The organism is Pseudoalteromonas sp. 19-MNA-CIBAN-0066 (assembly GCF_040308705.1).
GTDB classification, from domain to species: domain Bacteria; phylum Pseudomonadota; class Gammaproteobacteria; order Enterobacterales; family Alteromonadaceae; genus Pseudoalteromonas; species Pseudoalteromonas nigrifaciens.
The window spans coordinates 1-57671 of the sequence record NZ_JBEONZ010000019.1 but is presented as its reverse complement, the minus strand read 5'-3'; the positions used below and the strand labels follow the sequence as shown (position 1 = coordinate 57671).

General features: G+C 41.3%; 55 protein-coding genes and 1 pseudogene. 37 read left to right on the top strand and 19 right to left on the bottom strand.

What is annotated here, in order from left to right; genetic code table 11:
* Window positions 1-196: 196 nt before the first annotated feature.
* The 3 genes from AAEZ18_RS11980 to AAEZ18_RS11970 form a co-directional block, all read right to left on the bottom strand.
* On the bottom strand, window positions 197-487 hold the full coding sequence (locus AAEZ18_RS11980; protein ID WP_016899339.1) for a hypothetical protein: 291 nt from the start codon (window positions 485-487) through the stop codon (window positions 197-199).
* A gap of 88 nt (window positions 488-575) precedes the next feature.
* Window positions 576-2009: a DEAD/DEAH box helicase gene (locus AAEZ18_RS11975; RefSeq protein ID WP_024599466.1), complete on the bottom strand. Its 1434-nt coding sequence runs from the start codon at window positions 2007-2009 to the stop codon at window positions 576-578.
* Window positions 2006-2530: a VspR family transcription factor gene (locus tag AAEZ18_RS11970; RefSeq protein WP_004588152.1), complete on the bottom strand. Its 525-nt coding sequence runs from the start codon at window positions 2528-2530 to the stop codon at window positions 2006-2008. The genes AAEZ18_RS11975 and AAEZ18_RS11970 overlap by 4 nt, the downstream gene beginning before the upstream one ends.
* 100 nt (window positions 2531-2630) lie before the next feature.
* On the opposite strand from AAEZ18_RS11970, the gene AAEZ18_RS11965 reads away from it, so the two are divergent.
* The 4 genes from AAEZ18_RS11965 to hsdR all read left to right on the top strand — a co-directional run bounded on the left by AAEZ18_RS11965 (window position 2631) and on the right by hsdR (window position 8178).
* Window positions 2631-2867 (top strand): helix-turn-helix domain-containing protein, encoded by a 237-nt coding sequence (locus AAEZ18_RS11965; protein WP_004588153.1) that lies wholly within the window; start codon window positions 2631-2633, stop codon window positions 2865-2867.
* A 147-nt stretch (window positions 2868-3014) separates the two neighbouring features.
* Window positions 3015-4481, top strand: a complete 1467-nt coding sequence (locus AAEZ18_RS11960) for a class I SAM-dependent DNA methyltransferase (RefSeq protein ID WP_145242948.1) — start codon at window positions 3015-3017, stop codon at window positions 4479-4481.
* On the top strand, window positions 4481-5668 hold the full coding sequence (locus tag AAEZ18_RS11955) for a restriction endonuclease subunit S (protein WP_024599467.1): 1188 nt from the start codon (window positions 4481-4483) through the stop codon (window positions 5666-5668). The genes AAEZ18_RS11960 and AAEZ18_RS11955 overlap by 1 nt, the downstream gene beginning before the upstream one ends.
* Window positions 5668-8178 carry an EcoAI/FtnUII family type I restriction enzme subunit R gene (gene hsdR / locus AAEZ18_RS11950; RefSeq protein ID WP_145242946.1) on the top strand — a complete coding sequence of 837 codons (2511 nt, stop codon included), beginning with the start codon at window positions 5668-5670 and terminating at the stop codon, window positions 8176-8178. Before AAEZ18_RS11955 ends, hsdR begins: the two co-directional genes overlap by 1 nt.
* A gap of 510 nt (window positions 8179-8688) precedes the next feature.
* Here hsdR and AAEZ18_RS11945 read toward each other — a convergent pair.
* Window positions 8689-8832 (bottom strand): annotated as a pseudogene (locus tag AAEZ18_RS11945) (transcription elongation factor GreB); the annotation flags it as partial.
* A 193-nt stretch (window positions 8833-9025) separates the two neighbouring features.
* On the opposite strand from AAEZ18_RS11945, the gene ompR reads away from it, so the two are divergent.
* Together ompR and envZ are read left to right on the top strand one after the other, a co-directional pair.
* Window positions 9026-9745 (top strand): osmolarity response regulator transcription factor OmpR, encoded by a 720-nt coding sequence (gene ompR / locus AAEZ18_RS11940; RefSeq protein WP_089368855.1) that lies wholly within the window; start codon window positions 9026-9028, stop codon window positions 9743-9745.
* A 5-nt stretch (window positions 9746-9750) separates the two neighbouring features.
* The gene (gene envZ, locus AAEZ18_RS11935) at window positions 9751-11052 is read left to right on the top strand and encodes a two-component system sensor histidine kinase EnvZ (protein ID WP_089368854.1); all 1302 of its coding nucleotides are present in this window, start codon (window positions 9751-9753) and stop codon (window positions 11050-11052) included.
* A 72-nt stretch (window positions 11053-11124) separates the two neighbouring features.
* Here the strand turns inward: envZ and AAEZ18_RS11930 are convergent, their stop codons facing one another.
* Both AAEZ18_RS11930 and speE read right to left on the bottom strand, forming a co-directional pair.
* The gene (locus tag AAEZ18_RS11930) at window positions 11125-13167 is read right to left on the bottom strand and encodes a glycoside hydrolase family 97 protein (protein WP_089368853.1); all 2043 of its coding nucleotides are present in this window, start codon (window positions 13165-13167) and stop codon (window positions 11125-11127) included.
* Between the two features lie 179 nt (window positions 13168-13346).
* Complete coding sequence (gene speE / locus AAEZ18_RS11925) at window positions 13347-14210, bottom strand: polyamine aminopropyltransferase (protein ID WP_089368852.1); 864 nt, start codon at window positions 14208-14210, stop codon at window positions 13347-13349.
* A 200-nt stretch (window positions 14211-14410) separates the two neighbouring features.
* On the opposite strand from speE, the gene speA reads away from it, so the two are divergent.
* The 3 genes from speA to AAEZ18_RS11910 all read left to right on the top strand — a co-directional run bounded on the left by speA (window position 14411) and on the right by AAEZ18_RS11910 (window position 18718).
* Window positions 14411-16291 (top strand): biosynthetic arginine decarboxylase, encoded by a 1881-nt coding sequence (gene speA, locus AAEZ18_RS11920; RefSeq protein WP_011329474.1) that lies wholly within the window; start codon window positions 14411-14413, stop codon window positions 16289-16291.
* Window positions 16292-16364: 73 nt separating this feature from the next.
* Window positions 16365-17237 (top strand): 1-acylglycerol-3-phosphate O-acyltransferase, YihG family, encoded by an 873-nt coding sequence (gene yihG, locus AAEZ18_RS11915; RefSeq protein WP_011329473.1) that lies wholly within the window; start codon window positions 16365-16367, stop codon window positions 17235-17237.
* Window positions 17238-17464: 227 nt separating this feature from the next.
* On the top strand, window positions 17465-18718 hold the full coding sequence (locus AAEZ18_RS11910; RefSeq protein ID WP_011329472.1) for a mechanosensitive ion channel family protein: 1254 nt from the start codon (window positions 17465-17467) through the stop codon (window positions 18716-18718).
* On the opposite strand, the gene chrA is transcribed toward AAEZ18_RS11910, so the two are convergent.
* Entirely contained in the window at window positions 18684-19835 is a 1152-nt protein-coding gene (gene chrA, locus AAEZ18_RS11905; RefSeq protein ID WP_192531952.1) for a chromate efflux transporter, read from the bottom strand. The genes AAEZ18_RS11910 and chrA overlap by 35 nt on opposite strands.
* Window positions 19836-20021: 186 nt before the next feature.
* Between chrA and AAEZ18_RS11900 the strand changes: the two genes are divergently transcribed.
* Complete coding sequence (locus tag AAEZ18_RS11900) at window positions 20022-20651, top strand: YiaD family glycine zipper/OmpA-like lipoprotein (protein ID WP_011329470.1); 630 nt, start codon at window positions 20022-20024, stop codon at window positions 20649-20651.
* 12 nt (window positions 20652-20663) lie between these two features.
* Here AAEZ18_RS11900 and AAEZ18_RS11895 read toward each other — a convergent pair whose 3' ends face one another.
* Window positions 20664-22445: an ABC transporter transmembrane domain-containing protein gene (locus AAEZ18_RS11895; protein WP_089368850.1), complete on the bottom strand. Its 1782-nt coding sequence runs from the start codon at window positions 22443-22445 to the stop codon at window positions 20664-20666.
* Window positions 22446-22533: 88 nt separating this feature from the next.
* Here AAEZ18_RS11895 and AAEZ18_RS11890 point away from each other — a divergent pair, with 88 nt between their 5' ends.
* From AAEZ18_RS11890 to AAEZ18_RS11865, 6 genes are all read left to right on the top strand, one after another.
* Window positions 22534-22932: a DUF3224 domain-containing protein gene (locus AAEZ18_RS11890; RefSeq protein ID WP_089368849.1), complete on the top strand. Its 399-nt coding sequence runs from the start codon at window positions 22534-22536 to the stop codon at window positions 22930-22932.
* Window positions 22933-22944: 12 nt separating this feature from the next.
* Window positions 22945-23133: a hypothetical protein gene (locus tag AAEZ18_RS11885; protein ID WP_076922740.1), complete on the top strand. Its 189-nt coding sequence runs from the start codon at window positions 22945-22947 to the stop codon at window positions 23131-23133.
* Window positions 23134-23751 carry a LysE family translocator gene (locus AAEZ18_RS11880; protein ID WP_350594797.1) on the top strand — a complete coding sequence of 206 codons (618 nt, stop codon included), beginning with the start codon at window positions 23134-23136 and terminating at the stop codon, window positions 23749-23751.
* A gap of 302 nt (window positions 23752-24053) precedes the next feature.
* Complete coding sequence (locus AAEZ18_RS11875) at window positions 24054-26936, top strand: TonB-dependent receptor (RefSeq protein WP_193038923.1); 2883 nt, start codon at window positions 24054-24056, stop codon at window positions 26934-26936.
* Between the two features lie 21 nt (window positions 26937-26957).
* Window positions 26958-30962 carry an alpha-1,6-glucosidase domain-containing protein gene (locus AAEZ18_RS11870; protein ID WP_193038922.1) on the top strand — a complete coding sequence of 1335 codons (4005 nt, stop codon included), beginning with the start codon at window positions 26958-26960 and terminating at the stop codon, window positions 30960-30962.
* 110 nt (window positions 30963-31072) lie between these two features.
* Window positions 31073-31615 carry a PH domain-containing protein gene (locus AAEZ18_RS11865; RefSeq protein ID WP_089368845.1) on the top strand — a complete coding sequence of 181 codons (543 nt, stop codon included), beginning with the start codon at window positions 31073-31075 and terminating at the stop codon, window positions 31613-31615.
* 101 nt (window positions 31616-31716) lie between these two features.
* Here AAEZ18_RS11865 and AAEZ18_RS11860 read toward each other — a convergent pair whose 3' ends face one another.
* From AAEZ18_RS11860 to AAEZ18_RS11850, 3 genes are all read right to left on the bottom strand, one after another.
* Entirely contained in the window at window positions 31717-32616 is a 900-nt protein-coding gene (locus AAEZ18_RS11860; RefSeq protein WP_089368844.1) for a hypothetical protein, read from the bottom strand.
* 159 nt (window positions 32617-32775) lie between these two features.
* A complete protein-coding gene (locus AAEZ18_RS11855; protein ID WP_076922736.1) occupies window positions 32776-33120 on the bottom strand; it encodes a rhodanese-like domain-containing protein in 345 nt (114 codons plus the stop codon).
* A 5-nt stretch (window positions 33121-33125) separates the two neighbouring features.
* The gene (locus tag AAEZ18_RS11850) at window positions 33126-33314 is read right to left on the bottom strand and encodes a YgaP family membrane protein (RefSeq protein WP_010392474.1); all 189 of its coding nucleotides are present in this window, start codon (window positions 33312-33314) and stop codon (window positions 33126-33128) included.
* Between the two features lie 129 nt (window positions 33315-33443).
* Between AAEZ18_RS11850 and AAEZ18_RS11845 the strand changes: the two genes are divergently transcribed.
* From AAEZ18_RS11845 to AAEZ18_RS11835, 3 genes are read left to right on the top strand one after another with little or no spacing between them, the layout of a single operon-like run.
* Entirely contained in the window at window positions 33444-33746 is a 303-nt protein-coding gene (locus tag AAEZ18_RS11845; protein ID WP_010392476.1) for an ArsR/SmtB family transcription factor, read from the top strand.
* A gap of 5 nt (window positions 33747-33751) precedes the next feature.
* Window positions 33752-37036: an efflux RND transporter permease subunit gene (locus AAEZ18_RS11840; protein ID WP_089368843.1), complete on the top strand. Its 3285-nt coding sequence runs from the start codon at window positions 33752-33754 to the stop codon at window positions 37034-37036.
* Window positions 37026-38111 carry an efflux RND transporter periplasmic adaptor subunit gene (locus AAEZ18_RS11835; RefSeq protein WP_350551813.1) on the top strand — a complete coding sequence of 362 codons (1086 nt, stop codon included), beginning with the start codon at window positions 37026-37028 and terminating at the stop codon, window positions 38109-38111. The genes AAEZ18_RS11840 and AAEZ18_RS11835 overlap by 11 nt, the downstream gene beginning before the upstream one ends.
* Window positions 38112-38154: 43 nt before the next feature.
* Here AAEZ18_RS11835 and AAEZ18_RS11830 read toward each other — a convergent pair whose 3' ends face one another.
* From AAEZ18_RS11830 to AAEZ18_RS11795, 8 genes are all read right to left on the bottom strand, one after another.
* Window positions 38155-38550 (bottom strand): YfeK family protein, encoded by a 396-nt coding sequence (locus AAEZ18_RS11830; protein ID WP_226898065.1) that lies wholly within the window; start codon window positions 38548-38550, stop codon window positions 38155-38157.
* Between the two features lies 1 nt (window position 38551).
* Window positions 38552-39406, bottom strand: a complete 855-nt coding sequence (locus tag AAEZ18_RS11825) for an endonuclease/exonuclease/phosphatase family protein (RefSeq protein ID WP_086998950.1) — start codon at window positions 39404-39406, stop codon at window positions 38552-38554.
* A gap of 194 nt (window positions 39407-39600) precedes the next feature.
* Window positions 39601-40839, bottom strand: coding sequence for an ABC transporter permease (locus AAEZ18_RS11820; RefSeq protein ID WP_011329457.1), 1239 nt, complete (start codon window positions 40837-40839; stop codon window positions 39601-39603).
* A complete protein-coding gene (locus tag AAEZ18_RS11815; RefSeq protein ID WP_011329456.1) occupies window positions 40832-41539 on the bottom strand; it encodes an ABC transporter ATP-binding protein in 708 nt (235 codons plus the stop codon). Before AAEZ18_RS11815 ends, AAEZ18_RS11820 begins: the two co-directional genes overlap by 8 nt.
* Complete coding sequence (locus tag AAEZ18_RS11810) at window positions 41539-42702, bottom strand: efflux RND transporter periplasmic adaptor subunit (RefSeq protein WP_089368841.1); 1164 nt, start codon at window positions 42700-42702, stop codon at window positions 41539-41541. The genes AAEZ18_RS11815 and AAEZ18_RS11810 overlap by 1 nt, the downstream gene beginning before the upstream one ends.
* A 54-nt stretch (window positions 42703-42756) precedes the next feature.
* Window positions 42757-43470, bottom strand: a complete 714-nt coding sequence (locus tag AAEZ18_RS11805) for a YIP1 family protein (RefSeq protein WP_011329454.1) — start codon at window positions 43468-43470, stop codon at window positions 42757-42759.
* Window positions 43471-43656: 186 nt separating this feature from the next.
* Window positions 43657-44334 (bottom strand): TorF family putative porin, encoded by a 678-nt coding sequence (locus AAEZ18_RS11800; protein ID WP_011329453.1) that lies wholly within the window; start codon window positions 44332-44334, stop codon window positions 43657-43659.
* A gap of 265 nt (window positions 44335-44599) precedes the next feature.
* On the bottom strand, window positions 44600-45763 hold the full coding sequence (locus AAEZ18_RS11795) for a hypothetical protein (protein WP_086998963.1): 1164 nt from the start codon (window positions 45761-45763) through the stop codon (window positions 44600-44602).
* A 424-nt stretch (window positions 45764-46187) separates the two neighbouring features.
* Between AAEZ18_RS11795 and AAEZ18_RS11790 the strand changes: the two genes are divergently transcribed.
* The 18 genes from AAEZ18_RS11790 (at window position 46188) to rplQ (ending at window position 56885) form a co-directional block, all read left to right on the top strand.
* Window positions 46188-48137 (top strand): AsmA family protein, encoded by a 1950-nt coding sequence (locus AAEZ18_RS11790; RefSeq protein ID WP_089368840.1) that lies wholly within the window; start codon window positions 46188-46190, stop codon window positions 48135-48137.
* Between the two features lie 272 nt (window positions 48138-48409).
* The gene (gene rplN / locus AAEZ18_RS11785; RefSeq protein ID WP_011329449.1) at window positions 48410-48778 is read left to right on the top strand and encodes a 50S ribosomal protein L14; all 369 of its coding nucleotides are present in this window, start codon (window positions 48410-48412) and stop codon (window positions 48776-48778) included.
* Window positions 48779-48788: 10 nt separating this feature from the next.
* A complete protein-coding gene (gene rplX, locus AAEZ18_RS11780) occupies window positions 48789-49103 on the top strand; it encodes a 50S ribosomal protein L24 (RefSeq protein ID WP_011329448.1) in 315 nt (104 codons plus the stop codon).
* Window positions 49104-49119: 16 nt separating this feature from the next.
* A complete protein-coding gene (rplE, locus tag AAEZ18_RS11775) occupies window positions 49120-49659 on the top strand; it encodes a 50S ribosomal protein L5 (RefSeq protein ID WP_011329447.1) in 540 nt (179 codons plus the stop codon).
* A 10-nt stretch (window positions 49660-49669) separates the two neighbouring features.
* Window positions 49670-49975, top strand: coding sequence for a 30S ribosomal protein S14 (gene rpsN / locus AAEZ18_RS11770; protein ID WP_011329446.1), 306 nt, complete (start codon window positions 49670-49672; stop codon window positions 49973-49975).
* 21 nt (window positions 49976-49996) lie between these two features.
* Window positions 49997-50389, top strand: coding sequence for a 30S ribosomal protein S8 (rpsH, locus tag AAEZ18_RS11765; RefSeq protein WP_011329445.1), 393 nt, complete (start codon window positions 49997-49999; stop codon window positions 50387-50389).
* Between the two features lie 13 nt (window positions 50390-50402).
* Window positions 50403-50936 (top strand): 50S ribosomal protein L6, encoded by a 534-nt coding sequence (gene rplF, locus AAEZ18_RS11760; RefSeq protein ID WP_011329444.1) that lies wholly within the window; start codon window positions 50403-50405, stop codon window positions 50934-50936.
* Window positions 50937-50945: 9 nt separating this feature from the next.
* A complete protein-coding gene (gene rplR / locus AAEZ18_RS11755) occupies window positions 50946-51296 on the top strand; it encodes a 50S ribosomal protein L18 (RefSeq protein ID WP_011329443.1) in 351 nt (116 codons plus the stop codon).
* Window positions 51297-51305: 9 nt separating this feature from the next.
* Complete coding sequence (gene rpsE / locus AAEZ18_RS11750; RefSeq protein WP_011329442.1) at window positions 51306-51812, top strand: 30S ribosomal protein S5; 507 nt, start codon at window positions 51306-51308, stop codon at window positions 51810-51812.
* A gap of 2 nt (window positions 51813-51814) precedes the next feature.
* Window positions 51815-51997, top strand: coding sequence for a 50S ribosomal protein L30 (rpmD, locus tag AAEZ18_RS11745; RefSeq protein WP_011329441.1), 183 nt, complete (start codon window positions 51815-51817; stop codon window positions 51995-51997).
* Window positions 51998-52001: 4 nt separating this feature from the next.
* A complete protein-coding gene (rplO, locus tag AAEZ18_RS11740) occupies window positions 52002-52436 on the top strand; it encodes a 50S ribosomal protein L15 (RefSeq protein ID WP_011329440.1) in 435 nt (144 codons plus the stop codon).
* Window positions 52437-52446: 10 nt separating this feature from the next.
* Window positions 52447-53775, top strand: coding sequence for a preprotein translocase subunit SecY (gene secY / locus AAEZ18_RS11735; RefSeq protein WP_011329439.1), 1329 nt, complete (start codon window positions 52447-52449; stop codon window positions 53773-53775).
* Between the two features lie 22 nt (window positions 53776-53797).
* Complete coding sequence (rpmJ, locus tag AAEZ18_RS11730) at window positions 53798-53911, top strand: 50S ribosomal protein L36 (RefSeq protein WP_002959476.1); 114 nt, start codon at window positions 53798-53800, stop codon at window positions 53909-53911.
* Window positions 53912-54035: 124 nt separating this feature from the next.
* Complete coding sequence (gene rpsM, locus AAEZ18_RS11725; protein ID WP_006794252.1) at window positions 54036-54392, top strand: 30S ribosomal protein S13; 357 nt, start codon at window positions 54036-54038, stop codon at window positions 54390-54392.
* A 12-nt stretch (window positions 54393-54404) separates the two neighbouring features.
* The gene (rpsK, locus tag AAEZ18_RS11720) at window positions 54405-54791 is read left to right on the top strand and encodes a 30S ribosomal protein S11 (protein WP_002959471.1); all 387 of its coding nucleotides are present in this window, start codon (window positions 54405-54407) and stop codon (window positions 54789-54791) included.
* Window positions 54792-54812: 21 nt separating this feature from the next.
* Window positions 54813-55433 (top strand): 30S ribosomal protein S4, encoded by a 621-nt coding sequence (gene rpsD / locus AAEZ18_RS11715; RefSeq protein ID WP_011329438.1) that lies wholly within the window; start codon window positions 54813-54815, stop codon window positions 55431-55433.
* A gap of 24 nt (window positions 55434-55457) precedes the next feature.
* A complete protein-coding gene (locus tag AAEZ18_RS11710; protein ID WP_011329437.1) occupies window positions 55458-56444 on the top strand; it encodes a DNA-directed RNA polymerase subunit alpha in 987 nt (328 codons plus the stop codon).
* Window positions 56445-56483: 39 nt separating this feature from the next.
* Window positions 56484-56885, top strand: a complete 402-nt coding sequence (gene rplQ / locus AAEZ18_RS11705) for a 50S ribosomal protein L17 (protein WP_002959450.1) — start codon at window positions 56484-56486, stop codon at window positions 56883-56885.
* Window positions 56886-57671: the final 786 nt, after the last annotated feature.

Genomic DNA, 57671 nt, shown 5'->3' with positions numbered 1-57671 from the left:
TATTGCAACCAGCTTACGCCCTAAGGCACTTTATTTTTAGGCGTTATAGCCATACTTGAGTCTGTTTACAGTATTTTTAATTAATTCACGGCCAGCTATAATGCCTATAAATGTTAAAGGTTTTTTAGAGTCGAATTTGAGGAACGACTCAGCAAGCATATTTAAAATGTAAAAACGGGCAGTTACACAGAATCCGTTACAGGCTCCAGGCTTTTGCAAGTTCAAATGCATTTTCACTTAAAGTGGTATTTAAAGGCTTTAATTCTTTTTTATAGCGTACATATGAGCTATTGCTGGTTCTAATAGCTGAAGAAAATGCTCGTATACCCCAACCTAACTCTATCCTTAAACGCTCAGCATTTTTTATATTTACACTTTGATGTATAAAGTTAATTTGCTCTAGGTAACTTGATTTTTCACTGATCTTTCTATTGGTTAAAATCTCTATAAAGTCTATTTTTTTATGAATTTCAGAGAAGCTATACATAGCAACACCTTAAATTTAGTTATATTTCCTCGTGTAACTGAAATCGATGTTGTCTGTAGAGATCTACTTGAGGTAAATTCTAGCGTATTTACCGCAATTCACTTAACCCTAAAGCAATAGCCTCTTGCTGAAAGCGGCCTGATATATTAATTATTCGTTCATAAGCACCGGTTAAAAAATGCTCCTCTGTCGCTTCAGGCCTATTGCTCATAACTGGCTGATCAAAAAAGTCAGCAAAGTTATCAAAATCAAACTGAGCTTTGGAAGGTTTTTTACTTTGTTTATTAAAAGTAATATCGCTTGAGTCTGTATCTGCGGTGTTTTCTCCAGCAGGAGTTTCAATCTTTTCAAATTTAACTACATCAGCTTCAAATGGAACATCTTGTTTAACTCTATACGCATACTCTAAAAGCTTAGTTTCGGCGGGCATGTACATAATAGCTTCTTGGTTTTTAGAGTTTGTTACCCTCAGAATACGGCCCAATATTTGCCTAAAATGCATTTCTGTTTTTATGTTTGTAAGGTGGCAGCAAACCTGCAAACGAGGGATGTTTGTACCTTCGCTAATCATACCAACAGAAATAATCCACTTAGTTTGTGCATACCTAAACTGCTGAATAATACTTGTAGGTTCATTTTCTCGGTAGGTTACAACAGTGCTATCCTCGTCAAAGTGAGTTCGCATTAACATAGAGATTTGATGGGCATGCTCAACAGAAGATGCAACAATCAACCCCGCTGCATCGAGGTTTTTCAATCTTATAGAAGTCAGCTTTTTTTGAGCTGAAGAAATCATGTATTTTATTACGGCTTCATTTTCAATAACTTCTTGATAAGAAACGCCAGAGTCGTTTAATAACGCTTTAAAGCAGTTAAATGTTTTGGTTTCAGCGTCATCTACAACTGTAATGCGGCTATTATCAACAGCTACTATTTGTGGAACCCGACAAACATTATCTCCAATAGCCTCAGAAAGCCCGTAAACGTAGTCACACGCTATTTTATTGTTAGGTTGCTGATACGATGAAAGAACAATAGGAGCAGCGTCAGAACGCCAAGGGGTGCCTGTTAAGGCTAATGTATACTGTGCTTTATTTTGAATGTTAAGTATTATCTGCTCACCCCATGCATTTGCATTGGCAATATTAGAGCCAGCACAATGATGAATTTCGTCAAATATTACAAAAACACGATATCGTTCAAATAGCCGCCAAAAGTTCACATCTAAATACTGCAAGCTTTGATAGGTTAAAGCTCTACCTTTAGCGCCAATAAGCCCATCAAATCGTTCATTCGTTTTTAGCTGTAAGCTTTCCTTAAAGTCTTGAGAAACAATAGACGACGGTGAAAAACAAATAATCACATCGACCATATTATTTTTTAATAATTGATCGGCTAATTCTGAGGCCATCAAGGTTTTACCCGCCCCAGGAGTTGCCAAGGCTAAAAAGTGGCTATTGCCGGTCTGGTATTGTTTAAACGCTAAATTAATACACTCGTCTTGCCATAGTCTTAGTTTCATATTTTCTCTAATGCTTCGTTTTGCTTCAGTAAGCCTTCAATTGCTCTAATTTTGCCAAGTATTCTGGTGTTGTTGTCTCTGGCTTTGTTATATTGTGGCTGAAGTTCATCTACTAATTCGGGTGACTCCAAATAAAGCTCTTTATATGCCTCAGATTCACCCATATTCAATAATAGCTCGGCTTTGTAATGATTTAACTTACTAAGTAACAGCGCGTATTTATCATCCGCCTTCTCTGTAGTTGCAATAGGTATGGCACTAGCTAAGTGAGTAATTGTCTCAACGTTAAAGCTCTCAGTTTTATTGAATCGCGTAAATCCTTTTTTATTTGATACCACCTTTTTCAGCCAGCCTTTTTTAACAAGCTTGACCAATTCGGCATATATACTTCGCCTAACTGCTGTAGGTACTAAAGAAGAATCACTTTTTAATGCTAAGTACGCCGAGCGTACATCGCTTGTTGTAAAGTTATCAAAATTTGGTGCAACAATAATTTGAGCTACGAGAGGGTCAAATTTCAAAGTAAATCCTAATAAACTTCTTATAATAATGGGTATTATAGGGCGTGGTAGTTAAGCCCTCAACATGAAAATCTAATCATTTTGCCTTGAGGAAAATCAGGTGAGTGATTTAGTTAAACATTTTGGTGAAAAGCTACGAGAAAAACGCAAAGAAGCAGGCTATTCGCAAGAAGGGTTTGCCGCCTATGTCGGTATAGAGCGCGGTAATTACGGAAAAATGGAAAGAGGTAATGTTAATATTAAGCTCGAAACCTTATATAAATTAGTAAACGCATTAAATTGCGAGTTTGAAGAGATACTACCGGCAAGGCAAAAGTATAAAATTGACCTAGACTAACCAAAACTACTTGGTACTAATATATTATTAAGTTTTTAATTAATTAGGGTATATTAATCACTATTACCTCAGGAATATAAATAAGCGAGTGAGTTGCTTTTAGTAAAAATCACCTCAAGCTCACTGGCTAACAAGGACTTAATTTACATGTTCGAACAAACTTTTAAAAACATTGACGACATTTTTCACAAAGATGCCGGTTGCTCTAGTGAGCTAGATTACACCGAGCAATCATCGTGGATGCTGTTCCTTAAATACCTTGATGACCTAGAATTCACCAAGTCTCAAGAAGCCGAATTGATGGCAGAAGACTACCAATACATTATCGATGAGAAATACCGCTGGAGTTCTTGGGCTGCGCCTAAAACGGCTGCTGGTGAGTTTGATCACGATAACGCCTTAACGGGCGATGATTTAATGGACTTTGTTGACGGTGAGTTATTTCCCTACCTTAAAGGCTTTAAGCAACGCGCCGAGCGACCAGATACCATTGAATATAAAATCGGTGAGATCTTTAGCGAGATCAAAAACAAAATTCAAAGTGGTTATTCACTGCGTGACGCCCTAGAGAAAGTGGATGAGCTGCGTTTTCGCTCACAAGAAGAAAAGCACGAGCTTTCACACCTGTACGAAGTAAAAATTAAAAACATGGGCAACGCTGGCCGTAACGGGGGCGAATACTACACCCCTCGCCCATTAATTCGCGCGATGATCGACGTATTACAGCCACAAATAGGCGAAACCATATACGACGGTGCCGCAGGGTCGGCAGGTTTCTTATGTGAAGCTTATGATTATTTACGCCAAGGGGGAGCAAGCCGTAAGCAGCTATCAACCAGCGACTTAAAAATCCTGCAAGAAAACACCTTCTACGCCAAAGAGAAAAAGTCTTTAGCCTACGTTATCGCCATTATGAACATGATCTTGCATGGCATCGAAGCCCCTAACGTGATCCACACCAATACATTAGGCGAAAACCTACAAGACATTACCCCAAGCAACCAGCACGATATTGTATTAGCTAACCCGCCGTTTGGCGGCAAAGAGCGTAAAGAAGTTCAGCAAAACTTCCCGATTAAAACCGGTGAAACGGCCTTCTTGTTTTTGCAGCACTTTATCAAAATGCTCAAGCCTGGTGGCCGTGCTGCTATTGTGATTAAAAACACCTTCTTATCCAATACCGATAACGCCGCCATTGCCTTGCGCAAAGAGCTATTAGAAAACTGCAACTTACACACCGTGCTAGATTGCCCAGCAAAAACCTTCTTAGGCGCTGGGGTAAAAACCGTGGTGTTGTTTTTCACCAAAGGCGAACCGACACAGAAAACATGGTTCTATCAGCTTGATCCTGGCCGCAGCTTGGGTAAAACCAACCCTCTCAACGATAACGACTTAAAAGAGTTTATTGAACTACAAAAGGGCTTTGAGGACAGTGCTAAGTCTTGGTCATTGGCGACGACTGAACTAGATGATGCAACATGGGACTTATCGGTTAAAAACCCGAATCAAGCGGAAGAAGCCCCACTGCGTGAACCTCAAGCCATTATCGAAGAAATCATCGCGCTGGATAAAGAGAGTGAAGCGATTCTGGGTAAGATTCAGGAGTTGTTGTGATGGGGTGGCTAACTTATAAACTAGGCGATATTTGTGATTTTCAAGGAGGTTCGCAGCCTCCAAAGTCTGTATTTATTCAAGAAGAAAAAGATGGATATATTAGGCTTCTCCAAATACGAGATTTTAAAAGCGATGATAAGGCTATTTATATACCAGAGGCTAAGAAAAACCGTATATGTAAAAATGATGATGTAATGCTAGCGCGATATGGTGCATCTGTTGGTCAAGTTCATCGAGGTAAATCAGGCGCATATAATGTGGCTCTGATTAAAACAATTCCAAATACAGATATAATCGATAAAGACTTTTTATATTTATATCTTCACTCAGAAAGTTTTCAAAAACGACTAATGTCGGTTGCAGAACGATCCGCTCAAGCTGGATTTAGTAAAGCGGATATATCGCCCTTTGAAGTTAGCGTTCCACCTATCCCCGAACAAAAACGCATCGTCGCCATTCTCGACCAAGCCTTCGCCGATATAGAGCAAGCCCGCGCCAAGACCGAGCAAAACCTCAAAAACGCTCGCGAGCTGTTTGAAAGCTACTTGCAGCAAGTATTTAGCCAGCATGGTGATGATTGGGGAGTTAAGAAGATTGCTGAAATCGCTGAAACATGTTTGGGAAAAATGCTTGATAAAAAGAAAAATAAAGGCAATCCAAAGCCATATTTAAGAAATCAAAATGTTCAGTGGTTTAATATAAATACAGATGATCTTCTTGAAATGCGTTTTGAGGATAGTGAGTATGAAAGATATGCTATTAAAAAAGGAGACTTGGTAATTTGTGAGGGTGGTTATCCAGGGCGTGGAGCTATTTGGGAGCAAGATGAAGATATCTTTTTCCAAAAAGCCTTGCATAGAATACGTTGTCATAATCCACTCTATAATCGCTGGGTTTTATACTATTTATATCTGAGCGATTGTAATGGCACTCTAAAAAACAGTTTTACTGGGGCTGGTATCCAACATTTTACAGGGAAGTCTCTAAAGCAATTAGCCTTGCCGATTCCACCGGTTGAATTAACCGAGAAGTTTGTGCGCAATTTTGATGAGTTATTTAATCACGTAATAAGCTTGGAACATGTATATCATAATAAATTGAACTCGATAGACGAACTCAAAAAATCCATCTTACAAAAAGCCTTTTCCGGCGAGTTGACCAAAGAAAAAGAAGGAGCGGTGGCCTAATGTCACAAGCAAGGACGCGTAACGAAGCCGACACCAGAGCGGATTTAATTGATCCTAAGTTAGTTGCTGCGGGTTGGGGTGAAGTTGATAACAGCTTTATTCGCCGGGAGCTTATTTGCCCTGGCCAAATTATGGCCGGCGGTAAACGCGCTAATAAAGTGCCTTGCGATTATGTGCTGGTATACAAAGGCCGCAAGCTTGCCGCTGCAGAAGCCAAAAAAGAAAGCCTGACTTATAGCGAAGGTGTGCGCCAAGCCAAAGACTACGCACAACGCCTGCAATGCCGGATTGCGTATGCCACCAACGGCCATGATATTTACCAAATTGATATGCTCACCGGTGTTGAGACGCTGGTAGATGAATACTTATCACCGCAAGCGCTTTGGGATTTAACTTTTGAGCAAAAAGGTGATACCCCTGAAGCCGCTTTCACTACCGCTTGGCGTGATGCGTTTTCCAGCATTCCCTTTGAAGCCAAAGGCGATTGGGCACCCCGTTATTATCAAGAAAACGCCATTCACAATGCGCTTGAAGCCATTGCCCAAGGTAAAAATCGCATACTGCTTACATTGGCTACCGGTACAGGTAAAACGTGTATTGGCTTTCAAACCGCATGGAAGTTGTTTCAAACCCGTTGGAGTTTAACCGCGCAGAAAGATATAAACCTTGCTAAAAAGCGCCCACGTATTTTGTTTTTGGCCGATCGTAATATTTTAGCCAACCAAGCGTTTAACGATTTTGGCTCATTTGGTGAAGACGCCATTGTACGTATCACCCCTGACGATATTCGTAAACGAGGTGGCGTTCCTAAAAATGCTAGCGTATTTTTTACTATTTTTCATACGCTTATGTGTGGTCCTAAAACCGAATTAAAAGAAGCCACAACAGAAGATGATGAAAATGCGCCAATTAAAAAGGCAGAAAACCCGTATTACGAGCAATATCCGACTGATTTTTTTGATTTAATTATTATTGATGAGTGTCACCGTGGTGGCGCAAATGATGAAAGTGCTTGGCGTGATATTCTTAATTACTTTGCCCCTGCTGTACAACTGGGTTTAACCGCAACACCCAAACGCACCGATAATGCCGACACCTATGGTTACTTTGGCGAGCCTGTTTACAGCTATACTCTAAAAGAAGGCATTAACGATGGCTTTTTAACGCCATTTAAAGTGTTACCGATTGTTGGCACGATGGATGAGTATATTTATACAGAAGGTGATGGCGTTGTTGTAAAAGGCGACCCAGAACCCGGCAAGCTTTATAAAGAAGGCGATTTCAACCGTATTATCACCATTCCACAACGTGAAGAACGCCGCGTTCATTACTGGATGGATCGCTTTAAACCCAATGAAAAAACCATCGTGTTTTGTGCAACACAAGTTCATGCCGGTATGGTGCGCGATTTTATTAATCAGTACGCAGTAAAAAAAGGCTGGACCACCAACACTAACTATTGTGTTCGTGTTACCGCTAACGATGGTGTAGCGGGTGAAAACGATTTAAAAACCTTTTGTGATAACGAAAAAACCATTCCAACAATTTTAACCACATCACGCAAGCTTTCTACAGGCGTAGATGCGCGTAACGTCCGTAACATTGTGCTCATGCGTCCTTGTAATAATATGATTGAGTTTAAGCAGATCATAGGCCGAGGCACCCGCACTTACGATGGCAAAGACTATTTTACCATTTACGACTTTGTAAAAGCGCACCATAACTTTGCTGATCCTGCTTGGGATGGTGAACCAATACCCAGCGAAGTATGCCCAGAGTGCGGCACAACCCCGTGCCAATGTGAAGACACTGGCGGCGATGGTGCCGGTGAAAAGAAACCGTGTAAAGTGTGTGAACAAAAACCATGTGTTTGTGAAAAGCCAGAGCCTGAAGGCTGTGAAAAATGTGGCGAAAGACCATGTGTATGCGAAAAGCTCGAAATAAAGCTCTCAGACGGCCGTACACGACAAATAAAGCATATATCCTCAGCAATGTACTGGAGTGCTGAAGGCAAGCCCATTACAGCTAAAGAGTTTGTTGAACGTATGTTCGATGACCTACCGCGCTTTTTTGAAAACGAAGACCAACTACGAGAAATCTGGAGCGACCCAACCACTCGCGAAAAGCTATTAGAAGATTTAACCGAAGCGGGTTACGATAGCGAAAAACTCGATAGCATGAAGGCAGTAATTGATGCTCAAGACAGCGATGTATACGATGTTTTATCGTACGTAGCCTATGCCGCAGAAGCGCAAACACGCACCGAGCGAGCTCAACAAGCTAAACCTAAAATAAACTCAGCGTTTAGCGATTATAAACAACAAGAGTTTATCAACTTTATATTAAGTAAATACATTGAAGACGGCGTTCAAGAACTGGCACCAAAAAAAATGCGCAGCTTAGTAGAGCTTAAATACAACACCATTAACGACGCCGCCATTGAATTTGGCTCACCAGCCGCGATACGCGACACATTTATAGGTTTTCAGAAGTATTTGTATGCAAGGTAGTTAAATTATCTATAGCTATCAGTAAGCAATTGAAAAAGCTTACTTGATGCCTCTGAGGGGTAAGTGAGCGACTATACTCTTAAGAGGCTGATATAATTATTAATTTAAAAAAAGGTAAGAAGAGCAAAAATTACTTTTGCTCTTCTTACTGCTAGGCGTGCTTATAACCAGTATACCCACACCCACACGCCCCACAATAACTACAGACAATCCAATTACATGCCGCGCATTCTATATCCTGAGAGTTATCAACAGGATTTTTACACGAGTAACAATCATATATAAGTAACTAAAAATAACAGTGGAGGTTTCTACCCTAATGCAATTTAAGTGATGCTAGCTGTGCGTCTTAAGAAGAAAAAATTACGCTCAATTTTTTACTATTTAATCTCGGCTAGTTTGAAAAGTTATAGTTTTGAATAGTATGAAAAATAGTACGCATACTAGTTTTTGAAGCTTTAAAAGCTTAGCTCTTATAGTATTTAGTATGTTTGTAATGGTTCTAATGGCATAATCTGCATTTTCAGATCTATCTCCTAGGCTGGCCGCCCAGCTTACTATTTTGGTGATTTCAGGGCGTTTTACATTCCATAAATGGGTATGTTCTTGTTGTAATTGTAAGTAGCCTTCGCGGGTAATTAAGTTTGTTTTCACGCCATGTTCTTTTTTAATACTCATACAGAGCAAGGTATTAAAATAACCCAAACTTGTCGAGTGTATTATTAATAAAACACGCGCACAAATGAGTTTGAAATGTTCAGTAACAATCTAAGCGGCTAATAAATTGTTGCTTACAGGTTTTTTCATTTATATTAATGGGTAATAGATTATAAAAATAAGAAACACAATGGGACACGAAACGACAAAAGTATTGGTTGTAGATGATGACATGCGTTTACGCAGCTTACTGGAGCGCTATTTAGTAGAGCAAGGCTTTATTGTAAGAACAGCGGGTAATTCAGAGCAAATGGATCGGCTTATCGAACGTGAAAACTTTCATTTAATGGTGCTCGATTTAATGCTGCCGGGTGAAGATGGTTTGTCTATTTGTCGTCGTTTACGCCAAAAAGAAAACGACATTCCAATTGTTATGCTTACCGCTAAAGGTGATGAGGTTGACCGTATTATTGGCCTTGAATTGGGAGCAGACGACTACATTCCAAAACCATTTAATCCACGAGAGCTGTTAGCGCGAATAAAAGCTATTTTACGACGCCGTGCCAAAGAAGTGCCGGGCGCACCTGCTGCAGAAGAAAATTTGATTGAATTTGGGCGATTTTCGCTTAATTTAGCCACTCGCGAAATGAGCGAAGGCGAAAAAACAATTTCCTTAACCAGTGGCGAATTTGCAGTGCTTAAAGCGCTGGTCTTGCATCCACGTGAGCCGCTGAGCCGTGATAAATTGATGAACCTAGCGCGCGGGCGAGATTACAGCGCACTGGAGCGCAGTATTGATGTGCAAGTGTCGCGACTTCGCCGCATGATTGAGTTAGATGCCGCCAGCCCACGTTATATTCAAACTGTTTGGGGCTTAGGATATGTATTTGTTCCCGATGGTGAAAAGTAATTTATATGGGACTATTTCCGCGTAGTGCATTTGGGCAAACCGTTTTTTTAGTGGCGGCTTTGCTGTTAATAAATCAAATAGTATCTTACGTAACGGTGAGCTTATACGTAGTAAAACCTACCATTGAGCAAGTTAATTTAATGCTGGCTAAGCAAATTAAAACCGTATTTATTGACTGGGAAGATGGTGTTGAAGTAACTAATGAAGTATCGGATAAGTTTTTTGAAATTACCGGTATTGAAGTCATGACTCAGCATGAAGCAATGCGCAGTGGTTTGGGGCAAAGTCGCGAATATTCGGTATTATCGCGTAGTATGTCTGAGCAGCTAAATGGTTCTGCGCGGGTGCGTATTAGCCAAACCGATCCACTCATATACTGGGTAGAAGCCCCGCAAGCATTAGGTTATTGGGTAAAAGTGCCGCTTAGTGGGTTTAAAGAAAATAACCTCGAGTTTTTAACCTTTTACTTATCAAGTATTGGTTTTTTAAGTGTATTAGGTGGCTGGTTATTTGCTAGGCACTTAAATAGGCCGCTAAAAGCATTGCAACAAGCGGCGGTTAAGGTAGGTAAAGGCGATTTTAGTACTAAGTTAGCCGAACAAGGATCGAGTGAAGTTATTGCTGTAACACGGGCATTTAATCAAATGTCGCGGGGTATTGCTGCGCTTGAAAATGATCGTCGGCTGTTAATGGCAGGGGTGTCTCATGATTTACGCACTCCACTAACCCGCATTCGTTTAGCCACCGAAATGATGGCAGATGAAGATGACTATTTGCGTGAAGGCATTATTTACGATATTGAAGACATGAACGGCATTATCGACCAGTTCATTGAATATTTACGCCATCACAAACGTGAAGAGCTAAGCTGTGAGGACATTAACGCGTTAGTGGCAGAGGTAGTGCACACTGAGCTTAAACACCAGCGAGTAATTACCTTTAAAGGTAATCCTAGTATTGGCAATATACCTATTAGTGCAGTGGCAATTAAGCGTGTAATAACCAATATGATTGAAAATGCGCTGCGTTACTCAGAAGGTGATATTGAAGTGCTCTGCTATTTTAATAGCAATAAAAAGTATGTTGTTATTGCGGTAAACGATAGTGGCCCGGGTATACCAGAGGGCGAACTGGAGTCGGTATTTGAGCCGTTTAAGCAAGGCGATACAGCACGTGGTAGCGAGGGCAGCGGTTTAGGGCTGGCTATTATTAAACGCATTATAGATATACATAACGGTAAAGTTAAATTATCTAACCGGCCTGAGGGCGGGTTAAGTGCACAAATTTACTTACCAATTAAAGTATAATACCAACCCACTTTACTGCAGCGGGTTGCTATTAAGTTGTGCTGGCCAAAATTATAAACACGCAGTAAGCGATTAAAGTGCTTTAAAACGAATAGCCGTACCGCCACTGGTGGCCAGCTTAAGCGTTAATTTATCGCTTGCAGTAACAAGGCGTTTTTCAATAGTTAAATCGTACGGATTATTTTCCCACTCGGCATTCTTACCATCTTTATAAATATGTGCCTCAAACTGTTTGCCGTTATCTAAAAAGTCTAAACTAATCTCAATAGTACGCGCTTGCTCGTCAGTCACTGCGCCTAAATACCAGTCGTTGCCGGTATATTTGTCGCGCTTTCGCTCTTTTCGCGCAAATACAATAAAGTCACCTACTGCACCATCAAGGGCAATGCTTTGTTGCCAGTCGGTCGGTACGTCTTGAATAAATTGAAATGCATCGGGTTTAGCTAAATAATTTTTAGGTAGGTCGGCCGCCATTTGAATCGGACTATACAATACAACATACAATGCTAGTTGTTTAGCCAGCGTAGTTTGCGGGCGATTAGTATTAGCGCCTAAACCGTTAAAACTTAAATCGAAAATACCAGGAGTAAAATCCATAGGCCCAGCAAGCATGCGGGTAAATGCCAGCATAGCAATGTGCTCGGGTGGATTAGGAGGAGTACCCCATGCGTTAAACTCTTGTCCGCGTGCGCCTTCTCGAGTGATCCAGTTTGGATAAGTACGGCGCAGTCCGGTATCTTTAATCGGCTCGTGGGTGTTAATACTTATTTTATGTTTAGCAGCTAGCTTAACGTTATGTAAGTACTCGTTAACCATAAATTGGCCGTCGTGCCACTCATGGCGAGCTATACCGTTTTTGTCAATGCGCTTAATGTTTCCGCCATCGGCTACGTAACCGGTTTTAACTTGGCTAACGTTAGATTTTTCATACAATGCAAAGGCATCTGCCATTTGCTTGCGATAGTTACTGACGTTGCCGGATGTTTCGTGATGGCCAATGAGTTGCACGCCTGTTTGCTTAGAATATTTTGTTAGCGCTGCTATATCAAAATCATCGTAGGGCTGAGTAAAGCTAAACACATCACCATTAAAAAACCAGTCGCCATCCCAGCCTGTGTTCCAGCCTTCAACTAATACGCCATCAAAACCATATTTGGCGGCAAAGTCCATGTAGTATTTGGTATTTTTTGTAGTAGCGCCGTGTTTGTCGCCGCTGCCCCAAGTGTGTGTATTTATATGCATACCCCACCAAATACCTATGTATTTACCAGGTTTTACCCACGACACGTCACCGAGTTTATTTGGCTCATTTAGATTTAAAATGATATCTGAGTTAACTAAATCAACGGCTTTTTCGCCAATTTGAATAGTGCGCCATGGGGTATTAAACGCGCCCTGTTTTTTAACGGCAACACCGCTCGACCATGGCGTTAAATCGGCTTGAAAAACCCCAGGGCGGCGTTGATTAAGTACCATGGCGGCGTAATCAACAAGGGCGGCTTCATGAATACTAATATGCACACCATCTTGGTTTTTAAAGGTAAATGGCGTATGTACCAATGCGGCATCGTTTAATGGGGTGGTATTATATACATATTCGTAGCGATTCCAGCCGCGGGCAGGGATCCACCAAGCTGTAGCTGTGTGGCTGTTATTAACAGCAAACTCGGTAAGCTCTTTGGTTATTTCAATATTGTTAAGGCCTGCTTGTTTTGGTACTTCGTATCTAAAACCCACGCCACTATCAAACGCTTTAAAGCGCACGCTATAAGTACCGCCTTGAGGTTGTGGCTTAGCAAAGGTTACAGTTACCTCGTTATGCTGATCTACAACCGTTTGTCGCTCGCCCCAAGGTTGTTGCCACTGAGTGTTGGTACTTTGTTGTTGAACTTTGGTTATTTTAAAGCTGTTACTAAACGGTGCATGTTGTTTAAATTCAAACCCGAGAGCAGAATTATTAATGACTGTTTTATTTTTAAAACTAATAGAATAACTAGGTGTACTCTGCTCGTCTGAGATGATTATTTTTATATTACCGTCAGGCGATTGTACGGTAGCTGTTTGAGCAACCGTGATACTTGAAAAAGCCATGAGTAGCAGTGCCAATGTGCGCATAATAGTTCCTTGGGTTAGCGACGTGTTTGGCTATCAAGCATAAAGCGAGAGGGTGGTGAATACGACAGGTTGCATACGTATTCAGGGTGATAAAAAGTGAGCAGTGAGGTTGCTTGTACGCTAAGCAATAAAAAAGGGCTCTGTTGAGCCCTTAATTTAGTATTGCTTAGATTGCGAGATTATTTTTTATCAAAAGCGCGTTGCATAAAGTTTGGCGTAGCTAATGCACCGTGATGAATGCCGTTGTTGTAGTATTCGCTGTTCTTTGCAATATCGGCTGCTGCATCTTCTCTAAAGCCATTAAAGGCTGCAGATTTACGCGCTAAAGTTACTGACCATAAACCACTTGGGTATATAGGTTGCGGGAATGGCAGTGTTTGTAAGTCGTTAAAACCTACCGTTAGCATAGCTTCGCGCATTTCAACTAATAACGGCATATGCATAAGCGGTGATTCGCTTTGTTGTACTAAAATGCCACCTGGGCGAAGGGCGTTTAAGCAGCTAGTGTAAAATGCATGATTAAATAAACCTTCACCTGGGCCTACTGGGTCGGTGCCATCAACAATAACAACATCGATTGATTCGCTTGCGGCTTCGCGCATGTATTTAATGCCGTCGTCAAACATAACTGTTGCACGAGGATCGTTGTTAGATTCACACAGCTCTGGGAAGTATTTTAACGACATTTGCGTTACTACTTCGTCTATATCTATTTGCGTAACGCTCTCTACACCAGGGTGCTTTAACACTTCGCGTAAGGTACCGCAGTCGCCGCCGCCAATAATAACTACATTTTTAGGTGCTGGGTGCGCTAAAAGTGCAGGGTGGCTGATCATCTCATGATAAAAAAAGTTTTCGCGGCTACTTACCATAGTGCAACCGTCGATGATCATTAAATTACCAAAGTCGGTGGTTTCGAACATGTCTACTTTTTGAAAAGGAGACTGTTTTTCATCTAACTTTTTGTTAATACGTAATGAAAATGCGCTGCCATCGCGGTCGCTAATTTCAGTAAACCACTTACTTTGATCTAAATTTGCCATAGTTACTATTACACTTTTTTAAGTTGAGGATGAAAAAGGGGGCAATTTTGCCAGTGCTTGACGTTTTGCTCAATGACATTTTAACTGATTTAACCAATAAAGTTAGTTAGGAATGAGGGAAAGTTCAATTTTTGTTAGCCTAGAGGATAGCGACGTATTAAAATGCGTCATTGTATTTAATTGATTAAAGAAGAGTTGCCATGACTTGGGGTTTAGAAACAGCACGTGCCACTTATAATGTTGCACATTGGAGTGAAGGCTATTTTGATATTAACGCACAAGGCGAGTTGGTGGCCTACCCAGATGGCGACCAAGCAAAGGCCGCAATTTCTTTAACGCAATTAACCGAACAATTTAAACAACAGGGTTTAACCTTACCAGTATTGGTGCGCTTTACCGATATATTACAAAACCGGGTAGATACGCTTACCAATGCCTTTACTCAAGCACGAGCAAATCGTGAGTATCAAGGCGAATATACCTGCGTTTATCCAATCAAAGTAAATCAGCAGCGCTCTGTAGTGAGTAAACTTTTAGCTCACCCTAGCGGGCTGGTTGGCCTTGAAGCTGGCTCTAAACCAGAGCTAATGGCTATTTTAGGGGTGGCAAAAGAGCCCATTACTATTGTGTGTAATGGCTATAAAGACAGTGAGTTTTTACGCTTAGCCTGTATTGGTCAGGCTATGGGTCACAAAGTTAAAATAGTGGTAGAGAAGCTCTCGGAGTTAACCACCTTACTGGAAGAAATTGATAATTTAGGCATTGAACCGGCTATTGGTATTCGTATTCGCCTAAACTCAGTGGGCAAAGGTAAATGGCAAAACACCGGTGGCGAAAAAGGTAAATTTGGTTTAACGGCAGGGCAAGTGCTTAGCGCTGTTGAAGTGTTAAAAAAACATAATAAATTGCACTTAATGCAAATGGTGCATTTTCATATTGGCTCTCAAATAGCCAATATTCGCGATATTCACCGCGCTTTGCGTGAATGTGCACGCCATTTTGCTGAACTTACTCAGTTAGGTGTACCACTTAATACCGTTGATGTAGGCGGTGGGTTAGGGGTTGATTACGAAGGTTCGGGTTCACGTAGTGCGTGTTCAATGAACTATACCGTTGCAGAATATGCCCGTAACGTAGTAAATGCGTTTTCTGAGGTGTGTGACCAACATCAATTAACTCATCCGGCCATTATTACTGAATCAGGGCGTGCGTTAACCGCGCACCACGCGGTATTAATTACCGATGTAATTGACGTTGAAAAAGCGCCTAATCACTTAAACCCAGAGGCGCCTGCGCAAAACAGTACACTGGTATTAGATGAAATGTGGCAATGTTTACAGCGTTTAAGCCCGCGTATGGCGCTGGAAATTTATCACGACGCAATGCACTTATTTAGCGAAGCACACGATCAGTACGTACACGGTTTAGTGAGCATGCTAGAGTGGGCGAAAATAGAGCAACTTTACTTTACTATTTTACATCGGGTGCGCTCATCTTTGAGCAATAATGTGCGTGCGCATCGCGAAGTACTCGATGATTTAAACGAAAAATTAGCTGATAAATTATTTGTTAATTTTTCACTATTTCAATCGTTGCCAGATATATGGGGAATTGGCCAATTGTTCCCAGTAATGCCTATTGAAAACCTCACTCAACCGCTTACCCAGCGCGCTATTATTCAAGATATAACGTGTGATTCTGATGGGCAAATTCGCGAATATGTAGAAGGTGCAGGTATAGAAACAAGCTTACCTATACCTGAATATACACAAGGGCAGCAGTATCATATTGCAATGTTTATGGTTGGCGCTTATCAAGAAATTTTAGGTGACTTACACAACCTATTTGGCGACACCGACTCAGTGCATGTGGAGTTAAACGATGATGGTTATGTACTTACTAACGCCATTAAAGGTGACAGCGTTAAGGATGTATTAAAGTGTGTTGACTATGATAGCGCCATTTTAGCAGACAACTTTGCAGAGCAAATTAATAAGCTCGATGTGTCTGAGCCATGTAAAGCAGGCTATTTAGCAGAGCTTAATGCGGGACTAGAAGGCTATACCTATTTTGAGGACTAACCTCAGCCATTATTAATTAAGTATAAAAAGCGCAGTAATTAGCTGCTGCGCGCTATTTAAAGGAATAGAAACAATGTCAGTTATCCGCAGTGTATTTAGTATTTTGTTGTACTTTATAAATACTCTTATTTGGTTTGTGCCAATTTTTATTTGTGGTGTTATTAAGCTTATACCAATTAAGCCGCTACAAAAGTTAATGAGTTGGGCCGCCAAACAATTTGCCACTATTTGGGTTACCTTTAACAGCTTAAATCAAAAATTATTTACGCCAACTAAAATTAACGTTACTGGGCTTGAAGATATAAAGCTAAAAGATTGGTATTTAGTTATAGCTAATCATCAAAGCTGGGTTGATATTTTAGTATTGCAACGCGTATTAAATCGCAAAATACCCTTTTTAAATTTCTTTTTGAAAAAAGAGCTTATTTACGTGCCTATATTAGGTTTGTGCTGGTGGGCGCTTGATTTTCCGTTCATGACTCGTACGAGTAAAAGTCAGCTTAAAAAGAACCCTAAATTACGCGGTAAAGATTTAGAAACCACGCGTAAGGCCTGCGAAAAATTTAAAGAAATGCCAGTAAGTGTGGTTAATTTTGTAGAAGGTACGCGCTATACGAAGCAAAAGCACGCTCGCCAAAACAGCCCTTTTCCACATTTGTTAAAACCCAAAGCAGGAGGCGTTGCCTTTGTAATGCAAGCTATGGGAGAGCAAATTACTAAAGTAGTTAATGTGACTATTCATTATCCTGAGGGCATTCCGACCTTTATGGATTTTGCCAGCGGTAAAGTAAAAAATATAAACGTACATGTTGAAGTAAGACCGGTCAGTGACGAGCTAATTGGTGACTACACTAACGATCCCGACTTTAGAGTGCGCTTTCAAAGTGAGCTTAATCGGTTATGGAAAGAAAAAAACCAAACATTAATAAACCTTGAACAAAAATAAATGCATAAAAATATGAGCCTACAGTTACGCTAAAAACACTTAGCTATTCACGGTCAATACAGATTAACTTAGGTAGTGTTTTTTAATGTCACTTTGCTTGGCTCTGTTAATTTTACAGCGGGTATTACCCGCTGTAGTTACTATAATTGGTTATGCTGCAATGGCGCTTTTTACTCTAGCTAGCACTGTAATTTTAAACCTAACTCCCGCAAGGAAATAAAAATACCATGACCGATACCCACTTACAGAAGTTAATAGCGCCTTGGTTTGAAAAAGTGCCCGACGCTTTTTTTCTAAGCACTATTACTGCCGTCGCCATTGGTATATTTTCATTATTATTTGTGTACTTATTTACTCGTCGCTTAATGTTTCCTGCGATCCAAAAAATTGTTACTAAAATCTCACCTGAACGCATTGGCTTACTTGCACCTATGCTAAACAAGCTCAATAAGCGCATAGCTTGCTTACTTTGCTGTGCATTGTTTCTAGCCACATTTGATAGTGTGTACCCGGTGAATGAGATTGCAGAGGAAATTTTAAAAACCTTAGGCCAAGCGCTGCTCATTATTTATGCGGGCTTTATTTTTAGTAGCATAGTGAGTATTGCGGGCGCTATTTATAATCAATTAGATTTTGCCCGCGAAGTACCCATTCAGGGATTAATTCAGGTTGTTAAATTAATTACCTTTATTGTCAGTGTTATTTTAATTGTTAGTATAGTGCTAGAAAAATCACCTACTTATATTCTCTCGGGTTTTGGTGCTATTGCCGCCGTCACTTTATTAGTATTTAAAGACACCATATTGGGGTTTGTCGCAAGCATTCAAATTGCAGCCAATAGACTCGTTACGTATGGCGACTGGATCCAGGTAGATAATTATGGGGCCGACGGAGAAGTAATTGATTTAGGGTTAAACACAGTAAGAGTGCGTAACTGGGATAATACTGTAACGACTATTCCTACTTACATGTTAGTAGCAGGTTCATTTAAAAACTGGCGTAGTATGCAAGAGTCTGCCGGGAGGCGCATGAAGCGCTCGCTTAATATTGATATGAATAGTATTTTTTTAGTTGAAGATGATTTTCGCCAGCAAATAGAAGCGGCTATACCTTTGGCCGACTACATTCGTACGTCTTCACTGCCTGATCCTGTGTCTAATTTAGGTTTGTTTCGCCGTTATGCCGAAGGTTACCTAAAGCAACATAAAAAAATCAATACTTCACTGACCTTGCTAGTACGTGAGTTACAGCCGACAAACCACGGCTTACCGATTGAGTTTTATTGCTTTAGTAGCGATAAACGTTGGATATCGTATGAGCATTTACAAGCCGAAATAATGGATCATTTATTGGCTGTGTTACCTATTTTTGGCCTGCGTCCGTATCAAAGTGTGAGTGGCCAATTTAGCCCACCCACAGCCGTGCCTACAAGCGAAAAACCTAAAATTAAAGTGCCCAATAATACTGAGCCAACCCCGTAGTAATAAAGAGTATTAACAGCCACCAAATAGGTGGCTTTTTTAATCTTAGCCAAGCGAATGCTGCAATAACTAGCGCAATGTGCCAAAAATTGTGCACCGCCGATGTCCAAATAGGTGAATACAGCGCCGCAGCTAAAAAACCCACTACAGAGGCATTAAGTGCGGCAATAACACTGGCAAAGCGAGGCTTGTTGGCTAAGTTTAACCAACTTTTTTGAAACGCAAGTATGAGTAAAAACCCGGGCATAAATATAAGTACAGTGGCTACGATAGCGCCAAATAAAGGTTGTTCGGTACTTAGTTGTGCACCTAAGTAAGTAGCAATGGTAAACATGGGTCCAGGCACAGCTTGCGCGCTTGCATAGGCGCTCAAAAACTGATCGCTGCTTAGTGTAGGTACGCTTGCTTGCAATACAGGTAATACTACATGGCCACCACCAAACACCATGGCACCTGCTTGATAAAAGGGGGCAAACAAAGCTAATTCAGTAGTCAAAGGAATGAAACTGAGCACTAGCAGCAGTGTAAATAACCCTAAAGCGAGCCAATTTATATTACTTTTTGACTTACTTTGCTGTGCGGGTTCCGGATTTAATTTTAATAATGGCCATATTGCACCCACAGCAGCCGCGGTAATTAAAATAGCTATTTGTGTGCCCAGCAGAGGAAAAAGTATTAAGGCTAACGTGCTTAGTACGGCTAATAGCTTTAGGGCTGCGCTAGTGCAAAAGCTCTTTGCCATACTTAATGTGGCATCGGCGACAATAACCACAGCAAACAGTTTTAACCCAGCAATAATGGCAAAATAAACAGCATCAAACTGATGCGCACTTATAGCCAATAGCAACATAATTAAAAATGATGGTAGGGTAAAACCAATAAAGGCAGCAATGCCACCAAGTACACCCGCGCGCTCTACCCCAATGGCAAAACTAACTTGACTAGAGCCAGGCCCAGGCAAGGCTTGGCTTAAGCTTATAAGCTGTGCATAACGGGTGTTAGTGAGCCAATTTAGGGTATCGACAAAATGGCGCTTAAAATAGCCTAAGTGAGCAGCAGGGCCACCAAAACTCATGCAGCCAAGTAAAAAAAACTGTCTAAAAATAGCAATTAACATTACGCCCCAATCCTCGTTATAAATTATAAAATTATCATCCAGTAGTATGACATATTTATGAACTCAGCTATCGATAGTATTTTTGTTGTTATACAGCATAAAATGCTAATTTTAATTGATTCTTCATGGCTTGTTCATTCATATGTTTGCATAATAGCGCAAAATACTAAATAGATAGGACATAGCATGACTTTAACTAAATCACTTTTAAGCGTAACGGTAGTGGCTGTATTACTTAGCGGTTGTGAAATGAATAACACAGGTAAAGGAGCGGCAATTGGTGCTGCAGCTGGTGGTGTATTAGGTAAGGCTACTGGTAATCATAAAGATAAGCGTATCTTTATTGGTGCTGCAATTGGTGCATTAGCTGGTGCTGCAGTAGGCGATTACATGGACAAACAAGAAACCGCTTTTCGTGACGAGTTAGCGGGTTCTGGTGTTGAAGTGGTACGTGAAGGCGATAACTTACGTTTAGTTATGCCGTCAAATATTACCTTTGCAACCGATCAGTCGTATATTTCGTCGGGCTTTCACAATACGCTAAGTGCGATTGCTAAAGTGATGAACAAATACGAAAAAACTTATTTAAGCGTAGAAGGTCATACCGATAGCACAGGTAAAGATAGCTATAATATGAGCCTTTCACAGCAACGCGCTCAAAGTGTTAAAAACTATTTAGTTAATCAGCAAATTATGGCTGAACGAATTAGCACTACAGGTTATGGTGAAACACGTCCAATTTCATCAAACGATAGCGCAAATGGCCGTGCACAAAATCGTCGTGTAGAAATTCAAATAGTGCCTAACACGCAATAAGCACATAAAAATCTAGTCTTTATTGAACTGTAGTTCACATAAGCGCTGGTACAACGGGGAGCTTTGCAGTAATTGCTGATGGCTCCCTGTTGCTATTATTTCTCCGTGTTCCATTACCACAATCATATCTGCATGTTTTACCGTTGCCAGACGATGCGCAATGATCAAGGTGGTTCTGTTTTGCATTAAGTGTTCCAGCGCGGCTTGCACATGATGCTCACTTTGTGCATCAAGGGCGCTGGTTGCTTCATCAAGCAGTAATATTTCAGGATCCTTTAAGATTGCTCGCGCAAGCACAATACGTTGCTTTTGCCCGCCAGATAAACGCACCCCTTGCTCGCCTAAAAAGCTTTCGTAACCATTAGGTAGTTGCGCAATAAACTCATCGGCATGGGCGTGTTTGGCTGCGGAATATACTTGTTCGTCGGTTGCATCTGGGTTGCCATAACGAATGTTATGCATTACATCAGAGCTAAACAATATCGGGTTTTGTGCCACCATGCCCATGCTGTTTCGTAGCGTATTCAGTGAGAGATCTTTTATATCAATGCCATGGAATTTTATAGCGCCAGTGGCAGGGTCGTAAAAACGTTGTAGTAATTCAAATAACGTGGTTTTACCAGCACCAGAAGGGCCTACAATCGCCACCGTTTGCCCTTGCTCAATACTGAGTGATACATTTTTAAGTGCACTAACATCAGGGCGGGACGGGTAGTTAAAGGTAATATTACTGAGCTCTATGGCGGCTAAATCAGTATTGTTGTGTAACTGGTCATCAAGATGTTGTACTGGGTTAACTATTTCGCTTTTTACCGCGAGTAATTCAAGTAGTCTTGCTGCGGCACCCGCCGCGCGTTGCAGCTCGCCATAGACCTCGGCCACCGTTGCTACCGACATTGCTACCATAATGGCATAAAACACAAATGCACCTAGCTCACCACCACTCATAGTCCCTGCCAGTACATCACTACCACCGACCCACAGCATCACACTAATGGCGCTAAAGGTTAAAAATATCACCGCTGCAATTAAAAATGAACGTTGTTTAATACGGCTTTTCGCAACCTTAAAGGCTTTTTCGGTTTCAGCGGCAAATGCGGCTTGCTCACGTTGTTCATGACTATAACTTTGCACTACTTTAATATTTTGAATGATCTCACCTGCATAGGTGCTGATATCGGCAATGGCATCTTGGCTAGAGCTGGCAAGTTTGCGCACTTTACGGCCAAATACCATCATTGGCACTAACACCAGCGGCACACAGGCAACTACCACTAAAGTGAGCTTTAAATTAGTAAATAGCAACATGGCTAAACCACCTACCAACATCAGTGCGCTGCGCAGTGCCATGGAAAATGACGAGCCAATGATTGACTGCAATAAAGTGGTGTCGGTTGTTAAGCGCGACATTAATTCGCCGCTGCGGTTCTCTTCAAAATAGCTTGGATGCAAAGTAACTATGCGATCAAATACCGCTTTACGAATATCGTTACTCACGCGTTCACCAATCCACGACATTAAATAAAAGCGACTGAATGTTCCCACTGCGAGTAAGCTAATTAAGCCAATCAGCACTATGATGGCTTGTTTTAACTGTTCTTGGGAGCCTGCAATAAAGCCATGATCGATTACAAATTTAACCCCTTGGCCCAGTGATAAATTAACCCCAGCGGTTACAAGTAGCGCTACAAGCGCCGAAAATACCACCCATTTATAAGGCTTAATAAACTGAAAAATCGGAATTAAACTACTAAAAGCTGCTTTGTCTTTTGGCTCGGCTTTATTGGTGCTCATGCTGGATTCTTTTTGTGCAATAGGGTATAGATATGGTTACTTAAATCATAATTTCAATAACTAACTTCATAACAACTAAGGGACTAACATGGCAACTCATAAAGTAACCGGTGAATTTAACGTTAAACTCAACCCCATTGAAGGCTATGCAAAAGGCATTGATGGCGTAAATTTAGGTCGTATGTCGATTGATAAAACCTTTACTGGGGAGCTTGAGGCGACCAGCACCGGCGAAATGCTCAGTGCCATGACCGCAACTCAAGGTAGTGCCGGTTATGTAGCAATTGAACAAGTGGTTGGTACACTTGCAGGCAAACAGGGCAGTTTTGTACTGCAGCATTTTGGCACTATGGACAAAGGCCAAGATCGTCTAATTTTAGAAGTCGTGCCAGATTCTGGTAATAATGAACTTACAGGGCTTAGCGGAAAAATGGCGATTCGCATTGAAGATGGGGTGCACTTTTATGATTTTGAGTATCAACTTTAAAAGGTTATTGCAGTGCAAAAAATAATAGAATTTAAAAAGGCGCGCTTTTTTGGTGGAATTAACCTTGAGGCCCTTAATGAAAAAATTTATCAGTTAAACCAAGATGGTTGGAAACTAGTTAATGTGAGTACTATTACTGGTTTTTTCGGCCAAGTTTATGGTTATGTATTACTGATCGAAAATAATGAATTTGAGATTTAGATGACCCTCTCACTGTGGTTTAGTTTAGTCGCCATTTGTATGATGGGCGCAATGTCACCTGGGCCTAGTTTGGCTGTGGTGTTAAAACACAGTATTCATGGCAGTATGAAGAACGGCATGTTGGCGGCGCTGAGTCATGGTGTGGGGGTCGGTTTTTATGCCGCGGCGTCGTTACTTGGCCTCGGCGCATTAATGATGCAATTTCCCACTGTGTATCAAGCACTGGTGTATTTAGGCGCCGCGTATTTAGCTTATTTAGGGATTAAAATACTACTTGCAAAGCCAAGCGCTGAAGAGCTCCAAGTGGCTCAGCAAAGTGGTAGCGCTCAACAGGCTTTGCAAGATGGCTTTGCTATCGCATTTTTGAACCCTAAACTCGCTGTATTCTTTTTAGCCTTGTTCTCACAGTTTATTGACCCTGTAAACTTAACTTTTCAGGTTGGTATGATCATGTGTTTAACCGTGTTGTTGATTGATACCGGCTGGTATTTGCTTGTTGCAGCCTTGACAGAGCTTTCAAAAAAGCGTTTTGCTTTTACTAAATCATCCCCTTGGCTTGATAAAATATTAGCGGTGGTTTTTATAGGGTTGGCAATAAGAGTGGTGCTTATGGTGTAGTTTATTCAATTTTAGCAATCCTTACCGCTTACCTTAAAAACTGTTTTAGTAATTTTTAATGCTCCTGTGAAATAACGACGTGTGGCTGACTTTTCCTTTTAGTTGGTCGATATATTTTACGTTATCCACATGATCGCAGCACTTCATGACTAAGTTCCTTTCCTTGCTAGCTATTGCCCTTGCTGGTGCATACGTATTCATCACACTTAATTTACTTTTTGGTTACACTTTATTGGTTTTATTTTATCCACAAATTAAAAATAAACAGCACACAATTATAAAATCAATAGGGTAGGAAACTCATGGGGAAATTCAAACTGAGTGCGTTAATGCTCGCGATGTTTGCAACCTGCAATGCATTGGCTGCGGCTGAAAGTGACGCACCAAACACCGTAAAAAAACCACAACTAGAAGAAGACCTTGAAGTCATTGAAGTGCGTGGCTTTAGTCGTAGTTTAATCCAATCACTTAATCAAAAGCGCTTTACCGATACGGTATCAGAGCAGTTGTCGGCGGATGATTTAGGCGCTTTGCCTGATGTATCTATGGCTGATGCGCTGACACGACTGCCGGGGATCTCTGCGGTACGAACCGGCGGCCAAGCGGCAGAAATCAATATTCGCGGTATGTCCGGTGGCTTTGTATTTTCAACTTTGAATGGTCGCGAGCAAGTATCAACTAGCGGCAGTCGCAGTATTGAGTTTGATCAATACCCGTCTGAGTTGATCAGCTCAGCTGCGGTGTATAAATCACCAAAGGCGTCATTAATTGAAGGCGGCGTGGCAGGTACGGTAGAGCTGCAAACAGCCAGCCCGCTTAATAATGATCAGCAACACAAGTTTGTGGTTAACGCCAGAGGTATGTACAACGACCGAGCGTCAGAGGTGAACGATGCCACTGAGTTTGGCGATCGCATCAGCTTTTCCTATCAAGGTAAGTATCTTGACGATACTTTAGGTGTCGCCCTTGGCTATGCACGGTTATTTCAACCAAGCGTAGCAACACAATTTATTGGCCAGGCCTATAACGATCATAAAGATGTCGACGGTGTTGCTAATGATACTAATGGCCCTGAAGTAAAACCAGAAAACGAATATATCAGCGAAGGCTTTGAGCTCCAGCATTTAGGGGGTGAAGAAACCCGTAACGGTTATATGGCGGCGATTGAGTGGGTGCCGGTGGATAATTTTAAATTAAAAGGAGACGTGTTTTTATCACGCTTTGATACTGAGTCATTTGCCCGTGGTTTACGAGTAAAGTTAGGCGGCCCAACGGCCACTTATACAAACGCTCAGCTAGAGGGTAATTCAGTGGTTGGCGCCTCTGTTAATCGTACTTCAAAAGGCTACACTCGTGTTGAAATTGTCAATGATGATAACCAAGACTTTGACGAAGTAGATAGCTATGGCATTAACGCTGATTGGCAAGTGACAGAGCGCTTAAATGTTAACGTTGATGTGTCGTTGTCACGGGCTAAAAGTAATTTCCGCAATGGTTTATTGTGGGCGTTGGTTGCCGAAGATGCGACAGCGCAAGAACCGGTGTTAGATAAAAACGTATCTATAAACTACCAACTTAATGGGCTTAATTTACCAGATGTAGGCTTTAATCAAGCCGCTGCATTTAGTGATATCGACCGGGTAATGGTCAGTAAGTACGGTATTTACCCTTATCAAAATGAAGATGAAGTAAAAGCTTATCGCCTTGATTTTAAATATGAGTTGGATAACAGCTGGTTTAGCTCTGTGGAATTTGGTGCGCGTTATTCAGATCGCGAATACAGCAACAATCGTTCGGTGTTTGAATACGGCAATGACGGTGATTTCTCAGCAACTGAGCCGCCACTGCGTTTAACCAATGACATGGTAAATGTTGTTGATTGGGAAGGTAAGTTTAGCTACTTTCCATCCTATTTAGCGATTGATGTAGATAAAGCGCTCAATGCGTGGTTCCCAGAAGGTGCGCCTACACCGGTGACCACCTGGGGTAACGCAGATGGTGTAGTAGATCCACAAGGTTACACCACTAACTACTCGTGGACTATGTTACAAAGTGGTTCGGTATACGAGGAAGTGCTTTCAGCTTACGCCATGCTCAATATTAATACTGAAATTGGCACTATGCCAGTGCTGGGTAATATTGGTATTCGCCGTGTAGATACCGACCAATCGGCCACTATTTTAGAAAACGTTAATGGTGATTTGGCACTGGGTGCGCAAAACATTACCGACAGCATCGGCATCATAAATCAAAATTATTTACCTAATGTACTTGGCACAACGTATACCGATTATCTGCCATCCCTTAATTTAAACTTTCAGCTAACGGATAACACGCAATTACGCTTTGCGGCGGCTAAAGTGATGTCGCGTCCACCGATTAATCGCCTAGCGGGAGATGCCAGTGCACAAGCTGATGAAACTACTGGAAAAATTAACGGATCAAGTACCAATAACCCATTCTTAAAACCATTTTATGCCGACCAATACGATATCTCTTACGAGCATTATTTTGATGAGTCAGATGGTGCGCTAGTGATCGCAGGTTTTTATAAAAACATTGATTCGTTTATCGATACCATCGCCATTGAAGGGTTTGACTTTAAAGGTAACGGTTTTAACGTTCCAGACTATATAGAAAACCCCGTCAGCGGCGAGCAAGTTGCCACAACTAACGGCACTTACACAACGGCGGTAAATAACGCCAATGGTGGTTATATTCGCGGTATTGAACTTGCCTACACGCAAGTACTTTCGTTTTTGCCCGCGCCGTTTGATGGCCTCGGTTTTAACGGGAGCTACTCATACACCGAAAGCGAAGTTGAATCGATTACTAGCTTAGGTGGTGAAACGGTTACACAAGGCTTACCTGGTTTGTCTAAAAACGTGTTAAACGGCACTATATTTTACAGCTTAGATAATTTTGAAACCCGCCTTAATGTGCGTTACCGCTCAGACTTTGTCTCAGAGCAAGTGGCGATCAATGAGCAGGTGGTCAATTTTGATGCTGAGACCGTGGTTGACTTTCAAACCTCTTATCAATTTACTGACTCATTTGGCATGTTGCTGCAGGTTAATAACCTTACCGATGAACCAACCCAAAGTTACTTTGGCAATGAAAATATCACCGGTACTACCCAGTACTTTGGTCGTCAGGTTTATTTAGGTTTTACCTATAGCCACTAATAGCAAATTGGAGCATAAATAATGAATAAAATAACTAAATTGACTCATTTGCTATTAGCGGTGAGCTTAACACTACTGTTTGGCTGTGGTGGCTCAGGCAGTAGCGATGTCAAAGCAGGTCAAGCCTTGTTGACTTGCGATGTACCACAAGTGCCTAACTCAGCAGGCACTCAATGCGTTGACCCAGAGCCTATCTCTTGCGACGTACCGTTATTTCCAGATGCAAATAATGAAAGCTGTACCAGTGGCTATAACCCCGACTTACCAGACCCTGTGGTATTTGCAGGCGAAGGCGAGGCTATTTTATTTTATAAGCGCCCTGAAAATGAAGGGTACGAAGGTTATCGATTACACTCATGGAATACCGACGGCTGTGATGCTTACGCGCCACCGTTTGATGCTACAGAGTGGTCCGATGGTCACGAATACGACGGTATTGATCCTAACTATGGTGCTTACTGGATTGTGGCACTAAAAGACGGTTACACCGAGTGTGCTAATTTTATTATTCATATTGGCACAGAAGGCTCAGGCAAAGCACATGGTGATGCGGATTTAACCATGCCACTGATGCAAGACGACGAGCGTTTTGTGCGTATGAATTTCACCTTTGACGGTGAGCCATCTGTATTTGAATACCCAGTTGCAAGCCTTGGTGAGCGCCCAGTTGCAATTGACGGTGCATCAGCTCACTGGATTGATTTAAATACTGTACTGTATAAGCCAAGTAATAAGCTTACACAAATCATTAAGCTGCATTCATCTGCTGCCGCCGAATTGGTTGTTGATGTTGATACAGGCTTAAATGGTAAAACCGTTGAATTAACGACAACGAGTTTAACCGATGCACAGGCAGCGAAAGTACCGCACTTAACAGATTGGACTGCCTATCAAGGTAATTGGGATGGCGAAACCGCCAAGCAACTCATTAAGCAGCAGTTAGCCGTTGCAGGCTACGATGCTGATGGCAAGCTACTTGAAGCAAGTTTTGTGCAAACCGCCAAAGCGTTGGATGCGCTGTACACCCAAGGTGAAAGTGACGCGAACGAAGCCATGTTAGGCGTGCATTATAATAACAATGTAATTGATGTTTCAGTATGGGCACCAACCGCTAGCAATATGATGATCAATGTATTTGACGCCGATAAAGCACAAGTGCATAGCACCGCCATGACGTTAGACAACAATACCGGTATTTGGTCGGTGAGCTTAGATAGTAAATACGACCGTCATTATTACCGCTTTGCGTTTGATGTTTACCACCCTACTACTCAAGCGATTGAAAGTTTATGGAGCACTGACCCTTACTCACTGAATGTATCTAGTAATGGCCTGTATTCGCAGTTGATCAATTTAAATGATGACGACACTAAACCAGAGGGCTGGGACGAGCGCATTGTGCCAACAATTACTAACCCTGAGGATGCAATAATTTACGAAGGTCATGTGCGTGATTTTAGTATACGTGATGAGTCAGTGAGTGAAGCAAACAGAGGTAAATATTTAGCATTTACTGAGCTTGAAAGCATCCCTATGCAGCACCTTAAGCAACTAGCTGACAAAGGTTTAACGCACTTTCATTTACTCCCTGTAACAGACATTGGCACCATTGAGGAAGATGCGGATAAGCGCGTTGAAATCACTGACACCCTAGGTAAGTTATGTGAGCGAATAGACGATACCGCCGATGCTTGTAAAATCGAAGATAAAAACAGCATCATTGCTGATTTAATGCAAAGCTACTTCCCGGGTTCTGATGATGCTCAAGCACTTGCCAGCGCGATGCGTGATTTAGACGGCTTTAACTGGGGTTACGACCCGCATCACTTTATTGCTCCTGAAGGCTCGTATGCATCAAGCAGCGAGGGCATTGCTCGGGTTAAAGAGACACGCGCCATGGTGCAATCACTGCAAGAAGTCGGTCTTCGTGTGGTTCTTGATGTGGTATACAACCACACAACCTCATCAGGCATTTGGGAAAAGTCAGTGTTTGATAAACTCGTGCCTGGTTATTACCACAGATACAATGAAGTATCAGGCACGATAGAGCGCTCAACATGTTGTGAAAACACCGCGACTGAACATGTGATGATGGACAAGTTTGTTAGCGATTCATTGGTCATTCTTGCCCGTGATTTTGGTTACGACAGCTTTCGCTTTGATGTTATGGGGCACATGCCTAAATCATCAATTTTAGCAGCGCGCGAAGCGGTGCAAGCGGTTGACTCAGATAACTACTTTTATGGCGAAGGCTGGAACTTTGAGGAAGTGGCTAATAACCGCTTGTTTATTCAAGCTAAGCAAGCTGATATGGCAGGCTCCGAAGTGGGGACTTTCAATGACCGCATCCGTGAAGCTGTGCGCGGTGGGGCGTTATTTGCAAATGAACCTACAGATGCTAATTTAGCAGACCAAGATACTCTGCGTTTATCACTGGCGGGTAATTTACAAAACTATATCCTGAAAGACTTTAAAGGTAATTCGGCAAAAGGTAATAGCTTTAGCTGGAATACGCAGCCGACGGCTTATGCTTTAGACCCAGCAGACACCATTAACTACGTATCAAAGCATGATAACGAAACACTGTGGGATCAGTTGCAATATAAGCATGCATCAAGCATGAGTATTGAGCAACGTGTGCGTGCGCACAACATGGCGTTGTCTATTCCACTTATGAGCCAAGGCATTCCGTTTATGCAACTGGGTGCTGATTTACTGCGTTCTAAGTCAATGGATCGTGATAGTTATAATGCCGGTGATTGGTTTAATGCTGTTGATTTAACCAAAGAGAATAATAACTGGAACATTGGTCTACCTAACGCAGAGAAGAACCAAGAAAAATGGTCTGAAATAATGCCTATTTCAGCTAATGCAGATGCACAGGCGATGCCACAAGACATTGCCTATGCAGGTGATGTATTCCAAGAGTTCTTAGCTATCCGTAGCGCAAGCCCGTTATTTAGATTAACCACTGAGCAAGATGTAATTGATCGTGTGGGCTTTCATAATGTGGGTGAAAACCAGCAGCATGGTTTGATAGTAATGAGTATTGACGATGGTGAAGGTCTCGTTGATTTAGATACCGCAGTAGATGCTGTTGTTGTTGTTATTAATGCGACGCAGCAAGCACTTTCACACACGGTACTCACGGCTACTGGGTTTGAATTACACCCAACTCTTAAAAACAGTGTAGATAGTAGCATGACGGAAGTGAGTTTTACGGCCAGTGAAACCGACGGCACGTTCACTGTGCCTGCTTACACCATGGCTGTGTTTGTTAAACCACAAGGCGAGAGCCAAGGCGCTGGCTTGAGTGCTGATGCAACTGTTGGTGCGCCAGATATCGTCCCTTATGGCAGCACTGAGGTGTATCTTCGTGGTGATTTAAATGAGTGGGGGCTCTCTGACCAATTTGAATATGTTGGCAGTGGCGAGTATCAAATTATGAAGGCGCTAACAGCTGGGGAAAGCTTTGGTTTCAAAGTTGCTTCAGAGAGTTGGGAACTCGTGAATTTTGGTGCTAATTCAGAGCAAGAGGCTGTTGTTCAATTGGGAGTAGAAAAACAACTTAGTTTTAATGGAGCTAATATTAGCTTTACGGCAGACACCGCAGATAACTATTTGTTCTCGTTTAATGCTTCAGATAAAGAAAACCCAACATTAACAGTGGTAAAAATAGGGCCATTTGGAAATGTGTCGTTGTATTTACGTGGCAGTTTAAATGAGGCAGATAGTTTGTGGGGGACAGGCGATCAATTCACATACACAGGTGATGGTTTATATACTTTTTCTAAACAGCTAAGTGCACAAAGTGATGCATATGAGTTTAAAGTTGCTACCAGTGATTGGAGCACTGTCAATTTAGGAGCTGGTGGAGATAGCTCAGAAGTAATATTAGGGAGTGAAACACCTTTAGCGGCTTCTAATAATAACTTGAGCTTGTTAATTGAAACCGAAGGAGAGTATCGCTTTGTGGTTAATGCAAATGATCTCGAAGCGCCTTTTATTATTGTTAACTTACAATAAGCTTTCACTAAGATAGCCGAAGCCGAGTTTTATACTCGGCTTTTTTATTATAGTTGCATTCAGCCACAATATTCCCTAGGTTAATAGAATAAATATCAAGGAGGTAATGAATGTCTGAGTTAGCCCTGAAAACCGCCAGTTTTAACCCTAAAGTAAAATCTTACTGGATCACGCTAGGAGTAATTACTTGTTTAGTGTGTTTGGTTGGGATCCCATTAATCCCAATTGTAGCGTTAATAATTTGGATCGTGGCTGGGCGTATGCTTGCGGCTATGTCAGCTAACTTATTAGAGCGTAAGCTAGTAGTAAAACGCGGTGTGTTTTTTAAAGAAGAAAAGTCCATCCCACTTGAAAAAATAACTGACGTCGGGTTAAGCCAAGGCCCGTTGATGCGTTTATTTGGTTTATATCGACTAAGCTTTGAAACCGCAGGTCAGTCTGGTCATGGCGCATTAGTATCGTTACTAGGGGTAGTTGATGCCAGTGAGTTTCGCGAGGCCATCTTAACGCAAAAAGACAATCTAGCCGAAACAAAGCCAAGCAAGGCTAAAGCTGATGAGCCACAAAGCCAAGTCGAATTACTCCGAGCTCTCACCTACAGCGTAAAAAACATCGAGCAAATGCTAGTTACACTTCTGGAAGAGAAAAAATGATTAGGTCATATAGGGAGCTAAAGGGAATATGGTTAAGTAAGGATTGCTTTTGGCTTGTTTATTTGTAGGCGCCATCCGATGACGCCTACAACATGCTAACCCTAAGTATCTCCATTATTAGTGCTCGAAATATACGAGGACATTGATGATGACAGATTTCTATCTAAAGCATTTTTTAAGCATTGGGAGACTGATGGCGCTGATATTTTATAGTGATTTAATGCAATACCGTCTAAATAAGTTAAATAAGGGTTTACCGATAAACTGAACGCACCTAACTCTTTTATCCACTTCGCTAAAAAAATAACACGGTATTGCCCGTCGCTTCCATTGTTAAGATTAACTTCTAAATTTAAATTCTTACTCACCTCACTCCACAGACTCTGATACAAGGTCTCACCAACTATGATCGGTTTTGATGTAAAAAAGCTATCAGGATTTTTAATATTATTTTCAACTTTATGATTTACCCAGTTTTGAATTCGAGATGATGTATATTCTTCAAATACAGCCTTTACTGCATTATTTACATGGGAGGGGCAGTTGTTTTGTCTATCTAGATGAGAAGACTGACTTATTTGATAAAGTGGCATTAGGCTTAGTTCAGTTTGAAGTGTGTGTTTAAATGTTGAGAAATGCTCATCAATTGCTTTTTGTTTAGATATAGCAATAAGATCATTTTTATTTAATATCGTAGCTTCTATATATTTATCTGACTCATTTCTACTATGATTTCCCACAAAAAATGCAAAGTGGTTGTTACCAGAGACATCCATCATAATAACTTTATGCGGATTTGAATCACATGTTTGATCAGCAATAGCAGCTTTTTGATCAGAGGGTGTAGTGTGGCATTGAGCTAATGGTACATTGCTTTTTGCTAGTTCAGAGGCTCTGCCATAATTACAATCTTCACATACCATTAAGGTAATGCTGTCATCAGCATTTACAGAGTGAGCAATACCGAGTAAAAATAGTAATAAAGCGGCAGCTTTTTTCATAAAGTCTTCCTTAGACGGGTGTTCCTTTTTCATACATTAGCGTTGAAGTTTATTAATTTCAATCTTTGATTTTAATTGAACATAGTGTTCCTTTAAATTTGGATTATGTTATTTAAGCTCGGCGATCGGTTGATCGCCGAGTGATTTAATTTTTGGCCTTTAAAATGCCTGACAAACAGCTTCTGCTTTACAAGTAATAACTGTCACGTTTTCGTAGCCTACTCGGGTCAGCGCTTCAGCACTTAATGTTGCACGCGCACCACTAGCGCAATGTAAATAAATAGGACGGGCTGCGTCTTTTTCTATTTCCATGAGCTTCATTTCAAGTAGCCCGCGAGGAATGTTTATAGCGCCTATAGCTGCTTTGGTGGCATGTTCAGCGGGTTCTCGTACATCAATCAACAATCCTTTATTTTGCTCAAGCTCTTTCTTTGCTTGTTCGGCATCAATACGGCGCTGATTAGGAGTAATTATTTTTAGTAAATCGGGAATAGGGGTAAGCATGGTGTTTATTCCTTAAAGCCAAGTTTGCGTAATAGAGTGATCATTGGGCACCAGCTAGTAAAAGCTGATTGAATTAAATTTACTGCGATAAAAGCTGTAAAGTAAATCCACTTAGGATCGTGATAAGTTTGCAATAAAAGCGACACAATAATCATTATGCCAGCGATTAGTCTGAGTGCGTTATTTAGCTTCATTATAGTAGGCCAGTTATTTAGTTCAGTACAGTCACTATATTAGGTTTATCTATATTAGTAAAATCTAATATTAGACTTTTCTAATCTAACGTCTTATACTTAGACTCTATTTTAGAATAAGAGCATAGTATGAATATTGACTTTACTGCCATGGCCGGCAATGTAGAACAAGCCGAGCAGCTATTAAAAATTTTAGCCAATAAAAATCGCTTGATGATTTTATGTTCTTTGCAAGATTCAGAAATGAGCGTATCTCAGCTCAATGAAGCCGTGCCATTAGCGCAGTCTGCGTTATCTCAGCACTTAGCAGCGTTGCGTAAAGCAAACATTGTGGCTACGCGCCGCGAGAGCCAAACAATTTATTATCGTGTCATTGATGAAAATGCAGTCGTTCTGCTTGGTACCTTGTATGGGTTATTCTGTAAGGGCTAAGTGCGATGAGCTTAATAGACAATGCGGTAAAAAGTAGTTTAAGTGGTCGCATTCCGATTATTATTTTTGTGATGTCTTTGTTACTTGGGGTATTTGCACTAAATCAAACACCTCGAGAAGAAGAGCCGCAAATTACTGTGCCCATGCTCGATATTTATGTATCAGCACCTAACGTTGAGGCGCCTGAAGTCGCTAGGTTAGTAACACAACCGCTCGAGAAGTTACTGGCTCAGCTGGTGGGGGTTGAGCATATTTACTCAACCACACAAACTAACAGTACAGTGGTTACGCTGCGTTTTGAAGTAGGGCACAACCGCGAACAAGCTATTTTAGATACCTATGCAAAATTAAATAGTTATCAGCATACAATGGCTTCTGTTATCAAAAGTTGGCAAATACGGCCCGTTGAAGTGGATGATGTACCTATTGTTATGCTGGGGCTATACAGTAAAGCCCCGCAACTCTATGGTGATTACGAACTAACCCGTTTTGCTAACGAAATTGCTAATAATTTACAACGCATTGAGCATACCAGTGAAGTTAAAGTAATTTCGGGGCGTACACGCACTCTTACCATTAATTTAAATGCCAGCGCACTGGCTGCCCATCAAACCACGGTAAACGATGTTTTTTACGCATTAAATGTATCAAACCAACTCACTCAAGTAGGGAATGTGGTTGATAATCAGCAGCAAATTGCTATTCAGGCAGGTGATGTACTAAGAACACAATCAGCGGTAGAGCAATTAGTTGTTAATGTGGTTAATGGTAAAAGTGTTTACTTGATGGACATTGCAACAGTCAGCGATGGCCCTAGTGAAACTGAGCATTACCAATGGTTAGCGCAATCAACTGATCAGCAGCAGTTGCCTATGGTTACTTTAAGCGTAGCTAAGCAAACAGGGACTAATGCAGTTGCTGTTGCTAATGATGTTCATACTATGATTAATGAACTTGCAAATACCTTATTGCCACCAGAAGTTAGCTATACAGTACTTAGAGATTATGGCCAAACTGCGAATGAAAAAGTAAATAACCTCACATCAAGTTTAGTGTTTGCAGTGTTTACTGTGGTGATATTTGTTGGCGTGTTTTTAGGTTGGCGCCCTGCTGTGGTAGTTGGGCTGGCGGTTCCTATTTGTTATGGCATTACACTCTCATTAGATTTTGCATTTGGTTACACCATTAATCGGGTGACCTTATTTGCGCTTATTTTATCATTAGGCTTACTGGTAGACGACCCTATCACGGGTATTGATAATATTAGTCGCTTTATAAATAATAAAGGCGATAAAAAACAACATGTTGTTGGCGCAATGAGCGAAATTCGAAATGCCTTGCTTATGTCGACACTCACTATAATGGTGGCGTTTATTCCACTGGCGTTTATTACCGGCATGATGGGGCCATATATGGCACCTATGGCATTTAATGTGCCGGTTAGCGTGATGGTTTCTACCATTGTTGCATTTTTTGTAACCCCTTGGCTTGCGATGAAGTTACTCAAGCCTGATAACGAACAACCCTCCGAGCTTGCTCCTAAAGTTGGTGCATATCAAAGAATATTAAGCCCATTATTGGTTTCTAAGGGGCGAGCAAAACTTGTTTTGTGGCTAACCCTAGCATTATTTATTATCAGCGCCATGTTACCCGTGATGCGTTTGGTGCCTTTAAAGCTACTCCCTTTTGATAATAAAAATGAGCTGCAAGTACTGATAGATATGCCAGAGGGGACTAATCTGGAGCGCACAGCTGCATTTACTAAACAAATCCAAACACTCACATGGCAATTAAACGAAGTAAGTGAAATAGCCACTTATGTAGGCCAGCCTTCAAGTATGGACTTTAATGGTATGGTACGCGGTTATTACCGACGAGAAGCACCGAACTTAGCTGAACTAAGAGTGCTACTACTAGATAAAACAGCGCGCGAGCATCAATCTCATGCGGTGGCAATGCGTTTGCGTAAACAGTTAGCACCATTAGTAAATAACGGCATAGTGATTAAAGTAGTTGAAGTGCCGCCAGGGCCGCCGGTGTTAAGTACTTTAGTGGCAGAGGTTTATCGAGATACATTTATTGATAGGCAAACGCATTATTTAGCCGCAGAGCAAGTTGCAACGCGCTTAAAACAAGAACCTCATGTGGTAGAGGTTGATACTTCAATGGTTGCAGCAGCCCCTTTGCAGCGTTTTATTACTGATAAAACGAAAGCGGCGCATAGTGCTATATCTACCGAAAATATCACGCAAACACTTAGCATAGCGTCACAAGGGCAAACGGTTGGGCAGCTTTATGTCAGCAACGAAACTCAGCCTGTGCCAATAAAACTGCAGCTATCTTATAGCGAACGCAATCAATTTGCACAATTGCTAGCATTACAACTAAGGGGCGACAGAGACATAGCTAAAAATGCGAGTAAATTTGGCTTAAGCAGTGCGCCGCGGCCTTTAGTTGCGCTTTCTGAGCTTGGAGAGTTTACTCAATTAAATGTAGCGCAAACTATTATGCGCAAAGATCAGCGCGAAGTTATTTATGTTATGGCAGAGCTAAATGGTAGAACTCCCGCAGCAATAATTGCCGATGTAACTGCTGATTTAAATATATCAACAGACGATTTTGTAAAAACGCCTTGGTTAGCGCGGCACTTTTTTAATAATGGTGGCACCGCACCTTGGCAATTACCGCCAGGTACGCAAGTAACATTTAGCGGTGAAGGAGAGTGGCGTATTACCATAGATGTATTTAGAGATATGGGGATTGCCTTTGCATTTGCACTTAGCGCCATTTTTATTATTTTACGGCTACAAACACGCTCAGTAAGCTTGTCGCTTATTATTATGTCGGCAATACCACTCACTGTTATTGGTATTATGCCTGGTTTTTGGTTACTTAATCAGTTTGGTGAGCGCAGTATTGCATCAGCTCCCGAGCCGGTTTTATTTACCGCTACTGCGATGATAGGCATGATTGCCTTGGCGGGTATTGTGGTGCGTAATTCACTTATTTTAGTTGAGTTTATTAATCAAGCACGCGCCCAAGGTATGGCAATAAAAGCAGCGTTAATTGCAGCAGGAACAGTGCGCATGCGCCCCGTACTACTAACCGCAGGCACTACATTATTAGGTAACTTAGTGATTACACTAGATCCGGTATTTAGTGGCTTAGCAATTGCGATTATTTTTGGCATTGTGGCATCAACGTTGTTTTCGTTATTTGTAGTGCCGCTTGTTTATTACTTAGTATTTGCAAACACAGAAACCACTGCGGGAGAAACGCATGCAAGGTAAATCAAAACTAGTTGGCTCGTTACTCGCTTTATTAGTGGTAGTAGGCGCCGTATTGTATATGGCGGGCAGCTTTTCAAATAAGCAAGTTGCTGGTTTGAAAACGACCAACGCTAACAATTACCACGGTAAGCGGGAAACGGTTTTACTACAAAAAATATCCCGTAGTGAATGGGTGCCAGGCAGTATTATTGCGAAACAAAATACCCAAATTTCATCGCGAGTTATGGCGCAAGTTGAGCGTTTAAGTGTACGCGCGGGCGATAAAGTAACCAAAGGTGATTTACTCATTACCTTACAACAAGATGACTTTAAAGCGCAATTAGCACAAAGTGAGGCGCAAATTAATGCTATTCAAGCCGCATTAACCCAAGCTACAAAGCAACTTAAGCGAATTGAAAGTGTGTATGCGCAAGGCTTAGTATCGTTAAGTGAGTTAGATAATGCGAAGGCAAATTTTGATAGTTTATCGGCCAATTTAATTGCCGCTAAGCAGCAGCAAACACAAGCCAAAGTTGCGCTGAGTTACACTCGTATTACAGCGCCTATTTCGGGGGTTGTAGTAGAGCGGTTAGTCGAACCTGCTGATACAGCTACGCCTGGGCAGGCTTTATTGGGATTATATAACCCGCAGCAGCTACAAGTTGAGTTTAGTGTGCGAGAAATGCAAGCGGTTAAATTGCAGTTAGGGCAAAGTTTAACCATAAAGCTGCCTGCGCTTAATTTAACCTCGCCAGCCACAGTGGCCGAAATAGTTCCGGTTGCCGATAGCGCCTCACGTAGTTTGTTAATTCGCTTAGACTTTGACTCTTCTGTAGGGGTAATGCCCGGCTTGTATGCGCAATTAGAGTTAGTATTACCCGATGAACAAGGAATATTGCTAGATAGTAGCTGGATACATGAGTTTGGCCAATTAACTATGCTGTATGTGATTAATAGTGACAATGAGCAAATAGAACGCCGGTTTGTGCGCTTAGGTGAAATAATTGGCGCAAAGCAGCATGTAGTTACTGGGCTTAACCCCGGCGATATTCTAGCGATAGATTACGTACCTAACTTAGCGCATACAGCTAGGTAACGCTTAGCTTGTTATTATTGATAGCTTTAGAGAGCCGTATTTACTACGGCTTTTTTGTGTTTCTAAATCGTATTAGCTCATTGGTTAGCCAGCTATTTGCGGTTAACTTAGCACCACTGCTTAAAATTACCGTGTAGGCTTTACCACTCCATGAACTTTTACTGGCTAGATTATTAATAAAGTCGTCGGCTGTTTTTGCATAACGTTTAGCTTTACGGTATTTCATGGCTAAATGCTCGGCGGCTTCTTTGCTAGTATGTTCATCGCCATTGCGGATAAAAGTGGCGTTGCTGTTGCTAATAAAGGTAATTAAATGCTGCACTTCTTGGTCGGGTTCTCGATTGGGTAATTGTTTTGGGGGTGCAGCTAGGCTTATTTGGCTAAAAAAGGTGAATAATATGGCCAGTAGCCAAGCAGAATAAATACGAGTTTTTTTCATGTTATACATCATCAATTTTTAAAGTGGCTAAAATAGGGTTGTGATCAGAACTGGTATATTCGCTTACTAAAGTATCAGAAATAACAACACCACGAGCCCACACTTGATCCAGGGCTAAACCAAATGCTTTTGTACGCTTGTCATCTACGTATATAGCTTCTTTAAGGCCCAGTTTAGTCAGCGCGTCATTAACTAGCTTTTGGCGTGCATCGCTCCATGCGTTTAAATCGCCCGCAAAAAGAATTGGCCCTTTGTGTTGTTGCATTATTTTTATACTGGCTTGTAACTGTTGCGCGTAGGCTTTAGTACCAAACGTAAAGTTAATGCCGTGCAAATTAACGCTCAATAAGCGTTGTTGGTTAGCCATTGCATATTCAACAATGTTAGTTGCTTTTGGGCTTCGTAACCATGGCTCTTTATGAATAAAAGTACAATGTACAGTTGCAGGCCAGCGGCTAAGCGTCATTACACCAGATTGTACATTGCCACTTTTATAACCGGGCGAAAAACGCCAAAAAGGTTTAAGGCTAGTAAGGCGTGTATCTACAATAGCCTCTTGTAATAAAACAATATCAGCAGTTTCATTAAGGTGAGTTAAATCTTTATATAGGCCTTGGTTTTGTGCCTTATAAATATTCCATGAGAGTAACCTAGCTTGTTGAGGAACAATAAACTTACGGCTGTATGTTTTTTGCCTACTTGCCTGTAGTTGCTGATTACAACGCAGAGGAGTATATGCGGTTTCGGTTATACCTTGCGCTTCATCTGATGGGTTTAGTTGTGCTAGCGCCAAGCTAGAGTTTATAGTTAAAAAAGAGCATGCAGCAATAATGCAACGTATTAGCTTTTTGTGCATTTAATACCTTATTTAAAATTAGCCGTGAGCAATATCAATAGTGTGTACTTTGGGTGGTTTAAGCGTTAAAAGTTCATTTTTTAAGTGGTGTTTAAGTAGGGTAATACTTTGTGCTTGAAGTTTAAAGAGAGTTTTAATCACTGTGTTAATTATGTACTAGGCTTACATCCTTGTAAGCAACTACAATGCTATTGTTACTCGTAACGCAGTGCATCTATAGGGTTGAGCCTGGCGGCTTTAATGGCTGGGGCTAAACCAAACACTATGCCAATTAATGAAGTAAAACCAAACGACAACATTACCGCCCATGCCGGAATATACGCATCTGGCATGCTAGGAACCATAAACGAAATAAGCCCCGCTGCACCATAACCAATGGCAAGCCCAATCAACCCGCCAAATAGCGATAACACCACAGCCTCAACTAAAAACTGCAACATTATAAAGCCGGGTGTAGCGCCTAGCGCTTTAAGGGTGCCAATCACGCGGGTGCGCTCAGTTACCGACACTAACATAATATTCATTACACCTATGCCACCAACTAATAAGCTAATACCAACAATACCTGCGGTTATGGCAGTGGCACTACCGGTAAATTTATCTACTTGGGCGCGGGCTTTTTCAGCAGTTTCAAATTCAAAGTCATTGTCGTCGCCGTCTTTAAGTTTATGTAACTGGCGCAGTATACGAGTAATTTTTGCTAGTACCTGCTCTTCGTTAGCGTTGTCTTCAAGCCTAAACATAATTTGTACATTACTTTGCGTATTGCCTCCCTCTAACGCACTCATAGTGCTAATGGGAATATTAATATAATCGTCTTGATCAAAGCCCAAAAAGCTACCTTGTTTTTCGGCTACACCAATAATTCTAAACCATTCGCCACCTAGCTTTATGTATTCACCTACCGGATTGCTGGGTAAGTTTAATTTTTCGATAATTGACGGCCCAATAAAAGCTACGCGGCGGCGTTTTTCGTCGTCTTCAGCGCGAATAAAACGGCCTAGATCGGGGTAGGTACGGTATGCTTTTTGATAGTCTTGCTCAGTACCCATAACCCGCGATGAATGACTTTTATTACCATACTCAGCTCCGCCTGAAAAACGCCAAGTAAACATTAGTGCGGTGAGTGTTTCTGCTTCTTTTACTCGTGCTTTTAAGGTTAAAAAATCGTCGTAGCTAAGTTTTGCATTTTTACCAACCATTTCTAGCTCAATACTGGTATACGCCTTAATAGTAGTTACATCGGGCGACATATCAGCGAACTGATCGTTTATTTGCTTGGTAAAGCCTTGCATTACAGCAACCACAGTTACTACTGCGGCCACGCCAATAATAATACCTAAACAGGTGAGGGCAGAGCGCATAGCATTTGCTTTAATTGCCGAAAATGCGGCTTTAGTGCCTTCCATAGTGGCCAGTGCAAGTTTAAACATGCTGCCTTGCTCCTTGGTTTTTAGTTACGTCACTCACTACTTTACCATCCACTAAGCGAATTACCCGCTGACAGTGGTCGGCAATTTCTTGCTCATGTGTAACCAAAATAATGGTATGCCCTTCGTTATGCAGCTCATCAAATAAGGCCATAATTTCGCGGGTGGTTTTACTGTCTAAGTTACCGGTTGGCTCATCACCTAATAATATATGCGGTTTAGTGACTAAAGCACGAGCAATAGCAACTCGTTGACGTTGCCCGCCCGACAGCTGGCTTGATAAGTGATTTACTTTGTCGGCTAAGCCCACGCGCTTTAGCGCCTCAAGGGCTTGCTGTTTGCGTTGTTTGCTAGGGGTAAAGCGGTAAACTAAAGGCTGCATTACATTTTCTAGCGCCGATGCGCGTGGTAATAAGTTAAAGCTTTGAAATATAAATCCGACGCTTTCGTTGCGTTGGTGCGCAAGCTCGGTTTCGGTCATACTTTTTACTAACTTATCTTTTAAATAATACTCGCCGCTGGTGGGGGTATCTAAGCAGCCTAACAAATTCATTAGGGTAGACTTGCCAGATCCTGAGGGGCCAATAATGGCCACATATTCATTGGGCATAATGCTAATGTTTACATCATCAAGTGCTTTAAATATCTCAGCGCCCATTTTGTATTGTTTATTAATATGCTCAAGCTTGATCACCGCAGTCATTAGTTGTTTTCCTTCGCAGCGGCTTTTACTTTTACTGTGTCGCCTTCTTTTAAAGTACTAATAGGGCGAGCCGGGCCAATAACTATTTTGTCACCTTCATTGAGCCCCTCGGTAATTGCTTGTTCAATATCTGATGATATACCAACAGCTACGGTTACTTTACTAACGCTGTTGTCGTTATTTAGGCGCCAAACAAAGGTGCTGTCGTCTTGTTTTTGAATTGCTTCTATTGGTAACTTTAAACCATTTTCGGCAATGCTGGTGGCAATTTCTGCTCTACAGCTCATTCCGGCATATAGTTGACGATCGGTAGCATCGAGTAATACTTTTACCTTAAATGATAACCCTTGTGAGCCAGGCTGATTTTTAGCCGAGGTACCAATGTTTATTACTGTGCCAGTAAAAGGATTATTAGGATAAGCAGCGGCATAAATATTTGCTTTTTGGTGGAGTTTAATACTGGCTATGTCGGTTTCATCAACCCGCAACTCAGCTAAAATAGCACTGGGGTCAGCAACCAGCATTAAATCAGAGCCTATTATATTGGTCGTTCCGGCAATAACCGTTTCGCCTTCTTTAATATTAACCGAAGCCAATAGGCCACTCATAGGCGCTTTAAAAACACTTTTATTTAACCGATCTTGGGCAATTTGCAACGACGCATGAGCTTGGTTAAACGACTCTTTACGAGATTCAATATCTATTTTAGCTAAGTCGCGGGCACTTGCTAGGTTTTCATAGGCTTCTTCATTGCCCAAACCGACATCGTAAAGCTCTTTTTGTCTTTTTAGTTGGCGCTCAAAGTTAACTAAGCGAATTTGGCTATGTTTAATTTCTATTTCGGTGGCACGTAGTAGCGCTTTATTGCGGGTTACTTCAGATTCAAATGCAGTGGTATCAAGGCGCATTAAAATATCGCCTTGTTTTACACTTTGGCCTTCTTCGACAAATACTTTATCTACTCGGCCGGTAACTTCAGAGCGCAGCTGAACTTGAGTATTAAATACTAAGTTACCAGACGCCATTATTGAGTCGGCAATATTGCCTAGTTCAACATGGGCGATATTTACCTCGGGCTGTTTTTTATCACCAGAAATTTGTTTTGATACAATTAACGCTATAAAAGCGGCAATAGCGAGTGTGATGATAATGGCTTTTTTCATTTTATCGGTCCGTGAGTGAAAATGTGCAGAGGCTAACTTGCCTCTGCATAATAATTAAAGTGCGGCTATAATCGCCCAAACACTAAAAATAATAATACTTGGTAAGGCTGCAAACAGCAGTGCTTTATTAGTTGAGAAATTAGTCCAGCATTTTAGCCCAACCATGCCCAGCGCAATGCTCCAAATAGTGAACAGGTTAATTGATTCTAGTAAGGTATAAAAAGTATGTGTGGCATCAAGCCCAACAATGAGCTGATTGATAGAAGCGTAACTAAACACCGCTTGTTGCGAAATTTGATCTGTGTTGGCCATTAATACTAAGGCGATAGTGCCAAGGCTTGAAATAACCGTAGGCATCATTGTCCATAATGAAAAGCCATACCAAGCACCGTAACTATGTTGTGAGTTAGGATCGAGTTTAGCTATCAGCATATAATAAAGTGCAACTAAAGCATTCATTATTACTATGCCAATAATACCGCCGATCATGCCAAACCACATTTGGTTTGGGGCATTTTGTTCAATCGCTTGACGAATCATTTTTTGCTCGCCAATAGTGGCATCAACACTTGAAACGGCTACTTGCTCATTAATTAAAAACTGTATATCAACACTATTATAAAAAACAAACATACTCGCGGCGGTGGCAACTGCTATACAAATAAGGGCCAACCATGACCAGCCTTTTGCTTGCTCTATACCATTAAACGCTTTACTTGGGCTGATATAAATATCGATTAGTGCGCTTAGCGCGTTAGGTGACTTCATTATTATTCCTTAATAACCTAATTTGGGGGGAATTACTGGCTATAGCATAAGGCAAAATGAGGATAAGGTGATTATTTTATTGTAACGGTTTGTTAACGTAGTTTGTTTAGTGGCCAGGTTATTTATGCTGCTAAAACTAAAAAAGAGCCTTTCGGCTCTTGGGTTGCAGCAATTACAGTGTAATTTTTAAAGTGTAAAGTCTACTGAATAAGCAACATAGGCTTTTACGTCAGAGCCATCTATATCGGTATCAGATAAACCAAAAGTGAAACCATCTTTAGATACTGCTATGCCATAATCAATAATATTGTCATCACCTATAAAATCACCAGAGTAGTGGCCTAAATGAAATGCTATTTCGGTGCCGTTATTGCCAACAGCAAAAGCATAATCTGCCGTTAGGTAAAGTGAGTCAGCAAAGTCTGTACCGTCACCACTTGCTGCAGAGGTTGCTAATACAGCAGCACCAAAGGTGAAGCCTTTTACACTTATACTGCCGTAAATCTCAGAAAAGTCAGCATCAGCCGTGGAAGCTGCATCTGGGTATGCATAATAAATGTAACCAACATCGTAGCTCACGCTTTCATTAATAGCGCCACCAAAGCCTGCATACAAGTCTAATTCATAGGTCATCTCATCGGCCCAAGAGGCATTTGATGCCCAAGCACCGGCATAAAAACCAGACTCGTTGGTGTAGTCAATGCCGCCTGAAATGGCAGCATCACCACTGGTTTGTTCTTGTCCGCGCCATAAATAGTTTGATGTTGCTGCCGCATTAGCGGTTACTTCAGCATAGGCTGCTGTTGATGCGACACTAACTAAAGAGAGTGCTGTTATTGTTATGACTTTTTGTAGTTTTAGCATGTTTTAGTTCCTGTTATATGATTGCATGCCAAAGCTTTAAGGCTTATAGCTTGGCAGCATTTTATTATTTAACAGAAAAGAAGATTGCACGGGGTATGCCAGCTTCACTTTATTGCAGTGAATATGGTTTTAGGTGTTTTAAAACAATAGCTTATAATTAGTAGAGGGAGAGGTGCAGAGATAAGATTTTAAGGGGTTTTACATTTGTGGTGCATAAATTAACCTAGCTGCACCAAATCGGCGCTGCTAGGTTAGTTATTAATAATTAACCAAAAATAGTACGCATTAAGCTAATTGTTTCGTTAACTCCACGACCTTTTTGTACTTCATTAATAATAGAATCACGTTTGCTACGAATATGCTCAGGAATATCGTCAGCTGCAAGTGCGCGGTCTACTAAAATTTCTGCAGATTCTTTACCTCTACGCTTAGTTTTACCTGTACCTGAAGTACTGCGCTTTGGCTTGCTTAGCAGCTTGATGTAATTAGAGCTATCGGCTGTTGTGGTGTCTGCATAGTAAAAAAAGCACGGAATAAGCGCTTTAATGCTTACCAGCTGCTCTTCTAATTCGTTGTCTGCTTTAGCCATTTTAAACCAAGACAGAGTTTGAATTTTTTGTACTATGTCTTGCCAGTAACGCTCAAAGTCAGTGTTTTTTAGCTTGCTAACACCCAGTGCGCCACATAAAGCATCTAATCTATTATTGCTAATAGGAGTAAATACGTCAGGACGACGCATCGCTAATAAGCGAGTTGCTGGAGCGAGCGTTGGCTTTTCGTTACCATCGCTAAAAGCTTTTAAGTAAGCAGCAACAAATTGCTGGTACTCATAATGAGTAATATTACCTTCCAACGGAATATTGCTAAGTGCATCATCAAACGCATCAGGCATATCAGCCAGTAGTTGATGAAACGCTTTAGCGCTTTTAGTTGATGCAAACCATTCAACATCAAAGTTGTAAGTGCTTGGATCAAGCGATGCCATGTGCTTACCACTAAATGCAAGTAAGTCTTCTGGGATCATATCTTTAAGTGATTGCGGGCGAATGCTTGCAATGTAGCTTGTTAAGCGAAGCTGCTCATCAAGTGCAATAAGATCTTTGTGCTGCTCAATAAATGTAGTTACTACAGGCCAAGGCGCTACACGTAACGTTTTAACTTGTAAAAAGCTAATAGCAGAAATAAGTTGGTCGTGCAGTTTTTTTAGTACTGGTAACTGTTGCGGCTCTAGCAAGTCGTAATTCATACGATCTTTGCTTGCGTTAAGCAGTTCATAGCACCAAAGTAAAAAATCATCTGGGTGGTTTTCTACTTTCACGGCCATTAGATTTAGGCTGAGTTCTGAGGATTGCTTCAGAATGTTTTGGTATATTTGGTTTTCTTGCTCGCCTAGCGACATTTGTGACGGTGAAATTAGCAGTTTTTTCATGCCTTGTAGAACCTCGAGTTAGATGCATTTTTTAGCTGGTCTATTTTAGCGCAAATCTTGCAATAACAACAGAGGCATATACAAGCCTTAAGAATACAACAGTTAAAGTGCTCATAATTATTAATTTATTAAAACAATAAAATAGTTAACTTCAGTGACGAAAACTCAATTAGTTTAGATTGTTTGAAAATCATACGACAGTGTGTTTTTCATGTCTTACTTGTTGAAAAGTAATGATTTGTTGTTTTTTATAAAGCGTTCATGTGTTGTTTGTTAATATTTAAATAGTGTTGATATTATTAGCGCGTAGATTCATCATTAAAAAATAAATTAGTTGAAAGTTATTTTTTTTAGTACTGACAATGATTTTAGTGATAACTCTCGCTATGATATGAGTATTATTTGCACATTTGAAAGGACGATCATGAAAACCTTATTTAAAATTATAGGTGTAATACTGCTGTTATGTATTGCACTTATCGTTGCAGCACCCTTTTTAATTCCTACTGATGCTATTTTTAATAAAGTCTCTGAGCAGGTAGAACAAACCACAGGACGTACATTAACTATTAAAGGCGATAAAACGCTGAGTGTATTTCCTGCATTAAAATTAGAACTTAATGATGTACATTTTGCCAACATGAAATCGGGCTCTCGCGCCGATATGGCAAGTATGCAGCAGCTTGCAGTACACATCCCTTGGCTATCGCTATTAGATGGTGAATTTAAACTCGATAAGTTTGTTATTAACGAGCCTGATATTTTATTAGAGACCGATAAAAACGGTAAAGCTAACTGGCAGCTATTTGATGCGGTAGCTGAGCAGCCTAAAGAGCAAACAGGATCTGCGGAAGCTATAAAATTACCTGAGAACTTTGACATTGAGCTAGGGGAAGTTGCCATTTATGGTGGTACCTTTACTTATTTAGATGGTAAAACCGGGGTTAAACAGCAAATAAGTGATTTAGAACTGGCTATTTTACTTCCATCACTGCGTAAAACATTAGAAGTAAAAGGCGCAATAACTTACATGCAAGAGCGCTTTGAGCTTGATGTAAAACTAGATACGCCAGCAAAAGCGATCGAAGGTACTACTTTTAATATTCAGCAGAGTTTAGATTCACGTTTAGTTGATTTAACCTTTGAGGGAACTATTGCTAAACAAGGCCAAGATATAAAAGGTCAGTTAGCGCTAAGTGGAGACTCGGTAAAAAATATAGCCAAATGGCAAGGTGTAGAGTTAAACGCCAAAGATAACGCCTTTAATGCTTTTAGTGTAAATGGCAAAATGCATTTAGCGGGTGAGCAATTTAAGCTTGAAGAGCTTATTGCCACATTAGATGCACTGCAAATAAAAGGTAAAAGTGAGCTTAATTTAGGTAAACGACTTGCTGTAATGGCAAACATTGACTTAGGTATGCTTGACTTAAACCCATACTTACCAGAAGCCGTAGCTAAAAAAGAGCAGCCAACTACAGACGAAACTAAACCAGCAGAGCCTATTGTATGGGACGACACTAAAATAGACTTAAGTGCCTTAAATACGCTTGATGCTAATGTAGTAATACGCTCAAGCGGTTTAAAAGCTAACGATATTAAACTCGGTGCAAACCAATTTACAGTAGCGTTAAAAAATAGTGTCGCTAAATTAAGCTTAGATAACTTTGCAGCCTATGAGGGAACAGGGAAAGGGGCAATTAATATTAATGCCCAGCAAATACCTTATAAAATAACCACTAATTTTGATTTGGCAGGTATTGATGCACAACCGTTATTAACCGATGCCGCAGGATTTGATAAATTAATGGGTAATGGCTCATTAAATTGGAACTTAACCACAAATGGGCAAAGCCAAAAAGAGTTTGTTAACGCACTTAATGGTGAGTTAGGGTTTGAGTTTGCTAATGGCGCAGTACAAGGCGCAAATATAGCTGAAATGATTCGCAAAGGTAAAGAGTTGCTTAAAGGTAATGTAGGGGCTGTATCAGAAGGACTAGATACTGGCTTTGATAAGTCACAGCAAACCGACTTCTCAGCATTAACGGGTAGCTTTAAGTTTACTAATGGGGTGGGCCATAATAACGACCTGTCGTTAATCAGCCCACTGATCCGTATTTCAGGCGAAGGTGATGTGGATTTACCTAATACTATTATTAATTACCGACTAGTAACCGGTATAGTCGGTTCTATTGAGGGGCAGGGTACAACCGATGATAGTACCGGCTTTAAAATACCACTGCGTATTAAAGGGCCATTCCATGATGTAGGCATTAAGCTTGATTTTGGTAATGCGCTTAAAGAAGAAGCAAAAGAAAAGCTCAAAGAAAAAGCAAAAGACAAACTTAAAGATAAATTGAAAGGTTTGTTTGGCTAAAACCCTGATAAATAATCTACAAGGCACTAAGATAGTGCCTTGTTTGTTTTGTAACCATATGTAAAGTAGCTAGATAGCCGTAATTACTCAATATTAATTAGCTTTCCCTCATAATTAATTAAAAAATAACCTACCGCTCCCCCCGTAATGCTGGTACAATTGCCCGCCCTTAAGAGACAACTAGCTTGTTTTTTGAGTGGATTTCAATCGAAATGTCTTGATTTTAAACGAATTTAAGACAAGTTGTAATTACTACACCGGAGGTCATTAACATGATCCAAATGCAAACTCAGCTGGAAGTTGCTGATAACAGCGGCGCTCGCAAAGTGCAGTGTATAAAAGTCCTTGGTGGTTCTCACCGTCGCTATGCAGCGATTGGCGACATCATTAAAGTTTCTGTAAAAGAAGCTATTCCTCGCGGTAAAGTGAAGAAAGGTGATGTTAAAAACGCGGTAGTTGTGCGCACCAAAAAAGGCGTTCGTCGTCCAGACGGTTCTTTGATCCGTTTCGATAGCAATGCAGCTGTTATCTTAAATGATAACTTGCAGCCTATTGGTACTCGTATCTTCGGCCCTGTGACTCGTGAACTTCGTAATGATAAGTTCATGAAAATCGTTTCACTAGCCCCAGAAGTACTGTAAGGAGTCTATCATGGCAGCAAAAATCCGTCGTGATGACGAAGTAATCGTTCTAGCAGGTAAAGACAAAGGTAAGCGCGGAAAAGTGCTTTCAGTTGTTACTGAATCTGGAAGATTATTTGTCGAAGGCATAAACTTGATCAAAAAGCACCAAAAGCCGGTTCCACAATTGAACCAGCCTGGCGGTATTGTTGAGAAAGAAGCGTCTATCGACGTATCAAACGTTGCGATCTACAACTCGGAAACGAGTAAAGCAGATCGTGTAGGTTTCAAGATTGAAGATGGTAAGAAATTACGTATCTTTAAATCTACTGGTAAAACTATTTAATAGTTGGAGTAGAATGATGGCGAAACTGCATGAAGTATATAAAGACAAAGTAGTAGCTGAACTTCAAGAGAAGTTTGGTTTCAGCTCTGTCATGCAAGTCCCTCTGATCGAAAAGATCACATTGAATATGGGCGTGGGCGAAGCCCTAGCTGACAAGAAAATTCTAGATAACGCTGTTGCGGATCTAGCTGCAATCTCTGGTCAGAAACCTCTAATCACTAAAGCACGCAAATCTGTTGCTGGCTTCAAAGTGCGTGAAGGTTACCCGATAGGTTGTAAAGTAACCCTACGTGGCGAACGTATGTGGGACTTTTTTGAGCGTTTGGTATCAATCGCTATCCCACGTATTCGCGACTTCCGTGGCGTAAGTGCTAAGTCTTTTGATGGACGTGGCAACTACAGCATGGGCGTACGTGAACAAATCATCTTCCCAGAAATCGATTACGATAAAGTAGACCGTGTACGCGGTATGGATATTACTATTACTACTTCTGCGAAATCTGATGAGGAAGGCCGTGCGTTGTTAGAAGCGTTTAACTTCCCATTCAAGAAATAAGGGTAGGGTTATGGCAAAGAATTCTATGAAAGCGCGCGAAGCAAAGCGCACAAAACTAGTTGCTCAGTTCGCTGAAAAGCGCACAGCACTAAAAGCTATCATCAGTGATGTTAATACATCTGAAGATGATCGTTGGGACGCGGTACTTAAGCTACAAGCTTTACCACGTGATTCTAGCCCTGTACGTCAGCGTAATCGTTGTAACATTACGGGCCGCCCACATGGTTTCCTTCGCAAATTCGGCATGAGCCGTATTAAAGTTCGCGAAGCAGCTATGCGCGGTGAAATTCCTGGCCTTAAAAAAGCTAGCTGGTAAAAGAATCACGGGAGTAAGACTATGAGCTTGCAAGATCCTATCGCGGATTTGTTTACACGAATCCGTAACGGTCAGTCAGCGAAGAAAGTATCTGTAACGATGCCTAATTCAAAACTGAAAGTAGCAGTAGCTAAAGTATTAAAAAATGAAGGTTACATCGCTGATTTCGCAATCAATGGCGACGTAAAACCTGAGCTTTCTATCGAATTGAAGTACTTCGAAGGCAAAGCTGTTATTGAAAATATCCAGCGTGTTAGCCGCCCTGGTTTACGTATCTATAAGAGACGTGACGAATTACCAAAGGTAATGGGTGGTCTAGGTATCGCTATCGTATCAACTTCTAAAGGCCTAATGACAGACCGCGCAGCACGTAGTGCAGGCGTTGGTGGTGAAATCATTGGTTTTGTAGCTTAATCGGAGGGGAACTATGTCTCGCATAGCAAAGGCACCAATTAGTGTTCCTGCCGGTGTAGAAGTTACATTAAAAGGCCAGGAAATCACAGTTAAAGGCAAAAACGGTGAATTAACTCGTACTATCAACAACGCTGTTGAAGTAAAAGTTGAAGAAAACGTTATTACAACTTTACCTCGTGAAGGCGTAACAGATGCATGGGCTCAAGCAGGTACTGCTCGCGCTCTAATCAACAATATGATTGTTGGTACGCATGAAGGTTACGAGAAGAAACTTCAGTTAGTAGGCGTTGGTTACCGTGCAGCAGCTAAGGGTAAAACATTAGATTTAACTCTTGGTTTCTCGCACCCAGTTCATTTCGCAGTTCCTGAAGGAATTACGATTGAAACTCCAAGCCAAACAGAAGTTCTAGTTAAGGGCGTAGATAAGCAGTTAGTTGGTCAAACAGCTGCTAACATTCGTGCATACCGTAAACCTGAGCCATATAAAGGCAAGGGTGTTCGTTATTCAGATGAGAATGTGCGCCGTAAAGAGGCTAAGAAGAAGTAAGGTAAGACGATGGATAAAAAAACAGCTCGTCTACGTCGTGCTAAACGCACTCGTAGAAATTATATTGAACAAGGCACAACGCGTCTTGTTATCCACCGCACGCCACGTCACATATACGCTCAAGTAGTTACTGCTGAGGGTACTGTACTGGCTGCTGCTTCTACTGTTGAAAAAGCTATTTGCGAAACAGTTAAAGGCACCGGCAACGTTGCAGCTGCGCAAGCAGTTGGTAAAGCGGTTGCTGAACGTGCGGCTGACAAAGGCATCGAAAAGATTGCTTTTGATCGTAGTGGCTTTAAATATCACGGCCGTGTGAAGGCGCTAGCTGATGCTGCGCGTGAAGCCGGTTTGCAATTCTAGGAGTAGACAATGGCTAACGTAGAAGCAAAGCAACAACAGCCTGATCTAGCTGAAAAGCTAATCGCGGTGAACCGTGTGTCTAAAGTAGTTAAAGGTGGTCGTATCTTTAGCTTTACAGCACTAACAGTAGTTGGTGATGGCGCAGGTAAAGTAGGTTTTGGTTATGGTAAAGCACGTGAAGTTCCAGCTGCTATTCAAAAAGCAATGGAAAAAGCACGTCGCAATATGATCAATGTAGACCTAAATGGCAACACATTACAGCATCCTGTTAAAGGACGTCATGCTGGCTCACAAGTGTTTATGAAACCAGCCTCTGAAGGTACTGGTATCATCGCTGGTGGTGCAATGCGTGCGGTACTAGAAGTGACTGGTGTGCAGAACGTACTTTCTAAATGTTACGGTTCTACTAACCCAATCAACGTAGTGCGTGCAACAATCTCTGCTCTTGAGAATATGAATTCTCCTCAGTCGATTGCTGCTAAACGTGGTCTTCGCATAGACGAGATACTGGGGTAACCATGGCAAATCAAACTGTAAAAGTAACACAAGTAAAAAGCTCTATCGGTCGTTTACCGAAACATAAAGCTACATTACGCGGTCTTGGTTTACGTCGTATCAACCACACTGTTGAGTTAGAAGACACAGCATGTGTACGTGGTATGATAAACCAGGTTTCTTACATGGTTAAGGTAGAGGGTTAATTTCATGCATTTGAATACACTTTCACCTGCTGCAGGTTCAAAAACTGCTCCAAAACGTGTTGGTCGTGGTATCGGTTCTGGTCTTGGTAAGACTGGTGGCCGTGGTCACAAAGGTCAAAAATCACGTTCTGGCGGTAAAGTACGCGTTGGTTTCGAAGGCGGTCAAATGCCTATGCAACGTCGTCTACCTAAGTTCGGTTTCACTTCTCGCAAATCATTAGTATCTGCAGAAATAAACCTATACGAAATCGCTAAAGTAGAAGGCGATGTGGTAGACCTAAGCGCGTTACAAGCAGCTGGTCTAGTTAAAAAGAACGTTTTGTTCGTTAAAGTTGTTAAATCTGGCGAAGTTTCACGCGCTGTTACCGTTAAGGGCCTTAGAGCCACTAAAGGTGCACGCGAAGCTATCGAAGCTGCCGGAGGCAAGGTAGAAGACTAAGGAAGTACTAATGGCTAAACCAGGTCAAGATATGCAAAGTGCACAAGGTGGACTTTCGGAATTGAAGCGCCGATTACTCTTCGTATTAGGTGCTATCATTATATACCGTCTAGGTTCATTTGTGCCGATCCCTGGGATTGACGCCGCTGTACTTGCCGATTTCTTCGAGCAACAAAAGGGCACCATTGTTGAGATGTTCAACATGTTTAGCGGTGGTGCGCTTGAGCGAGCTTCAGTGTTAGCACTGGGTATTATGCCGTATATCTCGGCTTCGATTATTACGCAACTATTAACGCATATGTATCCTCCGTTTATAGAGCTTAAGAAAGAAGGTGAGCAAGGGCGTAAAAAAATTAGCCAGTACACACGCTATGGCACGCTTGTGCTTGCTACTATCCAATCAATCGGTATTGCCACAAGCTTACCGGGCATGATGGAAGGGTTAGTTGTTAACCCTGGTATGGGTTTCTATTTCACCGCAGTGGTGAGTTTAGTGACTGGTACTATGTTCCTTATGTGGTTGGGCGAACAAATAACAGAACGTGGTATTGGTAACGGTATCTCTGTTTTAATATTTGTTGGTATTGTAGCTAACCTGCCGTCTGCTATTGGTTCGACAGCTGAAATGGCGCGCCAAGGTGATTTGAATGTTTTTGTACTGTTGATGGTTGCGGTAATCGTATTCGCTGTTACTTATCTTGTAGTGTTTTTTGAACGTGGCCAACGACGTATTGTTGTTAACTACGCTAAACGCCAACAAGGTCGTCAAGTATTTGCTGCCCAAAGCACGCATTTACCACTAAAAGTAAATATGGCGGGTGTTATTCCACCAATTTTCGCTAGCAGTATAATTCTGTTCCCTGGTACAATTGCCAGCTGGTTCGGCCAGGGTGAAGGTCCGGTCGCTGATGTGTTACAAGCTATAGCTACAACGTTGACCCCAGGTCAGCCATTGTATGCAATGGTTTTAGCAGCAGCTATCATCTTCTTCTGCTTTTTCTACACAGCGTTGGTGTTTAACCCACGTGAAACAGCAGATAACCTGAAGAAATCTGGCGCATTTATCCCAGGTATTCGTCCAGGTGAGCAGACATCTAAATACATTGATAAAGTGATGACACGCCTGACATTGGCAGGTGCTTTGTATATAACCTTTATCTGTCTGGTGCCTGAATTCATGACAATGGCATGGCAAACGCCATTCTACTTCGGCGGTACATCAATTTTGATTATCGTAGTTGTTATCATGGACTTTATGGCACAAGTACAGACTCACCTGATGTCTCATCAGTATGATTCTGTGCTGAAAAAAGCGAACCTTAAAGGCTATGGTCGATAAGGTCAGTTTACGGAGTTGAGCAATGAAAGTACGTGCTTCCGTTAAGAAAATATGCCGTAACTGTAAAGTTATTAAACGTGCTGGTGTAGTACGCGTAATTTGCAGTGAGCCTAAGCATAAGCAAAGGCAAGGTTAAGTAAACAGCGTGCAGGCTGAGTTTTCTCGGCCTGTGTTTTTAGTAGTGATTTGGTCTTCGTTTGAGTATCCTTACGGGCTCTTCAAACAGATGATTACCAAATTCGAATATAGGAGATGTGTTAGTGGCCCGTATTGCTGGCATTAACGTCCCTGATCATAAACATGCAGTTATTGGTTTAACAGCTATTTATGGCATAGGTAAGACTCGCTCTAAGGCTATCTTAGCAGCGACTGGTATCGCCGAGACCACAAAAATCGGTGAACTTTCAGACGAAACTCTTGACGTATTGCGTGATGCAGTTGGCAAGTACACCGTTGAAGGTGATCTTCGTCGTGAAGTTACTTTAAATATCAAGCGCCTAATGGACCTTGGTTGTTATCGTGGCCTACGTCACCGTCGCTCTTTACCACTACGTGGTCAAAGAACTAAGACTAACGCGCGTACCCGTAAGGGTCCTCGTAAGCCTATTAAGCGATAAGGGGATAGTATTATGGCTAAGACACCAATTCGTCGTAAAAAGGTTAAAAAACAAGTTGCTGATGGTATGGCTCATGTTCATGCTTCTTTCAACAACACTATTGTAACGATTACCGATCGTCAAGGTAATGCACTATCATGGGCTACTGCCGGTGGTTCAGGTTTCCGTGGTTCACGTAAATCTACTCCATTTGCTGCTCAGGTTGCTGCAGAGCGTGCAGGTACTGCTGCTCAAGAATACGGTTTAAAAAATCTAGAAGTTTTCATCAAAGGTCCAGGTCCAGGTCGTGAATCTGCTGTACGTGCTTTGAATGCTGCTGGCTACCGTATTACCAACATTACTGACGTGACGCCAATACCACATAATGGTTGTCGTCCACCGAAGAAACGTCGCGTTTAACAATAGGTTAGGAGAAATAACATGGCAAGATATTTGGGCCCTAAGCTCAAGCTGAGTCGTCGTGAAGGCACTGACCTGTTCCTTAAGAGCGGCGTAAGAGCTATCGACTCTAAGTGTAAACTTGAGACTGCACCTGGTCAGCATGGCGCTCGTAAAGGTCGCTTATCTGATTACGGTTTACAATTACGTGAAAAGCAAAAAGTACGTCGTATCTACGGTGTATTAGAAAAGCAATTCCGTAACTACTACAAAGAAGCTGCTCGCCTTAAAGGTAATACAGGTGAAAACTTGTTACAGCTATTAGAGCAACGTTTAGACAATGTTGTATATCGCATGGGTTTTGCTAGCACACGTGCAGAAGCACGTCAGTTAGTAAGCCATAAAGCGATTTTAGTTAATGGTCGTGTTGTGAATGTTCCTTCGTACGTAATTGCTCCAGAAGATACTGTTGTAATCCGTGAGAAGTCTAAAACACAAGCACGTATCATCGCTGCTCTAGAGTTGGCTGAGCAACGTGAAAAGCCGACTTGGGTTGAAGTTGACGGTAAGAAATTGGAAGGCAGCTTTAAGCGTCTACCTGAGCGTTCAGATCTGTCTGCGGACATTAATGAACAACTAATCGTCGAACTTTACTCTAAGTAAAGTTAAGAGTTAAGAGAGGATAAAATGCAGGGTTCTGTTACAGAATTTCTAAAACCAAGGTTAGTCGATATCGACGCTATCAACCCAACACGTTCTAAAATAGTTTTAGAACCACTTGAGCGTGGCTTCGGTCACACTTTGGGTAATGCCTTACGCCGTATACTGCTTTCATCTATGCCTGGATGTGCAGTAACTGAAGTTGAAATCGACGGTGTATTGCATGAGTACAGCGCGAAAGAAGGCGTTCAAGAAGACATCATTGAAATACTATTAAACCTAAAAGGTTTAGCAGTAACGTTAGAAGGCAAAGATGAAGTTTTTCTGACCCTGGCTAAATCTGGTGTAGGCCCTGTGACTGCGTCAGATATTCAGCACGATGGCGATGTAACAATTGCTAACCCAGATCATGTTATTTGTAATTTAACAACAAATAACAGCGAGATCAGCATGCGTATTCGTGTTGAACGTGGTCGTGGTTATGTGCCGGCATCTAGTCGTTTATCCTCTGATGACGATGAGCGTCCAATTGGTAGATTGTTGCTTGATGCATCATTTAGCCCAGTTGAACGTATTGCGTACTCGGTTGAATCAGCTCGAGTTGAGCAACGTACAGATTTAGACAAGTTAATCATTGATATGGAAACAAACGGCACTTTAGATCCAGAAGAAGCGATCCGCCGTGCGTCTACTATCTTAGCTGAGCAATTAGATGCATTCGTAGATTTACGTGATGTAACTGAGCCAGAAGAGAAAGAAGAGAAGCCAGAATTCGATCCTATTCTACTTCGTCCAGTTGATGATCTTGAACTAACAGTACGCTCAGCAAATTGTTTGAAAGCCGAGCAAATTCAATATATCGGTGATTTAGTTCAGCGCACTGAAGTTGAGCTTCTTAAAACGCCTAATTTAGGTAAGAAGTCTCTAACTGAAATTAAAGACGTGCTAGCTTCACGTGGACTTTCTCTAGGCATGCGCCTAGAAAATTGGCCACCTGCAAGTTTAGCTGAATAATCTAAATCACTATATTAGTTTAGTTAGAAGGATAGGGTCATGCGCCATCGTAAGAGTGGTCGTCAATTAAACCGTAACAGTAGCCATCGTAAAGCGATGTTTAGCAATATGGCAGGTTCTTTGGTGAAACATGAAATCATCAAAACTACTTTGCCTAAAGCGAAAGAGTTACGTCGTGTAATTGAACCTTTAATCACACTGGCTAAGACTGACAGTGTAGCAAATCGCCGTTTAGCGTTTGCTCGCACGCGTGATAATGAAGTTGTTGGTAAGTTATTCAGTGAAATCGGTCCACGTAACGCGGATCGTCCAGGTGGTTACACTCGTATTCTTAAGTGTGGCTTCCGTACTGGTGATAATGCACCAATGGCTTATATTGAACTAGTTGGTCGCCCAGCGACTAGCGAAGCAGTTCAAGAAGACGCACAGTCTGCAGAGTAAGTCTTAAAGAAACCTAAAAGCCGAGCCTATGCTCGGCTTTTTCTTGCCTAAAATTTGTTAATCTATATGGATCAGTGATTACCTTCTATTATGATCGTTTACGAGTACTGACTCATAGATTCTAAATTGATAAGTTGTTTTAACACCTGCTTTAATATCCCTACCAAGTTACTCTTTACTTATTACTCATTCAAAATAGCCTATCAGATCATGGTTAAGGATTATCTTCATTATATATTGTTCGTTTAGAGCTATTATATAATACAACTCCAAAACTTAGATTATCCAGTAGAGCGGCCCACTACGAAGTTTATATTTATAAATCTGATTATAAGACATAACGTGTACTCATTTACCTATATACCTATATTAAGAATCTCATATCAAGGTTGAGTATTACGGCCTAAGTAAACTTATTTCTTAATATTATTAAATTATGATTAAACATAGCTCGATCAATTCAATTTTCGCCTTTTGATTACTTTAAATGATTTTAAGTAATACGAGTCTTCTCATATTGGTTAGTTATTTAGCATAGATGATCCAAATATGTCTTTATTCATTAGTAGTTGTCATAACTTTCATTTCAAATAGCGCTATAAATTTCTTAACGATAGTAGTTTAGTTGTGTTTTTAAGCGTTTAGCTCAAATACTCAGCGAACAGCAGTTTATTTCAAGTTTTCTTTAAAAAACAGTTGATCTGTTTTTGGATCTCCCTATAATGCGACCCCACTGAGAAGGGAAACGCCGAAGCATAGCAAGGCAGCAACTACTTAGAGAGTTAA

Excerpts from the sequence above, each read along its gene's own strand:
- AAEZ18_RS11980 (WP_016899339.1), bottom strand. The coding sequence starts at position 487 with ATGTATAGCTTCTCTGAAATTCATAAAAAAATAGACTTTATAGAGATT.
- AAEZ18_RS11975 (WP_024599466.1), bottom strand. The coding sequence starts at position 2,009 with ATGAAACTAAGACTATGGCAAGACGAGTGTATTAATTTAGCGTTTAAA.
- AAEZ18_RS11960 (WP_145242948.1), top strand. The coding sequence starts at position 3,015 with ATGTTCGAACAAACTTTTAAAAACATTGACGACATTTTTCACAAAGAT.
- AAEZ18_RS11955 (WP_024599467.1), top strand. The coding sequence starts at position 4,481 with ATGGGGTGGCTAACTTATAAACTAGGCGATATTTGTGATTTTCAAGGA.
- hsdR (WP_145242946.1), top strand. The coding sequence starts at position 5,668 with ATGTCACAAGCAAGGACGCGTAACGAAGCCGACACCAGAGCGGATTTA.
- ompR (WP_089368855.1), top strand. The coding sequence starts at position 9,026 with ATGGGACACGAAACGACAAAAGTATTGGTTGTAGATGATGACATGCGT.
- envZ (WP_089368854.1), top strand. The coding sequence starts at position 9,751 with ATGGGACTATTTCCGCGTAGTGCATTTGGGCAAACCGTTTTTTTAGTG.
- AAEZ18_RS11930 (WP_089368853.1), bottom strand. The coding sequence starts at position 13,167 with ATGCGCACATTGGCACTGCTACTCATGGCTTTTTCAAGTATCACGGTT.
- speE (WP_089368852.1), bottom strand. The coding sequence starts at position 14,210 with ATGGCAAATTTAGATCAAAGTAAGTGGTTTACTGAAATTAGCGACCGC.
- speA (WP_011329474.1), top strand. The coding sequence starts at position 14,411 with ATGACTTGGGGTTTAGAAACAGCACGTGCCACTTATAATGTTGCACAT.
- yihG (WP_011329473.1), top strand. The coding sequence starts at position 16,365 with ATGTCAGTTATCCGCAGTGTATTTAGTATTTTGTTGTACTTTATAAAT.
- AAEZ18_RS11910 (WP_011329472.1), top strand. The coding sequence starts at position 17,465 with ATGACCGATACCCACTTACAGAAGTTAATAGCGCCTTGGTTTGAAAAA.
- chrA (WP_192531952.1), bottom strand. The coding sequence starts at position 19,835 with ATGTTAATTGCTATTTTTAGACAGTTTTTTTTACTTGGCTGCATGAGT.
- AAEZ18_RS11900 (WP_011329470.1), top strand. The coding sequence starts at position 20,022 with ATGACTTTAACTAAATCACTTTTAAGCGTAACGGTAGTGGCTGTATTA.
- AAEZ18_RS11895 (WP_089368850.1), bottom strand. The coding sequence starts at position 22,445 with ATGAGCACCAATAAAGCCGAGCCAAAAGACAAAGCAGCTTTTAGTAGT.
- AAEZ18_RS11890 (WP_089368849.1), top strand. The coding sequence starts at position 22,534 with ATGGCAACTCATAAAGTAACCGGTGAATTTAACGTTAAACTCAACCCC.
- AAEZ18_RS11880 (WP_350594797.1), top strand. The coding sequence starts at position 23,134 with ATGACCCTCTCACTGTGGTTTAGTTTAGTCGCCATTTGTATGATGGGC.
- AAEZ18_RS11875 (WP_193038923.1), top strand. The coding sequence starts at position 24,054 with ATGGGGAAATTCAAACTGAGTGCGTTAATGCTCGCGATGTTTGCAACC.
- AAEZ18_RS11870 (WP_193038922.1), top strand. The coding sequence starts at position 26,958 with ATGAATAAAATAACTAAATTGACTCATTTGCTATTAGCGGTGAGCTTA.
- AAEZ18_RS11865 (WP_089368845.1), top strand. The coding sequence starts at position 31,073 with ATGTCTGAGTTAGCCCTGAAAACCGCCAGTTTTAACCCTAAAGTAAAA.
- AAEZ18_RS11860 (WP_089368844.1), bottom strand. The coding sequence starts at position 32,616 with ATGAAAAAAGCTGCCGCTTTATTACTATTTTTACTCGGTATTGCTCAC.
- AAEZ18_RS11855 (WP_076922736.1), bottom strand. The coding sequence starts at position 33,120 with ATGCTTACCCCTATTCCCGATTTACTAAAAATAATTACTCCTAATCAG.
- AAEZ18_RS11850 (WP_010392474.1), bottom strand. The coding sequence starts at position 33,314 with ATGAAGCTAAATAACGCACTCAGACTAATCGCTGGCATAATGATTATT.
- AAEZ18_RS11845 (WP_010392476.1), top strand. The coding sequence starts at position 33,444 with ATGAATATTGACTTTACTGCCATGGCCGGCAATGTAGAACAAGCCGAG.
- AAEZ18_RS11840 (WP_089368843.1), top strand. The coding sequence starts at position 33,752 with ATGAGCTTAATAGACAATGCGGTAAAAAGTAGTTTAAGTGGTCGCATT.
- AAEZ18_RS11835 (WP_350551813.1), top strand. The coding sequence starts at position 37,026 with ATGCAAGGTAAATCAAAACTAGTTGGCTCGTTACTCGCTTTATTAGTG.
- AAEZ18_RS11830 (WP_226898065.1), bottom strand. The coding sequence starts at position 38,550 with ATGAAAAAAACTCGTATTTATTCTGCTTGGCTACTGGCCATATTATTC.
- AAEZ18_RS11825 (WP_086998950.1), bottom strand. The coding sequence starts at position 39,406 with ATGCACAAAAAGCTAATACGTTGCATTATTGCTGCATGCTCTTTTTTA.
- AAEZ18_RS11820 (WP_011329457.1), bottom strand. The coding sequence starts at position 40,839 with ATGTTTAAACTTGCACTGGCCACTATGGAAGGCACTAAAGCCGCATTT.
- AAEZ18_RS11815 (WP_011329456.1), bottom strand. The coding sequence starts at position 41,539 with ATGACTGCGGTGATCAAGCTTGAGCATATTAATAAACAATACAAAATG.
- AAEZ18_RS11810 (WP_089368841.1), bottom strand. The coding sequence starts at position 42,702 with ATGAAAAAAGCCATTATCATCACACTCGCTATTGCCGCTTTTATAGCG.
- AAEZ18_RS11805 (WP_011329454.1), bottom strand. The coding sequence starts at position 43,470 with ATGAAGTCACCTAACGCGCTAAGCGCACTAATCGATATTTATATCAGC.
- AAEZ18_RS11800 (WP_011329453.1), bottom strand. The coding sequence starts at position 44,334 with ATGCTAAAACTACAAAAAGTCATAACAATAACAGCACTCTCTTTAGTT.
- AAEZ18_RS11795 (WP_086998963.1), bottom strand. The coding sequence starts at position 45,763 with ATGAAAAAACTGCTAATTTCACCGTCACAAATGTCGCTAGGCGAGCAA.
- AAEZ18_RS11790 (WP_089368840.1), top strand. The coding sequence starts at position 46,188 with ATGAAAACCTTATTTAAAATTATAGGTGTAATACTGCTGTTATGTATT.
- rplN (WP_011329449.1), top strand. The coding sequence starts at position 48,410 with ATGATCCAAATGCAAACTCAGCTGGAAGTTGCTGATAACAGCGGCGCT.
- rplX (WP_011329448.1), top strand. The coding sequence starts at position 48,789 with ATGGCAGCAAAAATCCGTCGTGATGACGAAGTAATCGTTCTAGCAGGT.
- rplE (WP_011329447.1), top strand. The coding sequence starts at position 49,120 with ATGGCGAAACTGCATGAAGTATATAAAGACAAAGTAGTAGCTGAACTT.
- rpsN (WP_011329446.1), top strand. The coding sequence starts at position 49,670 with ATGGCAAAGAATTCTATGAAAGCGCGCGAAGCAAAGCGCACAAAACTA.
- rpsH (WP_011329445.1), top strand. The coding sequence starts at position 49,997 with ATGAGCTTGCAAGATCCTATCGCGGATTTGTTTACACGAATCCGTAAC.
- rplF (WP_011329444.1), top strand. The coding sequence starts at position 50,403 with ATGTCTCGCATAGCAAAGGCACCAATTAGTGTTCCTGCCGGTGTAGAA.
- rplR (WP_011329443.1), top strand. The coding sequence starts at position 50,946 with ATGGATAAAAAAACAGCTCGTCTACGTCGTGCTAAACGCACTCGTAGA.
- rpsE (WP_011329442.1), top strand. The coding sequence starts at position 51,306 with ATGGCTAACGTAGAAGCAAAGCAACAACAGCCTGATCTAGCTGAAAAG.
- rpmD (WP_011329441.1), top strand. The coding sequence starts at position 51,815 with ATGGCAAATCAAACTGTAAAAGTAACACAAGTAAAAAGCTCTATCGGT.
- rplO (WP_011329440.1), top strand. The coding sequence starts at position 52,002 with ATGCATTTGAATACACTTTCACCTGCTGCAGGTTCAAAAACTGCTCCA.
- secY (WP_011329439.1), top strand. The coding sequence starts at position 52,447 with ATGGCTAAACCAGGTCAAGATATGCAAAGTGCACAAGGTGGACTTTCG.
- rpmJ (WP_002959476.1), top strand. The coding sequence starts at position 53,798 with ATGAAAGTACGTGCTTCCGTTAAGAAAATATGCCGTAACTGTAAAGTT.
- rpsK (WP_002959471.1), top strand. The coding sequence starts at position 54,405 with ATGGCTAAGACACCAATTCGTCGTAAAAAGGTTAAAAAACAAGTTGCT.
- rpsD (WP_011329438.1), top strand. The coding sequence starts at position 54,813 with ATGGCAAGATATTTGGGCCCTAAGCTCAAGCTGAGTCGTCGTGAAGGC.
- AAEZ18_RS11710 (WP_011329437.1), top strand. The coding sequence starts at position 55,458 with ATGCAGGGTTCTGTTACAGAATTTCTAAAACCAAGGTTAGTCGATATC.
- rplQ (WP_002959450.1), top strand. The coding sequence starts at position 56,484 with ATGCGCCATCGTAAGAGTGGTCGTCAATTAAACCGTAACAGTAGCCAT.